This window comes from Rhodococcus sp. S3, assembly GCF_058211795.1.
Window position 1 is genome coordinate 3334460 of record NZ_CM177074.1, and the last position, 56894, is coordinate 3391353.

Below are 56894 nucleotides of genomic sequence, written 5' to 3' on the forward strand. Positions count from 1 at the left end.
AACTCGTCGTGGGGTTCGGGCAAGGACTGGCGGGTCTGGGCCGGCGACCAGGTCGCCGATCTCGTGCGTCTCAACGACGAGGTGGTGCGCACGACCCTCGACAGCATCGACAAGTCCCGCGAGCAGAGCACGTCGTCGCTCGCGCTCCGCAACCGCGTGCACGACCAGATGCTGCGCGAAGCGCTGCTGACGGTCTCCAGCGACTGGGCGTTCATGGTCAGCAAGGACACCGCCGCCGCCTACGCCCGCGACCGCGCACACAAACACGCCCACGCCCTGCGTGAGATCGCCGAGGCGGTCGACTCCGGACGCACCGAGACGGCACAGCGCCTGGCCGACGGATGGAACCACGCCGACAATCTCTTCCCAGGACTCGACGCCCGACGACTGCCCGGACGCCACGGAGGCCCGCGATGAAGATCCTGCTCGTCTCATGGGAGTACCCACCCGTCGTCGTCGGCGGCCTGGGCAGACACGTCCACCATCTCGCCACCGAACTCGCCGCCGCGGGCAACGAGGTGGTGGTGCTGTCACGTCGCCCGACCGGCACCGATGCGTCGACCCACCCCACGATCAGCCACATCGCCGACGGCGTGCTCGTGGTGGCGGTCGCAGAGGACGCACCCCACTTCGACTTCGGCGAGGACATGATCGCCTGGACCCTGGCGATGGGCCACGCGATGGTCCGCGCCGGGATCGGACTGAGCCGCGGCGGTATCGGCGAGGGCTGGTATCCCGACGTCGTCCACGCCCACGACTGGCTCGTCGCCCACCCCGCGATCGCGCTGGCCGAGTACTTCGACGTGCCGCTCGTGTCGACCCTGCACGCGACCGAGGCCGGTCGCCACAGCGGCTGGCTGTCGGGCCGGATCAACCGGCAGGTGCATTCCGTCGAGTGGTGGCTCGCCAACGAATCCGACCGTCTCATCACCTGTTCGGCATCGATGCACGACGAGGTCACCGAGCTGTACGGCCCGGACCTGCCGGAGATCTCGGTGATCCGCAACGGCATCGACATCACCACCTGGTCGTACCGCGAACGTGAGCCGCGTCCCGGGCCGGCACGACTGCTCTACGTCGGTCGCCTCGAATACGAGAAGGGTGTGCAGGACGCGATCGCCGCGCTCCCCCGCATTCGCCGCTCGCATCCCGGCACGACCCTCGTGGTCGCCGGTGAGGGCACCCAGTTCGAGTGGCTGCGCGAGCAGGCACGCGTGCACCGCGTTGCGCGCTCGGTGAGTTTCCTCGGCAACCTCGACCACACCGAACTCCTCGGCTGGCTGCACGGCGCCGACGCGATCGTGCTGCCGAGCCGGTACGAGCCGTTCGGCATCATCGCCCTCGAGGCCGCTGCGGCGGGTATCCCTCTCATCGCGTCCACCGCCGGTGGCCTGGGCGAAGCCGTGGTCGACGGCGTGACCGGACTGTCGTTCCGGCCCGGCGACGTGGCCGGACTCGTCTCGGCCGTCCGGGAGACCCTCGACGATCCCGACGCCGCGCAGGTGCGTGCGCGGGCCGCCCGGGCACGACTGACCGACGACTTCGACTGGCGCCGCGTCGCCGAGGAGACCGCGCAGGTCTACTCGTCGGCGAAGCGGCGGGTGCGGCACCCCCTCGCACGCCCCGCGATCCCGCAACGCCCCCTCCCGGATCGCGGATGAACGAGCAGCACACGGTCGAGGTCGAGCGCCTCGCACCGCACGAATCCGACGTCGTCGCCGTCACCGAACTGCTCAACGCGGTCTACGCGGTGGCCGAGGACGGCATGTGGGTACCGGGCACCACGCGGACCGACACGGACGAGATCACCCGGTACGCGCGGGAGGGCAGCATCCGCATCGCCCGCTCGCACGGCCGGGTGGTCGGTTGCATCCGCGTGACTCCGGTCGGCGCGACGACGGCCGAGTTCGGCATGCTCGCCTCCGACCCGAAGGTCCGCGGCACCGGCGTCGGCCGCCTCCTGATCGACACGGTCGAGGCGGAGTTCGCCGAGCGGGGTTTCGAGGCGATGCAACTCGAGGTGATCCGCCCGCGCGACACCTCGCACGGGTCGAAGGTGTTCCTCGACCGGCTCTACACCCGGCTCGGGTACGTCCCGGAGGACCCCGCGCCGCTCGATACACGCCATCCGGAACTCGTTCCGGCTCTTGCGGTTCCGTGTGAGACGGTCGTGTACCGGAAGCCTCTGCGCCGCTCCTGAGTCGACCTTCGGCTCACGACGCAGCGGACAACTCGGCCGGAGCGAGCGGCGGCTGCCGATCGAACCACGGCCGGGCCTGTTCGAGTTCGCCGGCGAGCGCGAGAAGCACGCCCTCCCCACCGAGCGGGCCGACGAACTGCACCCCGAGCGGCAGACCGGACGCCGTCCAGTGCAACGGCACCGAGATCGCCGGTCGTCCGGTGATATTGGCCAGCTGCGTGTAGGGGGTGCGACCCAGATTGTCGTCCACCACCCGGTCGATGAAACCGGCCCGGGTCGCGATCCATGCGGTGCGGGTCCGCAGGAGCGCCTCGCCGGCGCGCCGCATCCAGCGGGGCGTGTCGAGTTCGCCGATGCGCGACGGGGGGAAGGCGAGTGTCGGCGTGAGCAACAGATCGTAGCGTTCGTGGAACTGCGCGAGACCGCTCGCGTACTCTGCCCAGCGGGCATGTGCCGCAATGTAATCCGATGCCGAGGTCGACTTGCCCACGGCGGCGATGATGCGGGTGTCGAACTCGAAGTCCTCCGGTCGAGCCCCGGTGAGGCGGCAGGCCTCGGCGACCTCCGCGGCGGCCGTGGCGAACCACATCGTGAGGAAGTCCTCTGCGAGACGTCGTTCGTCGATACCCGTCGAGGCGGGCTCGACGTGATGGCCGAGTTCCTCGAGCACCGCGACGGCAGCGTCCACCGCGGCCTCCGCCTCCGGATCGACCGGCGTCCCGATCGGTGAGGCGGTTTCGTATCCGATCCGCAACCGCTTCGGCGCCGAGCGCGCGGCCTCCGCGTACGACTGGGCACGTTCGACGAGATACGGCCCGCCCGCGTACGGACCGGCCATGACGTCGAGGAAGGCAGCGGCATCGCGCACCGTCCGGCAGATGACCCCGTTGGTGGCCGCCCCGTGCAGCGGTTCGCCGCCGCGTATACCGGTGGGCACGAGTCCGCGTCCGGGCTTGAGCCCGAGGAGCCCGCAGCAGGCGGCGGGAATGCGGATGGAGCCGCCTCCGTCGCTCGCTCCGGCAGCGGGAACGACGCCGGCCGCGACCGCCGCGGCGGAACCACCCGACGACCCGCCCGGCGTCACCGACGGGTCCCACGGGTTGCGGGTGGCCCCGAACGCCTCGGGCTCGGTGATGCCCTTCGCCCCGAACTCGGGGGTGTTGGTCTTGGCGAACGGGACCAGGCCGGCCTCGAGCCACCGGTCGACGATCACCGAGTTCTCGTCCATCGGCAGGTCCGCGAGGACACGGGACCCGCACGAGGTCGGCTCACCGGCCAGATCCTGCCCCAGATCCTTGAGCAGGAACGGCACACCGGCGAACGGACCGTCGAGCGGTTCGCGTGCCCGGACACGGGCCTTGTCGTCGAGCCTGCGGACGACGGTGTTCAGTGTCGGTTCGACCGTGTCGAGCCGCGCGATCGCGGTCTCGAGCAGCTCACTCGCCGACACCTGCCCCGTCGCGACGAGTTCGGCCAGACCGGTCGCGTCGTGACTCCGATACTCCGAGTAGTCCATCTGCTGTCCCCCGACAGTGTCCCGGCCCGCGTCGCTACTGACGCACGTCCGCGGGCGTGTCTCCCGACTTCTTCCGTGCGATATCGGCGAGCGCCGCCTCCCGGGCGGCACGCTCGGCAGCGGCGCTCTCCCACGCCACCTTACGGTTCTTGACGACCTTGGCGGGCGAACCCACCGCGATACTGAAATCGGGGATGTCACCCTTGACGACCGCGTGCGCTCCGAGCACCGAACCGCGGCCGACCCGGGTGCCGCGGAGCACGGTCACCTTCGCAGCGATCCAGGTGTCCGGACCGATCCGGACGGGGCTCTTGACGATGCCCTGGTCCTTGATCGGGTAGGTGACGTCCTCGGTGCGATGGTCGAAGTCGCAGATGTAGCACCAGTCGGCGACCAGCGTCGACGCGCCGATCTCGATGTCGAGATAGGTGTTGACGACGTTGTCCTTGCCGAAGACGACCTTGTCGCCGATCCGGAGCGAACCCTCGTGGCAGCGGATGGCGTTGCCGTCGCCGATGTGGACCCAGCGGCCGATCTCGAGGCGCGACAGTTCGGGCGTCGCGTGGATCTCGACGTTCTTGCCCAGGAAGACCATGCCACGCAGCACCACGTGCGGATTGGCCAGCCGGAACTTCGCCAGGCGGTAGTACCGGACCAGGTACCACGGCGTGTACGCCTTGTTGTCCAGCACCCACTTCAGAGAGGACAGCGTCAGGAATCGTGCCTGTTCGGGATCCCTGCGACGGGACCCGCGCCACCTCGCCGTCAGAGGTGCACCCCACATGCTCGTCATAGGGGCAGCCTACGGTCCGCCTCGTTCGCGGCTCACGACCCCCGGCCCGATACGCTGACACGTCGAATCGTTCGCCTGTGGAGGAGTTGAGTGATGCGGGGTGTCCTGCGGACCGCGGTCCCGGCGCTGACGGTGGTCTTCGCGCTGAGCGCGTGCGGCGGTGGGGCCGGCACCGACGACGTGTTGTCGAGTGGTGGCTGGCCGGGACGGCACTCCGATGCCCGCAACAGCAACACCGCGACCGCCGAGAGTGTCGAGGACCTCGCGCCCGGCTGGACGCGTCCGCTGGGCGGCCCGGTCGGCTCCCCCGCCGGCATCGCGGCCAACGGCCAGGTCGCCGTGACGGCCTCGACGGAGGCCGGATGCAATCTGTTCTCCTTCCAGATGGACACGGGCCGCAAGCGCTGGTGCACGCGTCTCGCCCCGGCCGTCACGACGATCACGCCCGTCTCCGACGGGGTCGCGAACATCTACGTCGGTGAGGACGGCGGACTGCTGTCGTTCAACGAGCACGGCCAGCGTCGCTGGCGTATTCCCGTGAGCGGCAGTCCCCGCAGCGCACAGTTCACCTCCGACGGAAGCCTGTTGGTGGTCACGCATTTCGGTCAGGTCAACGTCGTCGACCCGCAGACGGGGCATCTCGAGGCACCGCTGTTCGATCTCGTGCCGGTGCCGACCGTCGAGGACGGGCAGAACCTGCCGCGACTCGCGAGCGATCACGGCCTGCCGGCCTGCTTCGGTGGTTCGGAGGACTGCCCGGTCGCCACGACGCCTGCCGTCGACACCGCCACCGACCGCGTGTTCGTCACCGTGTGGCGTCCGGGTGCGGACCGATCTGCGCTCGTGGCGCTGCGCTACACGGCCGGTGACGACGCCGTGGTGTCCGAGGAATGGTCGGTACCCGACCTTCCCGGAGGTGCGGTGACGAGTCCGGTTCTGTCCGCGGACGGTTCGACCGTCTACGTCCACGACGGGGAGGGCGCCCTGTGGGCGCTCGACGCGGAGACGGGCGAGGCACGATGGACCCACGAGACCGGCCGCCCCACGGCGCTCGGTCCCGCCGTCACCGAGGACGGACTGCTGCTCCTCGCGTCGGCCGACGGCAGCGCCGCGCTCACGGCGCTGCGCGACGCCGGCGACAGCGTCGAGGTCGAGTGGGAGCGGACGGACGTGACTCCGTACGGTGCGCCGGCAGTGACCGCCGACGGCCGGGCCTATGTGGTCGTCGACGGCGATCGGGGTCTCGCAGCGGCGGTGCTCGATCTCGCGGACGGAGCGACCCTCGAGGAGGAACCGCTCGATCCCTCCACCGGACTGCCGGTCGGTACCGGTGTGGGCCCGGGCGGGGAGTTCGTGATCACGACCGTCGACGGCGACGTGGTGGTGCTGCGCGAACCACAGTCCGTGTGAGGACAGCCGTCCGTGCGAGGACGGTCAGCGTGACGGCGTGCAGACGAAGGCTTCCGGCGTCCGGCCGATGCGGGTGAGCACGACGCTGAGCGAGGCCGACCCGCGCAGCTTCAGGCGCGGACGCAACACCGCCGGATCGACGTCGACACCGCGCACGAGGATCTCGACCGCGCCGCAGTCGTGGCGGGCGAGCGCCTGACGGAGCGTCTTCTCGCTGTACTTGAGACGCTCGACGATCCGGAAACCCCGTACTCCGTCGGGCAGGCTGTCGCCGGTGAGATAGGCGATCCGCGGGTCGAGTTGCCACAGTCCGTGCGCTGCGGCGTAGTGGCGGACGAGACCGGCGCGCACGATCGCGCCGTCCGGGTCGACGATCCACTCCCCCGGCTCCCGATCCGGGATGTCGTCGTCCGTGGCGTCGGTGATCTCGAAACCGGTTCCGTCCGAACGCAGTACCGCGGCCCGTCGGCGCACGCCGGGAGTGCTCAGCCCCGGCGAGTACAGGCACGCCTCGCGAACCCCGCCGTCGAGCGAGACGACCTCGACCTCACCGGACCAGTCGAGCGAGTCGAAATCCAGTCCCGGTGCGCACTTCACGGCGAGATCCCGGCCCGCGTAGGCGTCGAGGAGATCGGGCAGCGGTGGTTGCAGCGCCGCCGGATCGTGGGTCCGTCGTCCGCCCGAACGACGTGCGGGATCGGCGATGACGGTGGTCCCCCGCGTGACCGGACGCAAGGCGTCGGCGCGCAGGAGGTACGCGCGGGGGACGTTGTGTGCGGCCATCGCCAGACGCACGTCGTCGAGATCGCTGCCGATCACGGTCTCGGCGACCCCGACGAGTTCGGTGAGTTCGGCGCCGATCGAACACGTCACGTCGTGCACTGTGCGCCCGCGCAACCGCTCGGCGCGGTGGGCCGCGACGCGCGTGGGCGTGGACTGCTGCAGGGCGTCGTCGGTGAGCACCCACCCGGCGCCACCGGCGATCTTCGCCTCCGCTTTGCGCCGCAGGATGACGGTTTCGACGAGCATTCCGGCACGATCACCGAAACGCGTACGCGCCCAGCCGATGTCGGCAAGGCGCGTACGCGTCGACAGTTCCCGGTCGGCGACGCTCGCGAGAGCGTCGCGGCCGTCGTCCGACGTCAGGTACGCGACGTCGGCGAGGGTGAAGTCGTAACCCAACTACTTGCCGGGCTTCACACCGGTGATCATGACGTTGTAGAAGAAGCTGCGGGGCACGACGTGCTTGAGGACGTTCTCGTCGACCCAGCTCAACGTCTTCCAGCCGCCGAAGGCGAACTTCGCCCAGTTCCAGCCCAGCTTCTCCTGCGGGACGGCGGCCTCGAAGGTGCGCACCGGCCAGCCGAGCAGTGCTGCGGCGAACTCCTCGCTCGACGCCTTGACCTCGACGGCTCCGGCCGACGAGGCCAGCTTCTCGAGATCGGACGGATCGAAGGTGTGCAGATCGACGACGGCCTCGAGGGCGGCCGCCCGGGAGGACTCGTCGAGTTCGGTCTGCGGCCGACGCCAGTCGCGCAGGAAGGGCAGCTTGGTGATGTTGGTGGTGGCCTCCCACGTGACCCGGCCGAGCATGCGGGCGTAGAAGTTGCCGATCGTGCTGGGCTCGCCGGCGAAGACGAAACGACCGCCGGGCTTGAGCACGCGCAGCACCTCGCGCAGCGACTGCTCGACATCCGGGATGTGGTGCAGCACGGCATGCCCGACCACGAGGTCGAAGGTGTCGTCGTCGTACGGGATGGTCTCGGCGTCGGCGACGCGGCCGTCGACGTCGAGACCGAGGTTCTCGGCGTTGCGGAGCGCGACCTTCACCATGCCGGGCGACAGGTCGGTCACCGAACCGGCCTTCGCGACCCCGCCCTGCATGAGGTTGAGGAGGAAGAAGCCCGTGCCGCAGCCGAGTTCGAGTGCGCGTTCGTAGGGCAGCGGCTGGTCGCCGGCAGCGGCGACGAACCGGCCCTTGGCGTAGTCGATGCACCGCTCGTCGTACGAGATGGACCATTTCTCGTCGTACGTCTCGGCTTCCCAGTCGTGGTAGAGCACCTGGGCGAGCTTGGTGTCCCCGAGGGCCGCTGCGACCTCTTCGGCAGTGGCGTGCGGATTCGGCGCGGGGTCGACCCCGTCGGTCCTGCTGGCAGTCATGCGGTGATCCTACTCATCGGTAAGCTGCGGACAAGTGCGGGTGCCGGTCGGCATCACTCGCCGACGAACTTCGCCTTGCCCGGTCCGTTCTCGATGAACGACTCGAGGCCGATGGTGCGGTCCTTCGTGGCGAACAGCGCAGCGAAGACGTGCTGTTCGATCTTCAGCCCCGTGTCCAGATCGGTGTCGAGACCCTGGTCGATCGCGGCCTTCGCAGCGGCGAGTGCACGCGAGGCGGCGCCGGTGAACTGCCCGGCCCAGCGACGGGCAGCCTCGTAGACGTCGTCGGGGGCGACGACCTCGTCGACCAGACCGATCGACAGGGCTTCGTCGGCGCCGACGAAACGACCGGTGAAGACGAGATCCTTCGCCTTCGCCGGTCCGATGAGCCGAGCCAGTCGCTGGGTGCCGCCGCCACCGGGGATGATGCCCAGCAGGATCTCGGGCGTGCCGAGCTTGACGTTGTCGCCGACGATGCGCCGGTCGGCGCCGAGGGCGAGTTCGAGGCCACCGCCGAGGGCGTAACCGGTGATCGCGGCGACGGTGGGCTTGGGGATGTCGGCGATCGACCCGAGGGCCGACTGCAGGTCGCCGACGATCTCGCTCATCTGCACGTAGCTCAGGTCGGCCATCTCCTTGATGTCGGCGCCGGCCGCGAACACCTTCTCGCCGCCGTAGACGATCACCGACTTCACGTCGGACCGGACGGTCGCCTCGCGCGCAGCGGCCCGGATCTCCTCCTGGAGCTGCCGGTTCAATGCGTTCATCGGAGGGCGGTCGAGACGGATGGTGCCGATCCCGTCGGAGACGTCGAGGGTCACGAATTCAGCCATGGTCCTCAGCCTAGATGTCGGAGCGCTGGGCCCACGGGTGAGTACCGACCTCGTAGTAGGCCTCGTCCCCGTCGAACGCGATGTGGACCGCCCCGTCGCGGCGGCTCATGATCGGCAGGATCGGTTCGATGACCGGATCCGCCGCCATGAGGTCGGCGACCGTGGCGAAGCCCGACAGGATCGACAGCTGACTCCACGTGGGCGGGAGCAGGATGCACCGGCCCGATCGCCAGTCGGCGAGGGCCTCCTCCGCGGTCTGCCACTGCACCAGATCGGTTTCGCTGGTGTTGCCGTCGGCCCGCTGTCCTTCCGGCACCGCGGCGACGAAGAAACGCGTGTCGTAGCGGCGCCGTTCCCCCAGCGGGGTGATCCAGTTCGCCTGCGGACGCAGCAGGTCGGCGCGCAGCACCAACTGCTCCTTCTCCAGGAAGTCCCCGAAGGACAGCTCGCGCGCTTCGAGCAGACGACGCGCCTCGGCGTAGTCGCCGGTGTCGGCCACCACCGAATCCTCGGTGGGGCCGGCGAGCAGCACACCGCACTCCTCGAAGGTCTCACGCACGGCCGCGAGCACCAGCGCGCGGGCCTGCGCCTCGCCGATACCGAACCGCTCGGCCCACCAGGTCACCTCCGGGCCGGTCCACCGCACCTCGGCGTCGGTGTCCGAGGGGTCGACGCCGCCGCCGGGGAAGACGGTCATGCCGCCGGCGAAGTCCATGCCGACGACACGACGCTGCAGGAACACCTCGATGCCGCGCGCGGAGTCCCGCACGAGCATCACGGTGGACGCGTCGCGGATGGGTACCGCGGTGGGATCGAAGGTGGATGCCGAGCGATCGTTGGACATGGCCTCAACCTAGCCGATCGGTCCCGGCACCACCCGACCCGGAGCTACCGGCGGTGCCGTCCCGCCTGGCGGGTGCGGCGGGCGAAGAACCGGTCGTCGACCTTGTCGAGCGAGATGGACTGGCTGAACGCCGTGCTGAGGTTCTCGGCGGTGATCACGTCGTCGAGCAGGCCCTGGGCGACCACACCGCCCTCCTTCAGGAGCAGAGCGTGCGTGAAGCCCGGCGGGATCTCCTCCACGTGATGGGTGACGAGCACGATCGCGGGGGCATCCGGGTCGGCCGCGAGCGTGCCGAGCCGGGCCACGAGTTCCTCGCGACCGCCGAGGTCCAGACCGGCAGCGGGCTCGTCGAGCAGCAGCAGTTCGGGATCGGTCATGAGCGCCCGGGCGATGAGCGCACGCTTGCGTTCGCCCTCCGACAGCGTCCCGTACAGACGGTCGGCGAGATGTTCCGCGCCGAGACTCTCGAGCATCTCGACCGCGCGGCTCGTGTCGATGTCGTCGTACTGCTCGCGCCACCGGCCCAGCACGCCGTAGCCCGCGGAGAGTACGAGATCGGTGACCTTCTCGTCGTTCGGCACCCGGTTGGCCAGGGCCGCGGAGGACAATCCGATCCGGGGTCGCAGTTCGGACAGATCCGTCTTTCCGAACGTCTCCGCGAGGACGTGCGCGGTGCCGGAGGTGGGGAACGTCTCGGCCGCCGCGACCCGCAGCAGCGAGGTCTTTCCTGCCCCATTGGGTCCGAGAACCACCCAACGTTCGTCGAGTTCCACCTTCCAGGTCACGGGACCGACGAGGACGTTCCCGCCGCGTCGGACCACTACGTCGTCGAATTCGATGAGCAAATCGGGATCAGGTTGTGCCACGCGGACCATCTTCTCTTACGCCCGAGCCGGAAACGCGGCAGGATCGGTTCCCGTGTCGTCCTCCGCATCCGAATCTGCTGTCGTGTCCGGCTCGGTCGCGCTCCCCGACCGGGCCGCCTTCCCGCTCGGACCCACCCCGGTCGACGGTGGGACACGCTTCGCCGTCCACGCCCCGCACAGCGATCGCGTCCAGGTCTGCCTCGTCGACGACGACGGGAACGAACACCGCGTGGACCTGCCCGACCGCACCTACGGGGTCTGGCACGGGGTGGTCCCCGGCGTCGGCGCCGGGCAACGGTACGGCTATCGCGCGTACGGGCCGTGGCAACCGCAGTGGGGGCTGCGTACCAACCCGCACAAGATCCTGCTCGACCCGTGGGCCCGGCGGATCGTCGGCGAGGTCGGTGATCCGGACCGGCTGATCCCCCACCAGGGCGACCCGTTCGGTGCGATGTCGACCGTCGACTCGCTCGGGCACACACCCCTGTCGGTGGTGACGCCCGTCCTGACCCCCATGCACGACAAGCCCCGCGTGCCGTGGGAGAACACCGTCGTCTACGAACTGCACGTCGGTTCGTACACGGCCCGCCACCCGCTCGTGCCGCCGGAGCTGCGCGGTACCTATCTCGGACTCGCCCACCGGTCGGTGATCGACCATCTGGTCGGGCTGGGGGTGACGACCGTCGAGCTGTTGCCCGTGCAGGCCTTCGTGACCGAACCGTCGGTGCGTGCGCGGGGGATGCGCAACCACTGGGGCTACTCGACCGCCTCGTACTTCGCGCCGCACCCCGCCTACGCCGTCACGCCGGGCAACGAGATCGCCGAGTTCCGGACGATGGTCGACGCCTTCCACAGCGCCGGGCTCGAGGTGCTGCTCGACGTCGTCTACAACCACACGTGCGAAGCATCGGTCGACGGCCCGAGTCTGTCCTGGCGCGGTCTCGACGCGCCCGGTTACTACCTGCTCGACACGCACGGACGGGATGTCGACCTGACCGGCTGCGGCAACACCCTCGACGCGTCCTCACCGATCGTCGTGCGGATGGTGTGCGACAGCCTGCGGTACTGGGCGGACGTGATGGGGGTGGACGGTTTCCGTTTCGATCTCGCCAGTGCACTGGCCCGTCCGCGCGGTGGGGCGTTCGATCCGCGGGCGGCGCTGCTCACCGCAATCGTCACCGATCCCGTCCTCTGCGATGTCAAGCTCGTCGCCGAACCATGGGACGCGACCGCGCACGGTTACCAGCTCGGGAACTTCGGAGCGCAGTGGGCCGAATGGAACGACCGCTACCGCGACACCGTGCGCCGCTACTGGGCGGGACGTTCCGGGATCCGCGAGATGGCGTCGCGGCTCACCGGTTCGGAGGACCTCTACGACAGGAACATCCGGCAGCCGTGGATGTCGGTCAACTTCGTCACCGCCCACGACGGTTTCACCCTCGCCGACGCGGTCTCGTACGAGCGCAAGCACAACGACGAGAACGGTGAGGAGGGCCGGGACGGGTCGAACAACAACGAGTCGGTGAACCACGGGGTGGAAGGGCCGACCGACGATCCGGAGATCCTTGCCGCCCGCGGCGGGCACATCCGGGCAATGCTCGCGACGCTGCTGTTGTCGACGGGCACACCGATGCTGCTCGCCGGCGACGAGTTCGGGCACACCCAGAACGGCAACAACAACGCCTACTGCGTCCCCGAGGACGTCCCCGTCCGCGACGCCTGGCCGCTGGACTGGGAGGACTCCGACCGTGCGCGAACGGATTACGTGCGCGAACTGCTCCGCCTGCGCACGCGTGTCCCGGTGCTGCGGCAGCGACGCTTCTTCGAGGGGCGTGCTCGCTCCGTGGGTTATCCCGATCTGGTGTGGTTCGGCATCGAAGGGATCGAACTCGACGAGGATGCGTGGCACGACGACAGTCGCCGCACGCTGCAGGGCTGGGTCGACGGCTCGCAACTCGGCACCGTGACCCGCACCGGCGTCACTCTCGAGGACAGCAGCGGCCTGTTCGTTCTGCATTCGGGCGATGCCGCCACGGTGACCCTCGCCGGACCGGAGTGGTATCGCGGCGACATCGTGTGCGTCTTCGATTCGAGTGCCCCCGACGGCAGGCCCGCGGACACCTCCCCGATGCGGGTGGGCAGTTCGTACCCGGTCGACGGTCCGACGGTGCTGATCTTCCGGATCGCGGACGACGACCCCATCGAGCGCGAATGATCGACGCCGTCGGTGGATTCCGCGTGCGTGTTCCCGCTCCCGACGAGGCCGAGGCGATCGCGCGCGTCCGGAACATCACGTGGCGCGCCACCTACGGCCACCTGCTTCCCGCGGCGTTCTACGACCACCACGCATTCGAGCAGAACGCGGCGCTGTGGCGGTCGATCCTCCGACGCCCTCCGCAGACCCTGCGCGTGCGCGTCGCGGAAACCGAAGGCGGGATCGTCGGATTCGCGTCGGCGGGCGACCCCATCGGTGACGATGCGCCCGTTCGCGCGCTCCAGCTCCACACCCTGTACGTGCTACCCGAGCACCACGGATGCGGTGCGGGACAGGCACTGTTCGACGCGGTCGTGGGCGCGGAACCGGCGCAGCTGTGGGTGGCCGAGGACAACCCTCGCGCCCATACCTTCTACCGGCGCAACGGCTTCCGGCCCGACGGGGCCGAGATGGTCCTTCCCGGCACGACTCTGGTCGAGGTCAGGCTCGTCCGCTGACCGTGCCGGGCACCGCGATCACGGTGATCGAACCCGGGGCCACCTCGGTGAAGCCCGCATCGCGGACCGCGACGGCCGTGCCAGCCTCCACGCGGGCGAGCAGCTCGCGCCAGGTGTCCTCGTCCGCGTCGCGGACGGCACACGGGAATCCGTCGGTCGCCCAGGCGCGTGCGGTGTCGACGTCCAGCGCTCCGGCGAACAGCATCGCGGCGTGACCGACCTGCGCGGCCGCCTTGCCGACGGTCATCTCGAGGTCCTTCTGCACCCAGAGGATCGGAACGCCGTCCGCCGGTGAGGGCGGATCGTCGTGGGGCAGGTCGGTGCCACCGATCTGCAATCGGGAGATGCGCGGATCCAGCTCCCCCACCGGGCCGGGCACGAACGCCCGGGCCTGGGCGCCGGCGTGGTCGACGGTGACTCCGTCGACGTCCTGCGCGGCACGCCAGTGCGCTCCGCGGGCGCGACGCGCGACCTTCCGGATCCGCGCGTCGTTCCACGCGAGGAAAGGTTCCTGCCACGGGCCGGGTTCACCGTCCGGGCCGGGACCGACCCGCGGGTCGAAACACAGTGCCACCGTGGCCGTCGCGGCCGCCTCGAGCACCGCGCTGCGGGCAGGCGGATCGACCTTCGGGATGTGCAGCACGATCGGCATCGCCTGCACCTTCGCCGGATCCTCCGGGTCGGGCCGGTGCCCGTAACCACGCGTGAGTACGCCGTGGCGCTCGGCGAAACCAGGATCCGATGCCGGGTCGAAGACCCGATCGGGTGCGGCCTCGAAGACCGGCTCGGCTGCTGTGTCCGCGAGGTCGGGGTCCAGCTCAGACACTGCCGTCGATCGGGACGCGCCGCAGGGTTCCATCGACGCGGTCGGCCGCCTCGATCTCCTCGCGGGTGACACCGAGGACGAAGAGCACCGCATCGAGATAGGGATACGACAGGGCGGTGTCGGCGACCTCACGCAGGGCCGGCTTGGCGTTGAATGCCACGCCCAGTCCCGCGGCCGACAGCATGTCGATGTCGTTGGCGCCGTCCCCGACCGCGACGGTCTGTTCGACAGCCACGCCGGCCTCGTCGGCGAACTCCCGCAGGGCACGTGCCTTGGCGGCGCGGTCGACGATGTCGCCGACCACTCGCCCGGTGAGTGTGCCGTCGACGATCTCGAGCGTGTTGGCGCGGACGAAGTCCAGTTCGAGTTCGTGTGCGAGCGGGTCGATGACCTGACGGAAGCCGCCCGAGACGACACCGCAGCGGAATCCGAGGCGCCGCAGCGTCCGGATCGTGGTGCGGGCACCGGGAGTGAGCTCGAGTTGCTCCGCGACCTCGTCGATGACGGTCGCGGGCAGACCGGCGAGGGTCGCGACGCGTTGCTCGAGGGACTGCGCGAAGTCGATCTCGCCACGCATGGCGGCTTCGGTGACCTCGCGGACCTTGTCCTCGACACCCGCGTGTGCGGCGAGCATCTCGATGACCTCGCCCTGGATGAGTGTGGAGTCGACGTCGAAGACGATCAGGCGCTTGGAACGACGGGCGAGGCCGCCACGCTCCACCGCGATGTCGACGTCGAGACCCGCGGCAAGTTCGACGAGAGCGTGCCGCAGAGCGGCGTCGGCCTCGGCGCCGGTATCGGCGGCGGTGATCATCAACTCGAGGCCGGTGAGCGGGTAGTCGGCGATACCGCGGATCGAATCGATGTTCGCGCCCTGGGACGCGAGCGTGCGGCCCACCGATCGCAGTGCCCGAGCACTGACCGGGCTGCCCAGGACGACGACGGCGTGGGTCGAGACGGTGCGTGCACCGCGCTCGGCGCCGATCTGGACGTCGGCGTGCATGCCGATCGTGGCCATCGCGGACTCGACCTCGTCCTGCAGTGCTTCGACATCGTTCGGGCAGACGAGGAGGACCCCGAGGGTGAGCCGCCCGCGGATCACGACCTGTTCCACATCGAGCAGGTCGACGTCGTGCCGCGTCAGCGCTGCGAAGAGCACCGAGGTCACGCCGGGATGGTCAGGTCCGGTCACGGTCACCAGCACCGTGCTGTCAGACGCCACTACGTCTCCGATCGCTTGTCTGTCGAGGTACACGCGGACGCACGCGCGTACCGGCTCGCACGTCCATTGTTGCAGGTCGAACCGTCCCTCCCGTTCGCGGGTCCGGCCCACCGAAAGGCCGAAGCCCCACCCGGTGCACGGATGGGGCTTCGGTCGATCGTCGCTCTGCGCTCAGGCGCGCGGATGGTCGCCGGGGGTACGGTCGGCACCCTCGAGGACATTGACGTTGTGCTTGCCGCTGCCCGGGCCGACGTGCGCCTCGGCGCGCATCTTCTCGACCATGTGCGGGTAGTGCAGCTCGAAAGCAGGGCGCTCCGAGCGGATCCGCGGCAGCTCGGTGAAGTTGTGCCGCGGCGGCGGGCAGGTCGTCGCCCACTCGAGCGAGTTGCCGTAGCCCCACGGGTCGTCGACCGTGACGACCTGGCCGTAGCGGTAGCTCTTGAAGACGTTCCACAGGAACGGCAGCGTCGACGCACCGAGCACGAACGCACCGATGGTGGAGATCGTGTTCAGGGTGGTGAACCCGTCGGACGGCAGGTAGTCGGCGTAGCGGCGCGGCATGCCCTCGTTACCGAGCCAGTGCTGCACCAGGAAGGTGGTGTGGAAGCCGATGAAGGTCAGCCAGAAGTGCCAGCGGCCGAGCTGCTCGTCGAGCATGCGTCCGGTCATCTTCGGGAACCAGAAGTAGATGCCGGCGTAGGTCGCGAACACGATGGTGCCGAAGAGCACGTAGTGGAAGTGCGCCACCACGAAGTACGAGTCGTGCAGGTGGAAGTCCAGCGGCGGGCTCGCAAGGATGACACCGGTCAGACCACCGAAGAGGAAGGTCACGATGAAGCCGACCGAGAACAACATCGGCGATTCGAACGTGATCTGGCCCTTCCACAACGTGCCGATCCAGTTGAAGAACTTCACACCGGTCGGGACGGCGATCAGGAAGGTCATGAACGAGAAGTACGGCAGCAGCACGGCGCCGGTGGCGTACATGTGGTGCGCCCACACGGCGATGGACAGCGCCGCGATGGCCATCGTGGCGTAGACCAGACCGGTGTAACCGAAGATCGGCTTGCGGGAGAAGACCGGGAAGATCTCCGAGACGATGCCGAAGAACGGCAGCGCGATGACGTACACCTCGGGGTGACCGAAGAACCAGAACAGGTGCTGCCACAGGAGCACACCGCCGGTGGCGGGGTCGTAGATGTGGCCACCGAGGTGACGGTCGACGAACAGGCCCATGAAGGCGGCGGTCAGCAGCGGGAACACGAGCAGGATCAGCAGGCTGGTGATCAGGATGTTCCAGGTGAAGATCGGCATCCGGAACATGGTCATGCCCGGTGCACGCATGCACACCACGGTGGTGATGAAGTTGACGGCACCGAGGATGGTGCCCAGACCCATCACGCCGAGGCCGAGGATCCAGAAGTCGGCACCGACACCCGGGGAGTGGATTTCACTGCTGAGCGGCGTGTAGGCCGTCCAGCCGAAGTCCGCGGCGCCGCCGGGGGTGACGAAGCCGAGCATCACGATCGTCGCGCCGAACAGGTACAGCCAGTAGCTGAAGGCGTTCAGGCGCGGGAAGGCGACGTCGGGAGCGCCGATCTGCAGCGGCAGGATGTAGTTCGCGAAACCGAAGACGACCGGCGTCGCGTACATCAGCAGCATGACCGTGCCGTGCATCGTGAACAGCTGGTTGAACTGCTCGTTCGACAGGAACTGCAGGCCGGGGACCGCGAGCTCGGTGCGCATCAGCAGTGCCATCAGGCCGCCGATGAGGAAGAAGGCGAACGAGGTGACCATGTACATGATCCCCAACATCTTGGGATCTGTGGTCGTGATCATCTTGTGGATGAACGAACCCTTGGGTCCCTGCCGCGGCGGGTACGGCCTTGCTGCAGCTATCTCTGGGACTGGCTGGGGCGCTACGGCAGTCACTAATCCTCCTGAATGCGCGCTCGACCTCGGGCTGGAGGCGAACGGTCTCTGGCTTGCGCTCATCGAATCGTAGACCCTCCCCGAAACGGTCGCCCTCCGGGTCCTACTCACTGTCGTACTCGACTCGCGAGGCTACCTGGAGCGGAGCCGAGAACCCCAATCCGAGCCTGTGCTGCACCTCACATGCAGGGGCGACAGCAGGTGACCTCACCACGCGCGAACAGCCCGGGTTAGGGTGCACTTCCCCCACAATCACAGAAGGACGACCCGTGCCTGTTCTCTCCTCCCGACCCGCTCGGTTCACGGCAGCACTGCTGACCGCCGGACTCCTCGTCGCCGGCTGCAGTTCGGCCGACACCTCCGACGCCTCGTCCACCGACCCCGCGTCCGACTCGGCCGCCGGCTTCCCCCGGACCGTCGAACACTTCCGCGGTTCCACCACGATCGAGAACGAGCCGACCCGCATCGTCGCGCTCGACACGAGCTACTCCGACGCCGTGCTCCTCCTCGAGGCACCTCTCGTCGGATACGTCGACTACCGCACCGACGAGTTCCCCGACTATCTCGGCGACTCGCGGCAGTACGCGACCGACGCCGTGTCCGTCGGCAAGACCGCGGACGTGAGCCTCGAACAGGTGGCCGCGCTCGAACCCGACCTCATCCTCTCGGCGGAGGTGCGCGACGGGGAGAACTACGAGGAACTGTCCGCTATCGCCCCGACCGTCTTCTCCCAGTCGACCGGACCGACGTGGAAGGACAACATCCGGCTCGTCGCGCAGGCCATCGGTAAGGAGGACCTCGCCGAGCAGAAGATCTCCGAGCACGAGGAGCGCGCCGCGGCCATCGGTGCGGATATCAACGCCAAGGCCGGCAACCCGACGATCTCGATCGTCCGCTTCGCCGGTGAACCGACGGCCCGGCTGTACCGCACCACCTCGTTCAGCGGCATCGTGCTCGAGGACGCCGGTCTCGCCCGCCCCGCGAGCCAGGGTCCCGATCCGTCGGATCCGTCGAGCATCATGAACGCCATCAGCCCCGAACTGATCACCGAGGCCGAGGCGGACGTCGTCTTCGTCACCACCTACGACCTCGGCGACGGCAAGGCGCAGGCGGCGGCCGAACCCTTCGTCACCAATCCGCTGTGGGAGAACCTGCAGGGACGGAAGGTCGAGGTCGACGACAGCGTGTGGATGATGCCGGTGAGCATCCAGGGTGCGCACCGCATCCTGGACGACCTCGCGGACACCTTCGGCGTCGATCGTCACACGACCGGATAGCCTGAGCCGTCCGATCCGAGCAGCGTCCTACAGGAGTTGGTCCGACGTGTTTTCCGTGCACCGGTCACGAGCAGTGCTCGTCGCAGCCGTCGCTGCGGTGACGACAGCCCTGGCCGGATGCTCCACACCTCCCGACGACGACGCATCGGAGATCGTGCGCACCACGACCCGCATCGCCGGTGCGTCGGTCGTGGGCATCGACCGGGACACGTCGACCGCGTGCGCACTCCCCTCCCCGCTCGATCCGGGCCGGCCCACCACCGGCACCCGACCGGTCCTGCACACCGCAGGCCGGTCGGAGGTGCCCGCCGACCCGCAGCGGATCGTCGTCCTCGACCCCGCGGCGCTCGACGCGGTGTGCGCCCTGGGGCTGTGGGAGCGCGTCGTGGGAGCGAGCGCCGAGGTCACCGGCCGGCCGGAATATCTCGGCTACGGGATCGGCGAACTCCCGCCCGTGGGCGCCGCGGGCAACCCGGACGTCGCGGCAATCGAGCGCGCACAGCCGGATGTGATCCTCGGCTCCTCCACCGCCCCGGACGTCTATGCCTCCCTCAGCGGCATCGCACCCACCGTGCTGGTCGGGTCCGATCCGGTCTTCTGGAGGGAACAGTTCGTCCGGGTCGGTGAGGCGCTCGGGCGCACGGAGGCCGCACGTCGCGTGCTCGACGACTACGCGACGGCCGCGCGCGATCTGGGCCGCGAGCTCGTGTCGTCCCAGACGCAGGCGTCGATCGTCCGGTTCACGGCCGACGGCCCGACCGTGGAGGGCACCGCGTCGTTCGCGGGACAGGTGCTCGGCGACGTCGGCGCTGCCCGGCCTCCGGCCCAGCGGTTCGCGGTGGTCGACGGACAGCCGTGGCAGGCCGTCGACACGGAGGACCCGGCCCCGGCGGACGGAGATGTGATCTTCGTCCGTTTCGCCGGTGAGGACGGGCTCGAGGCCGGCAAGGACTACATGCAGACCGACGAGTGGCTCGACCTCGGGGCGGTGCGCGACAACCGTCTGTTCTCCGTGACCGACGACGTGTGGTCGACCCCCGGACCGGTCGCCGCGCGGGCGATCCTCACCGACCTGACGTACACCCTCAACGGATATTCGAACTGATCGCCGGCTCGACCGGCGGCAGCACGCCTGCCGGTATAGAAACGAGGGCGTGCCGATACCCGATTTCGTCGTCCAGCTCCGCTCACACGTAGGAACCGCTCCCCTGTGGCTGCCGGGGGTGAGCGCGATCGTCACGGACGACGACGACCGAGTCCTGCTCACCCGCCGCGCCGACAACGGCATGTGGGCCGTGGTGTCCGGAATCCTCGAACCCGGAGAGGAACCGGCCGTCGCCGCAGTCCGGGAGGTGCTCGAGGAGACGGGTGTCACCGCCGAGATCGTGCGGCTCACGAGCGTCGACGTCACCGCACCTATCACCTATCCCAACGGCGACGTCGCGCAGTACCTCGACGTGTGCTTCCTGCTCCGCGCGACCGGCGGGGACGCACGCGTCGCCGACGACGAGAACCTCGAGGTGGCGTGGTTCGCGCCGGACGACCTTCCCGAGCCGCTCACCGAGACGTCGCGTCTGCGGCTCGGGAAGGCCCTCGCCGGTCGTGCGGAGGCCTGGTTCCGTCAGTAGGCGGTGTTGATCGGAGCCGGGCTCCACAGACCGCTGCGCGTGACCGTGGCGGTGTCGAGTTCCGCGGTCCCCGTCGACGGATCGATCGGTGTGTACTGCTCGATCGCTCCCCAGTCGCGGTCCCAGTCGTGGTCGAGATACGACGGGATCGTGCGGGCCCGCAGCAACTGGTCGGTCCAGCCGAGAGGACCGCCACCGTTGTGGTCCTGCCACAGATCCGTGGAGATGGCACCGATCCGGTCCGGCAGGATCCGGTACTCGGGGACCTCTGCAATCCCGTTGCGGTGCAGCATCTGTCGCTGGCACGGGAAGTTGAGACCGACCGCCCAGTCCAGCAGGACCGGCGTGTCGCTCCCCACGACCTGCTGCAGGGTCTGCGTCTGCGGCACGCGCGGCGGGGTGAACGCCAGCCACTGTTCGGGCGCGAGATCGTTGTCGGAGGCGACGATCCGCACCGCGTCGACCTCGCCCGGCAGTGTGTCCATCGGGACACGCAGATTCCTCCACGAGGGCGACGGACCGATGTCGATCGGCAGCGCCCGTCCCAGCGCGGTGACGCTGCCGTCGGCCGCGGTGGTTCCGTATTCGAGTTCGAGTCGCTGACCGTAGGTTTCGGTGCCGTCGGCGTCGACGGAGAAGATCCGGCCGGCCGCGGCGATGGTGACGAGATCCCCACGCGATCCGGTCGCGTCGGGCTCGGGCAGCCGGAACCAGGCGCTCGTGACGTCGCCGAGGGACGATCCGTGGCTGCCCAGCACCGGTGTGGTCGCCGGATCGAGCCCGAACGGCAATGCGACGGTGCTGCCGTTGATTCCGGCTCTGCCGGTACCGCCGCCAGTGCCACCGGTACCGCCGGTCGAGGTCTGGTCGTCGTTCGTGTCGACGGTGTTGGCGGTGCCGGCCGACGCCGAGTCGTCGTCCGGGGTCAGATCGAGCGCGACACCACCCGGCGTGAACCCGTCCCCTCCCCCGGCATCGAGAGCGGTGGCCGTGTCGGCGCCGATGGGGGTGAGCACCGAGGCGTTCGGGTCCGTTTCGAGCAGCACGTCGTTCGCGAGTGCACACGAGTTGCCGGTGAGCGTGTCCACGTTCGACCGTGCCACCGAATAACCCGGGTACTGCGAGATCGCGCCCTTGGCCAGTGACAGCACCTCGAACAGCACCATCGCTGCGGCGGCGAGGGTCAACGGCGGCACCGCCCACAACCGGGACGGGGTGTCGGTGCGGGTGGACGCGACGGGGTGGATGTGCCACCACGCGGCGAGCAGCAAGGCGACGACCGTCACGGCGAAGAAGACGGTGGAGAAGCCGAATCCGGCGACCGACGGCGGCTTGTCCCACCACGGGACCCCGTAGCTCGAGACGTACCACCAGCCGTTGGGGCCGATGAACGACATGGTCACCACGAACGACACCGCCGCGGCGAACAGGGCGCGGTTGCGTCGCGACCGCAGCACCGCGGGGCCGGTGGCCACGGCGGCGAGCATCGCCACCGCGGCGGCCAGACCGGCGTAGATACCGAAGTGGTGCGTCCACTTGGTGGGCGCGAACATCATCAGCACCAGCGCGCCGAGGGTGATGCCGACGATGCGGCGGGACGGTCCCTGTGCGGTGCCGGGGATGTGCCCACCGCGGCGCAGCATCGCCACGATCGCCACCGCCAGGCACAGCACCAGGGTGAAGACCGCGAACCTGCGGGCCAGCGAGCCGTCCACGGTGATCTGCAGCAGGTACTGGTAGCGCAGATACTCCTGGAACCACGGCACGTTCGGACCGACGCCGTGCACGTGCTGCATCTCCAGCACCGCCGCGAGGGTCTGGTCGGCGAAGACCGGCACCAGGATCACCAGCCCGGCCGCGAGCATCGGCGCGAGGACCGGCAGCCATCCCAGGGTCTGCGCCCGTCGATGGAGGATGCGGGCGATCGGACGGGCACCGGCGATCAGCGCAGCGAAACAGATGATGCCCGACGGTCCCGCGGTGACGGTGAGCGCGGCGACGAGGATCGCGGCCGCCGCGGGCAGCAGACGCCGGGTGGCGATCGCGCGTTCGACCGAGCACCAGGTGAGCACGACGCCCGTCGCGACGATCGGTTCCGGGCGCAGTCCGTTGTTGAGCGGCAGCCAGAACGCCAGGAACACCAGCGCCCCGGTCCACAGCGGAAGCCGGTTGCGACGCAGTGCGACGCCGAGACGTGGAGCGACCTCGCGGCTGAGCACCCACCAGCACAGGATTCCGGCGGTCAGTGCCGGTAGCCGCATCCAGATGCTCGCCGTCGAGACCTGGGTCATCAGGGCGAGCACGTCGTAGAAGGGCGTGCCGAAGGGTGCTTCGGGCACACCGAACCACCGGAAGTAGTTCGCCATGTACCCGGCCTCGCCCGCGGCGCGAGCCATTCCGAGCTGGTAACCGTCGTCGGCGGTGTTCGCCCCGATGACGTGCCAGACGAGCAGCGTTCCGACGACCAGCGCATCGATGCGGGTGAACGACCACCATGACGTCGGCAACAGGCGGCGGTGGCGACGACCGTCGGCGCGGTCGAGCCGGGCCAGTGTCCACAACGCCAGTGCCGTGGCCACCACCGCGACGATCATCGCGACGATCTTCAGCACCGTCGGCGACGTCGTGAAGCGGGTGTCGACGGTCGCGGTGACCGAGACGCCGTCGAGTGCAGGACCGGGCAGGTCGGTGAAGATGCCGACGAGCTGGGGCCGCAGGTCGCGGTCGAAGGTCCGCTCCCCCGACGCCGCGGCCGAGCCGGTGATCGTGGCGACGGTACGTTCCGGATTCGAGGACAGGGTGACCGAGCAGTCCCCGGCCAGGTCGTCCACCGGCGCGGAGGCGAGCAGTGTGTTGCGGGAGATCACCTCGAACGTCGCCGGCCCGTCGTCACCGGCCGCCTGCACACGGGCGATCAGCCCGTAGCGCTCGCGGTCGGGGGCTCCTGCGGGAAGTGTGGAGAAGACGGTGCCGCCGTCCGGCAGCGCGTCGCGCACGGACCGGCACTCGATCGTGGCGTCGAGGTCGACCGGTGCGTAGGACACCAGCGGCGCCGAGATGCCGGCGTTGCTCTCGTTCTGCGGCCAGTCGATGGTCGCAGTGGTCTGCGTCACGGGCAGGAACGGCATCGCGATGGATGCGACGATCCCCACGACGGCGGCGAGCACCGCCCACAGACGGGTCCGCTGCTCGAGTGCTCGCCCGCCCGACGGCGCGCGTTCGGTTGTCACCGGCCGAGGCGAGCCCGACGCTTCTCTTGTCTCGGTCACGAGGAGCGATGCTATCGGTGACGGGCCGGGCCGCGAAAAGCACGCGATCCCGCACACGGGCGCTGCTGCGCCGGTGTGCGGGATCGATGCGTTCGGGCCGGTGACGGAGAACGTCTACGTCAGAAGTCCCAGTCCTCGTCTTCGGTGACGACGGCCTTGCCGATCACGTAGGAGCTGCCGGAGCCCGAGAAGAAGTCGTGGTTCTCGTCGGCGTTCGGCGACAGCGCCGACAGGATGGCCGGGTTGACGTCCGTCTCGTCCTTCGGGAACAGCGCCTCGTAACCGAGGTTCATCAGCGCCTTGTTCGCGTTGTAGCGCAGGAACTTCTTGACGTCCTCGGTGAGCCCGACCTGGTCGTAGAGGTCGGCCGTGTAGTGGGTCTCGTTGTCGTACAGCTCGAAGAGCAGTTCGAAGACCCAGTCCTTGAGCTCGTCGCGCTCGGCCTGCGTGATCGTCTCGAGTCCGCGCTGGTACTTGTAGCCGATGTAGTAGCCGTGGACGGCCTCGTCGCGGATGATCAGGCGGATCATGTCGGCGGTGTTGGTGAGCTTGGCCCGCGACGACCAGTACATCGGCAGGTAGAAGCCCGAGTAGAACAGGAACGACTCGAGCAGCGTCGAGGCGGCCTTGCGCTTGAGCGGGTCGTCGCCCTTGTAGTAGTCGAGGATGATCTGCGCCTTGCGCTGCAGGTGCTCGTTCTCCTCCGACCAGCGGAAGGCGTCGTCGATCTGGCGGCTCGAGCACAGCGTCGAGAAGATCTGCGAGTAGCTCTTCGCGTGCACCGACTCCATGAACGCGATGTTCGTCAGCACCGCTTCCTCGTGCGGGGTGACCGCATCCGGGATGAGCGAGACCGCGCCGACCGTGCCCTGGATGGTGTCGAGCAGCGTCAGGCCCGTGAAGACCCGCATCGTCAGTTCCTGCTCGTACTCGGTGAGCGTGCCCCACGACTGGATGTCGTTGGAGACGGGCACCTTCTCCGGGAGCCAGAAGTTGCCGGTGAGACGATCCCAGACCTCGGCGTCCTTGTCGTCGGGAACGCGGTTCCAGTTGATCGCGGAGACGCGATCGATCAGTTTGACGCGCACGCCGTCGGCCGGCGAGTGTGCTGCTGCAGTCATCGGTTACCTACCTGAATTGTGTGCTGGTGCAAGGACTGTCGTGGAGCAGGGTCACAACATGCAGGAGACGCAACCCTCCACCTCGGTGCCCTCGAGCGCCATCTGCCGCAGGCGGATGTAGTACAGGGTCTTGATTCCCTTGCGCCACGCGTAGATCTGCGCCTTGTTCACGTCGCGGGTGGTGACGGTGTCCTTGAAGAACAGCGTCAGCGACAGGCCCTGGTCGACGTGCTGCGTCGCAGCAGCGTAGGTGTCGATGATCTTCTCGTAGCCGATCTCGTACGCGTCCTGGAAGTACTCGAGATTCTCGTTCGTCATGTAGGGCGCCGGGTAGTAGACACGCCCGATCTTGCCCTCCTTGCGGATCTCGATCTTCGACGCGACCGGGTGGATCGAGCTCGTCGAGTGGTTGATGTACGAGATCGAACCGGTGGGCGGAACCGCCTGCAGGTTCTGGTTGTAGATGCCGTGCTTCTGCACGGACTCCTTCAGCTCGCGCCAGTCCTGCTGCGTGGGGATCGTGATGTTCGACTCGGCGAACAGCTGACGGACCCGCTCGGTCGCCGGCTCCCACACCTGATCGGTGTACTTGTCGAAGAACTCACCCGAGGCGTACTTCGACTCCGGGAAGCCCTTGAAGTACGAGCCGCGCTCGATCGCGATCTTGTTCGACGCACGGAGGGCGTGGAACAGCACCGTGTAGAAGTAGATGTTCGTGAAGTCGACGCCTTCTTCGGACCCGTAGAAGATGTGCTCGCGGGCGAGGAAGCCGTGCAGGTTCATCTGGCCGAGGCCGATGGCGTGGGATTCGTTGTTGCCCCGCTCGATCGACGGCACCGACGAGATCGTCGTCTGGTCGGAGACGGCCGTCAGGCCGCGGATGGCGACCTCGATGGTCTGCGCGAAGTCGGGCGAATCCATCGTCTTCGCGATGTTCAGTGAACCGAGGTTGCACGAGATGTCCTTGCCCACATGGCTGTAGGACAGGTCGTCGTTGAACTCCGAGGGGGTCGAGACCTGCAGGATCTCCGAGCACAGGTTCGAGTGCGTGATCTTGCCGGCGATCGGGTTGGCCCGGTTCACCGTGTCCTCGAACATGACATACGGGTAGCCCGACTCGAACTGCAGCTCGGCGACGGTCTGGAAGAACTCGCGCGCCTTGATCTTCGACTTGCGGATGCGCTTGTCGTCGACCATCTCGTAGTACTTCTCGGTGACGTCGATGTCGGCGAAGGGCTTGCCGTAGACGCGCTCGACGTCGTACGGCGAGAACAGGTACATGTCCTCGTTCTTCTTCGCCAGCTCGAACGTGATGTCGGGGATGACGACACCCAGCGAGAGGGTCTTGATGCGGATCTTCTCGTCGGCGTTCTCACGCTTGGTGTCGAGGAAGCGGTAGATGTCGGGGTGGTGCGCGTGCAGGTAGACCGCACCGGCACCCTGACGGGCACCGAGCTGGTTGGCGTAGGAGAAGGAGTCCTCGAGCAGCTTCATGATCGGGATGACGCCGGAGGACTGGTTCTCGATCTTCTTGATCGGAGCGCCGTGCTCACGAATGTTGCTGAGCAGCAAGGCGACACCGCCACCGCGCTTGGACAGCTGCAGTGCGGAGTTGATGGAGCGGCCGATCGACTCCATGTTGTCCTCGATGCGGAGCAGGAAGCAATTGTGCACCACAGCGCCGCGAATCGTATAGGTATGTGTGCCCTCGACGTGCAGGTTGTACACCTTGCTCGGCGTCTCGTCGGTCTTCGCGATCTCACGGATTCCGTAGACATGACGCCCGTGCGCCACCTGATAGGTCGTGCGCTTGGCGCCCTTCCGCCCGACATAGTTGTGCAGGTTCTTGCCGACGTCGAAGATGAAGTCTTCGTTGGTACCGGGCACCCCGGGGACGAACACATGGCCCGTCACATTGCCCGCCTGGTTGATGTACTGGCGAACGACCGACACGATGCCCAGGCGGCGCAGGATCAACTGCACCTGATCCACCAGTTCCGGATTGACGAGATCGAGGATCATGCCGCCATTGGTGCTGCAGCCGTCGCCCCTGAACAAGCCCGCAAGCAGACCGCGCTGAAACTCTTCATCGGCAGTCATGACATCGCGTGTCAGGCGTTTCGTACTGTAACCGGTCCCGGCAAGCGACAGCAGCAATGACGCCACCACCTTGCTGTTGCAACCCATCTTGGTCGAGTGGTCCGACTGGTTGGCGGACTGAGAGAGTTCGACGCCGAATACTTGCTTGAACGCCGCCGCCAGATCTGCCTGGTACTCGACCTCGTGTGCACCGAGAGTGAAGTGAACACCATTGGGTTGCACACCATCGACACCCGCACGCTTGGATACGTAGCCCTCGGCAACATACCAGCCGAGAATCAGTCCGAACTCGTACGATTCCTCGACGTATCGGTTGACACCGACGAAGCGCTGACTGTGACGCTGCTTGTTCCGATGCTTGGCATCAACGTTCACCTTACGAATCAGACCATCGACCTCTTCGTACAGTCCATTACCAACATGGTCCATGAGGTCGAAAACGCGCTTGTCGCGCTCACCCAACGGCGCCGCGGTGACAATGAAGTCGGTCGGGCGCACGTCCTGGGCAGCGAGCCATACGAAACCGTTGAAGGGATCCGCTCCATCGCCGTCGATCAAGGTCTCGACATCACGCTCGGTCCACACCAGGATAGGATGCTCCGGAGTGCACCGAATCGGCTCTTTGTGTCCGAAGTGCGAAATCGACACCAAGGCTTGATCATTCGGGTTCTCGATCAGCTCCTCGACCGCGTGGTACGCCCCGTCGTGCGACAGGACCAGATCCCCCGCCTGCAGGGTCTCGATAGCCCGCTGCCCGTCGATCGTGTCGATGAGCGTACCGGCGGGAAAGCACGAGACGGGCTCGCCGCGCTGCTTCTTGCCCGAGTTGAGGAAGGTCGGGGTGGCCGGCTGGAAACGACCCGAGATGATCTCGTCGACGAGGTGCCGGGCGAGGATCTCGTCGCCGTCGGCGAGCGTCAGCGCGACCATGCACACACGGTCCTCGAAACGCTCGAGGTAGCGCTTGCCGTCGAACGTCTTGAGCGTGTACGAGGTGTAGTACTTGAACGCACCGAGGAAGGTCGGGAACCGGAACTTCTTCGAATATGCGTGCTCGAACAGCGATTTGACGAATGCACGCGAATACTTCTCGAGCACCTCGGGCTCGTAGTAGTTCTCCTCGACGAGGTAGTCGAGCTTCTCGTCGAGGTTGTGGAAGAAGACCGTGTTCTGGTTGACGTGCTGCAGGAAGTACTGACGGGCGGCGGCCACATCCTTGTCGAACTGGATCTCGCCGTTGGGGCCGTACAGATTCAACATCGCGTTGAGCGCGTGGTAGTCGAGATCCTTGATCGAATCGTCGAGGTGTGCGCTCGTGGCGGGAGCGGGATCGGTAATGGTCACAGTGCTGTCCCCACTTGTCGGAGTTAGGAAACGGCCGCGCAGTCACGTCCGCGACGCGCGTCGAATACGGATACGGATGTGGCTCAGGCGTTCTGGAGAACGGACTCCCAGAATCGGGCGAGACCGTCGCGGACACGCTCGACGTCGTCCGTCGTGCCCATCAACTCGAACCGGTACAGATACGGCACCTTGCACTTGCGCGAGACGATGTCTCCCGCGAAACAGTACGAGTCGCCGAAGTTGGTGTTACCCGCCGCGATGACACCGCGGATCAGACTCCGATTGTGCTCGTTGTTGAGGAATCGGATGACCTGTCTGGGAACGTACCGGGTGTCGCGACCCGTGGCGGTCGTCCCGCCACCGTAGGTCGGCACGATCAACACGTACGGATCGTGGACCTCGAAATTTCCCTCACGATCGTGCAGCGGGATCCGGCTGGCCGGAATCCCGAGTTTCTGCACGAATCGGTGGGTGTTCTCGGATGTACTCGAGAAGTACACCAGCGATGTTCCCGGGATCGACCCCAGCGAAGCCATCGGTAGTCACCACTCTTCATTCGATTGCGAAGACCGGCCCGGGCGGACACGGAAGAACACGTCCGCCCGGAGACGACGACGATCGGGCCGCCGCGAACGCGGCCCGGGCTCAGGCCGCGACGGTGAGCGCCTTGATGCGATCGGGGCGGAAGCCCGACCAGTGGTCGTCGCCGGCGACGACGACGGGCGCCTGGAGGTATCCCAGCGCCATGACGTAGTCGCGGGCCTCGGGGTTCTCACTGATGTCGACGACGTCGTACTCGATGCCGGCCTTGTCGAGGGCGCGGTAGGTGGCGGTGCACTGGACGCAGGCAGGCTTGGTGTAGACGGTGATGTTCATGAATGCCCCTTTTTCCGACGGCCGTGGGCGGCCTGACGACTGACTGCTGTGCGTTACCCGGAAGCCCACTTATCCGTCCGATCCCGCTTCCCCGAGAGATCGTCGGCACTTGTGGCCCTCCAGCGGTCTAGACACTACACCTTGTGTCCGTCGGATACACAGAACCCAGGATGTTGTGACTTACAAAGGTGATATTCCCAGGTCGCGACCCTCCCTCCACGGCGTTTCGGGCGTGTCTCGGCGTGTCGCCGCAGCGCGTCCGAGAGAGACCTCGAGCACAGTGTGGCGGGTGCCACCGACAACTTCCCGAGGTCACTGCGAGAACACCCTCCGGAGGGCCTGCGCGGGGAGCTCCGCCCGGGAAGAATGACTCCTCGTGCACCCGGTTCGCGCGATGGTCGCCGCACTGCTGGCACTGTCCCTGTGTGCCGCCTGCGACTCGCGCCGTCAGTGCGAGCCGATCTCCGCCCCGCTCGACGAGACGAGCACCGCGTGTCCCCGCTTCGGCATCAGCACCCCGGGCGGCCCGGTGGCCGTCGACGAGTACCGCGCGGTCACCGAGGCGGTCGGCGCCGCGCCGGGTGCGGTGCTGTGGTTCGTCGACTTCCTCTCCCCTCCACCCGTCGGGGCCCTCGACATCGTGCGTGCCTCGGGAGCCGACCCGATCGTCACGTGGGAGCCGTGGCTGCAGCGCGGCGACGGGACGTACGACCGGACGTCGATCACGATGGCCGACATCGCCGCCGGGGTCCACGACGACCATCTCTACCGGTGGGCGGACGAACTCACCGCGTGGGGCGGGACGGTGTACCTGCGCTTCGCGCACGAGCCGAACGGGGACTGGTACCCGTGGGGTCCCGCCGGCGGTACCCCACCGGAGACCTACGTCGCGGCGTGGCGACACGTGCACGAACTGTTCGCTTCCAAGGGGGCCGAGAACGTGCGCTGGATCTGGACGGTCAACGTCCCGCACGAGGGCAGCAGTCCCATCGCACCCCTGTATCCCGGTGACGACCACGTCGACGTCGTCGGGGTCGACGGTTACAACTGGGGCACCACGCGGCCGTGGAGTCGCTGGCAGTCCCCCGAGGAGCTGTTCGGACCGACCTTCGACGAACTCGGCCGGATCGCCCCGGGTCGTCCCGTCGCGGTCACCGAGGTCGCGAGCGCGGAGGCCGGTGGATCGAAACCGGACTGGATCCGGGATCTGGTGGGTTACTTGGACGGTCACCCCGCGGCAACGACGTTCGTGTGGTTCCATCACAACAAGGAAACCGACTGGCGCCTGACCAGCACGGCCGAGTGCGCGGCGGCCCTGGGCGACGCTCTGCACAGGAGACACACCGCACGATGACATCCGAGGCGTCGTTGCTCCCCGACCATCTCGAGGACGAGCGCATGCGCGACGTCGAGCGGCTCGAGCTGCTCGACACCCCTCGCGAGGAGCGCTTCGACAAGATCACCCGCATGGCGTGCCGCGTGTTCGGCGTCCCCATGGCGTCGCTGTCGCTGATGGACCACGACCGGCAATGGTTCAAGTCGATCCTCGGATTGGAACTCTCCGAGGTTCCTCGCGAGAGGACGGTGTGCCGCACCACCATCGCGCGCGCGTACGAGCGACCGGACGACCTCGCACTCGTCCTCCCCGATGCCGCAACCGATCCCGCCTTCATGGACATCCCGGGTATCGGTGGTGACGGTGGGATCCGGTTCTACGCGGGTTACCCACTGTTCGGTCCGGCCGGTCATCCCGTGGGCACCTTCTGCATCTACGACACCGAGGAGAGGAACCTCGACCCGGATCAGCTCGACACCTTCGCGGAGCTGGCCGAATGGGCGCAACGCGAACTCGACCGTTCCGACGAACTCGACCGCGCCGCCGAGATCCAGAAGCAACTCCTCCCCCGGCCGCTACCCGACCTCCCGGGCTACGAGATCGCCACCGTCTGCCTGCCCGCCTTCGTGGTGGGTGGCGACTTCTACGACCACTACCGGCTCCGCGAGGGCGTCGTGATCTCCGTTGCCGACGTGATGGGAAAGGGTCTCGGCGCGGCGATCCTGGCGTCGGGCGTGCGCTCCTCGTTGCGCGGTGCCGGCCGCGTGCTCGACCGTTTCGGACGCCGTCCGGTCGGCGTGCTCGACACGGGGATGGCGTTGACCCTCGGCGCCGAGCATCTCGCCGACGACTTCGAGCACACGGGAACGTTCGCCACCTCCTTCGTCGCTGCGATCGAGTTCTCCACGGGAGACGTCGACCACGCCGATGCAGGGCACGGACTCGCGGCGATCCGTCGCGCGGACGGCAGGGTCGAACCCGTCGAGGGCGACGGCCCACCGCTCGGGGTGTTCCCCGCCACCACATGGACATCGGAGACCGCGCACCTCGCCCCGGGCGACATGCTGGTGGTCTGCTCGGACGGACTGCTCGACCTGCTCGACGAGAACAGCGATCCGGCGGCACTGTGCCGTTTCGTCGCCGACCATCCGACCCCGAAGGCGCTGGTGGCCGCTGCACGTGCCCTGACGGAGAACGAACCTCCGCTCGACGACGTCACGGTCGTCTCGATACGACGGAACGAGGTGTCGTGAAGGCTGTCACGAAAGAGGGCTACCCGTCCCCCTTCCTGCGCGTCCTCATCGTCCTCACGGTCGTCGTCGGTCTGAACTACATCGTCTGGCGCTGGCTGTTCTCCGTGAACTGGGATGCCTGGTGGATCGCGATACCGCTGGTGCTGGCGGAGACGTACAGCCTGATCGACTCGCTGCTCTTCGCGTTGACGATGTGGCGGCTGAAGAGACGGCCCGAACCACCCGCAGCGCCGGAGGGGTTGACGGTCGACGTGTTCATCACCACCTACAACGAACCCGTCGACCTGGTGCTGCACACCGCCGCGGCAGCGAAGCGGATCCGCTATCCGCACCGGACGTGGATCCTCGACGACGGAGCCCGGCCCGAACTCGCCGCAGCGGCCGCCGAACTCGGCGTCGACTACATGACGCGGGCGGCGAGCTGGACGAACAAGCCGCGCCATGCCAAGGCCGGCAACCTGATCAACGCGCTGCTGCATTCGGACGGCGAGTTCCTCCTCATCCTCGACGCCGACCAGGTGCCCGAACCCGAGATCCTCGACCGCACACTCGGATACTTCACCGACGACCGCACCGCCCTGGTGCAGACACCGCAGTACTTCACCAACGTTCCCGAGTCCGACCCGCTCGGCAGCCAGGCCCCGTTGTTCTACGGCCCGATCCAGCAGGGCAAGGACGGCTGGAACGCAGCGTTCTTCTGCGGGTCCAACGCGATCCTCCGACGCGAAGCGCTCATGCAACTCGGCATCTCCGGCTATGTCCGGGCCGTCGAGGACGGCGTCGAACGCACCCTGCGCACCGCCGGCAAGGTGGTCGACCGCGCACGCCGGAAGGTGCCCGCCGATCAGCCCGACGTGGCCGCGGCACTGGAGTCGGTGCGACAGGCCGTTCGCTCGGCACGGGGCGAACTGCGGGCGGGAACAGCACTCGCCGACGTCACCTTCCGCTTCCAGCAGGCGGTCGACGCCGCTGCGCGCAGCATCGTCGATGCCGACTTCGGTGGTATCCGAGCCGATCTCGAGGAGATCGCCGCGCTCGACGCACACGGAACCGATGCGCTCACCATCGACGAGACCGTGCTCGAACGCCTCGCCGACCGCGAATGGTCACCGCTCGGTGCACTCGAATCGATCCGCGCGATGATCCGGGCCGTCGACGTCGACCGCGCCGAGGAGGCCGAGCCGATGCTCGCGTTGGCCACGATCTCCGTGACCGAGGACATGGCCACCTCGATGCGTCTGCACGGCGCGGGCTGGAAGTCCGTCTACCACCACGAGATCCTCGCGTACGGACTGGCGCCGGAGGATCCGAAGACGATGGTCACGCAGCGGCTCCGGTGGGCGCAGGGCACGATTCAGGTGATGCTGCGGGAGAACCCACTCGTCCAGAAGGGCATGACCCTCGCGCAGCGCCTCATGTACTGGGCGACGATGTGGAGCTATCTCTCGGGGTTCGCGGCCCTCGCCTATTTCGCGGCGCCGGTGATCTATCTCGTCTTCGGGGTCCTGCCGGTGGAGGCCTACAGTCTCGACTTCTTCGCGCGGCTCGTCCCGTTCCTGGTCCTCAGTCAGTTGCTGTTCTTCGTCGTCGGCCGCGGCACACCGACCTGGCGTGGCCAGCAGTACAGCCTCGCACTGTTCCCGGTGTGGATCAGGGCGTGCTGGACGGCCTTCCTCAACGTGTACTTCGACAAGCCGCTGGATTTCGCGGTCACCCCGAAGACGCGTCAGGGAGGCGAGGGTGTCCCCTGGTATCTGTTCCGTCAGCAACTGCTCGTCATGCTGTTGCTGGTCGTGGCGGCGGTCGTCGGGGCGGTGCGGTTGTTCCTCGGCGACATCTCGGTTCTCGGCGTGACCGCGAACCTCGTCTGGGTCGTGTTCGACCTGTTGATTCTGTCGGTGGTGATCGGCGCGGCTCGCTACCGTGGACCCGAGAACGAAGGAGTTCGATGAGCCACTACGAAACGCGTACGGTCGGAACGAGTACCGTCGTGCAGCCCACCGGTCGCCTGAACATGGTTGCGGCACCACGTCTTCGCGAGCAGTTGCGCGATCTCGTCGAGAGCGGATCCCATCGGCTCGTCGTCGACCTCAGCACGACGGAGTTCATCGACTCCTCCGGGCTCGGCGCACTCGTGTCCGGATTGAAGGCCGCCCGGCAGGCCGGCGGCGACCTGCGGATCGCCTCGCCCACGGCGCAGGTGCAGAGCGTGCTCGCGCTGACCCGGCTCGATCGGGTCCTGGCGACCCACGATTCCGCGGACGCGGCCTTCGATGGCGACTGACGGATCACCCAACATCCGTTCTGCCGACGGCGCGTCCGGCCGGTGGGAGTTGTCCGCGCCGACGAGCGAGGGCACCCTCGACCGGATCATGGATCTGGTCGCGGAGATGTTCGCCGCCGAGGAACTCGACGAGTCCGATCGCGTGCAGTTCGAGATCGCGGTTGCCGAGATCGCCGCGAACATCATCGAACACGCAGGTCGGGGACGAGCCGTCTCGGTGACGTTGACCCTGGAACTCCATCCGGATCGTCTCGAGGCCGTGTTCGTCGACGACGGCGCTCCGGCCCGTGTGGATCTGCGTTCGGTCGAACTCCCGGACGCCCTCGCCGAGCGCGGTCGAGGACTCGCCATCGCCCTCGCCGCGCTCGACGAACTGCGGTACCGGCGACAGGTCGGCACCAATCGCTGGCTGCTGATCTGTCACCGGTCCGATGCGTCAGGGCAGTCCGGGCAGTAGGTCGTCGAGCCGGGCCGGCAGGTTCCGAACCCGTACGCCGGTCGCGTGCCACAGGGCGTTGACGACCGCCGCGGCGCTGCCGACGATCCCGATCTCACCGATCCCCCGCGACCCCATGGGTGTCGCATGCAGGTCCTCGTCGTCGAGCCAATCGGCTTCGATGCCACGGATGTCGGCGTGCGTCGGCACGTGATATTCCGACAGGTCGTGGTTGACGACGTGCCCGAAACGGGCGTCGCGGATGCTCTCCTCGAACAGCGCCATCGAGATCCCGAACGACATCCCGCCGATGAACTGCGACCGCGCCGTCCGCGGGTTGATCACCCGTCCCACGGAGAACAGCCCGAACATCCGGGGCACCCGGATCTCGCCGGTGTCGGCGTCGACGTGCACCTCGGCGAAGTGCACACCGAAGGACTGTGCGGTGTAGTGCTCGAGTTCGCGGTTCTCGGCTGCCGACGCGGACAGTTCGGCGCCCACCGGCGGATCGTCGCCGAAGCGTTTGCCGAATTGCTCTGCGGCCGTGACGATCGCGGTGCCCCAGGACGAGGTGCCCGACGACCCGCCGGCCACCGTGCCGTTGGGCAGTGCGCTGTCGCCGATCTCGAGGTCCACGTCCTCCGGTCGGCATCCGAGTGCGTCGGCGGCGATGAGGGTCAGGGTCGTCCACGCGCCCGTACCGAGGTCGGTGGCTCCGATGCGGACGGAGTAGCGCCCCTCCCCCAGATGCCGGATATGGGCTTCCGAGCCGGGATTGACCATGTGGGGATAGGTCGCGACCGCCATGCCGGTACCGATCAGGGTGTGGCCCTGCCGCCGGGTTCCGGGTTCGCGGTCGGACGGATCCCATCCGAACCGCTGTGCGCCTTCGCGGAGGCATTCGACGAGCCGGCGCGACGACCACGGCTTCCCCGTCTCCGGATCGGACTCGGGTTCGTTGCGGATGCGCAGTTCGATCGGGTCGATCCCGAGTTCGGCGGCGAGCTCGTCCATCGCCACCTCACCGGCGAACATGCCCGGGGCTTCACCGGGCGCGCGCATCCAGAACGGCGCCGGGACATCGAGGGTGATCGCGCGATGCGACGTGCGGGCGTTGGCGACGTCGTACAGATTGCGCAGCGGTACCCCCGCCTGTTCGACGAATTCGGTGACCCGGGACGACTGGGCGAACGCCTCGTGCACGAGACCGGTGAGCCTGCCGTCACTGTCGGCCGCAAGCCGGATGTGCGAGGCGGTCGGAGCCCGGTAGCCGACGTAACCGAACATGTCGGGACGGGAGACCGCGAACTTGATCGCCTTGCCCGGCAGGGCCCGCGCCGCGAGTCCGCCGAGGACGTCGTGCGCGTGAGGACCGCCCTTGGAACCGAATCCCCCACCGATGTACGGGCAGACCACCCGCATCCGGGCCGTGTCGAGGCCGAAGACCGGTGCGAGGGTCTCGACGACGCCGTGCGGATGCTGCGTCGAGGTGTACAGCGTCAAAGTGTGTGCGTCGACCTCACCGTTCGACGGCACGACGTCGATCCGCCAGATCGCGACGACGGTGTGCGGTTCGAGCGGGTTGTTGTGTTCCTCGGGGGTGGAGTACCACTGATCGATCACCGTCTCGGCGCGGGTGAACGCCGCGTCGACATCCCCTCGCTCGGTGTCGGGTTCGTAGCCACCGTTGACGGTCTCGGGGGTGTACGCATCGGGATGGTCGGCGCGGAAGAGCGCGTCGTGCGGTTCCTCGCTGTATTCGACCTCCAGGAGCGAGCATGCCTCCCGGGCGATCTCGAAGCTCTCGGCGACGACCGCACCGATGATCTGCCCCCGGTACAGCACCTCGGGTGTCTGCAGGACGGAGTACTCACCTTCGGCCTCCTCGGTGAGACGCGGGGCGTTCCAGGGAGTGAGGACCTTCAGCACCCCGGGCACCGCTTCGGCAGCGGCGGTGTCGATCCGGTCGACGCGCCCGCGGGCGATGGTGGAGGTGAGCGGCACGAGGTAGGCGGGATCGTCGACCGGATGCTCGTAGGCGTACGGCGCCGTCCCGGCGACCTTCGCCGGTCCGTCGATTCGCGCGGTGGAGCGCCCACCTGTTCGGATCGGCTCGGGGCTCATGCGGATCCACCTCGTTCCCGTCGTTCGTCGAGTTCGCGCAGGGTCGCCACCACGGTGCGCCGCAGCAGCGGGATCTTGTAGGCGTTGCCGTCGAGGGGGCTCGCGTCGGCGAGTTCGGCCTCGGCCGCAGCGGCGAAGACCTCGTCGGAGGGTTGCTGCCCGAGGAGCGCTTCCTCCGCGCGGTGTGCCCGCCAGGGCCGGTGCGCGACCCCGCCGAATGCGATGCGGCACCCGGTGATCGTCCCGTCCGCGACGGTCATCTCGGCCGCTACGGAGACCAGCGCGAAGGCGTAGGACGCCCGGTCGCGCACCTTGCGGTAGGTGGACAGCGAACTCTGCGCTGCGGGGATCTGCACGCCGACGATCAGGTCGTCACGTTCGAGCACGGTGTCGCGCTCGGGGGTGTCGCCGGGAAGGCGGTAGAAGTCCTCCACCGCGATCGCGCGTTCACCGTCCGGGCCGAGGACGAGGACTTCGGCGTCGAGCGCGAGCAGGGCGACCGCCATGTCGGAGGGATGGGTGGCCACGCAGTGCTCCGAGGCGCCGAGGATCGCGTGGTAGCGGGTGTATCCGCCGATGGCGAAGCAGCCGCTGCCGGGTTCGCGTTTGTTGCAGGGGGTGCTCACGTCCCGGAAGTACGAGCACCGCGTGCGCTGGAGCAGGTTGCCACCGGTGGTCGCGGTGTTCCGGAGCTGAGGCGAGGCACCGGCGAGCAGTGCACGCGACAGCACCGGGTAGTTGCGCCGCACGAAGGGGTGCGCCGCGAGGTCGCTGTTGCGGACGTTGGCGCCCACCCGGATTCCTCCGTCGGTCGTCTCCTCGACGGTGTCGAGCGGTAGATGCGAGACGTCGACGAGAACGTCGGGGGTCGCGACGCCGAGTTTGAGGTGGTCGACGAGATTCGTGCCGCCCGCGAGGAAGACCGCGCCCGGTGTCTCGTGCACGACGGCGACGGCCGCGGCGGGATCTGCCGGTCGCTCGTAGCGGAGGGAGCTCATCGCGACGCCTCCGTATCGAGTCGACTGTCGCCGGTACCGAGTCGGCTGTCGCCGGCGGCGACGGTGCGGATCGCCGAGACGATGTTGGGATAGGCGGCGCAACGGCACAGATTGCCGCTCATGCGTTCCCGGATCTCGTCGTCGTCGAGTTCGGGTGCCTGGTCGAGATCGGCCGTGACGTGACTCGGTGACCCGTCGGCGAACTCGTCGAGCATGCCGACGGCCGAACAGATCTGGCCGGGGGTGCAGTAACCGCACTGGAAGGCGTCGTCCTCGATGAACTGCGCCTGGAGCGGATGCATCTCCCCGTCGCCGAGTCCGGCGGCGGTGACGATCTCGGCGCCGTCGTGCGAGGCGGCGAGGGCCAGGCACGAGAGGGAGCGCCGGCCGTCGATCAGCACGGTGCATGCTCCGCACTGACCGAGATCGCATCCCTTCTTCGGGGACGTGATCCCGAGGCGGTCGCGCAGCGCGTCGAGCACGGTGGTGCGGACGTCGATCGGGACGCGGCGCTCCACCCCGTCGACGTGGAGAACTATGTCGAGATCGGGTCGGTGGCCGGTATCGGTCCTCGTGTCCCCGCTTGTCATGGGCAAACCTCCGAACAGTGGGCTGTGTTCGGGGCATTCCCGCTGCAGGCGTCATCGAACCGTCGGGATGCGACGAGTGGTGCGTTCGCTGCTCGGCCGGACCGTGCGGATACGCGCGGTGCCGGAGACCTCGGGGGTCTCCGGCACCGGGTGTCGGTCGGTCCGCCGGCCGCTCTCGGTGCCGGCGGTACCGGCAAGGGAGGCGGACGTCTCGATCAGGCGTTGGCGAGCACCTTGGTGGCGTCGGCCAGTGCGGCCACGACCGTTGCGACCTGCTGCGCGGTCTCGGCGTGCTCCTTGGCGTGCTCGCCGCCGAACTTGCCGAAGGTCTCGCCGACGGACAGCGAGCCGCCGTCGACGACCTTGCCGCCGGCGATTCCGACGACCTTGACCGCGTCCTCGAGCGCCCACTTCGCGGCATTCTGGCTGGGCGACTGGCTGACGATGGCGACAGGCTTGCCGCTCAGTGCACCGGCACCGTAGGGGCGCGACAGCCAGTCGACGGCGTTCTTGAGCACCGCGGAGACGGTGCCGTTGTACTCGGGGGTGACGACCAGCACGGCATCGACATCGGCAGCGGCGTCGCGCAGGGCCACGGCAGCAGCGGGGGCAGCCTCGCCGTCGAGGTCCTCGTTGTAGAACGGAACGTCGGCGAGGCCCTCGTAGAGGGTCACCTCGACGTTCTCGGCAGCGACCGCCGCGGCGGTCTCGGCGATCTGGCGGGAGATGGAGCCGTCGCGCAGGCTGCCGACGAGGGCGAGAACTCGGGTCATGGGAACATCCTCGGGTCGAAGTGGTTGACTACGCAATGTTAAACGGACCGCGGTCCGCTTTATTCCCCGCCCCGCTAGAGTGTGACCTTGTGAACACTCGCCCCCTCCCGCACGCGGACGGTCGGGCGCTGCCTGCGGCGAACAGTCGGGCCCTCCCTCTGGCGGACGAGCGACTCTCCGAACGGGGCGACGCAGCGCGCAATCGTTCCCGTCTGCTCGACGCCGCCGCCCTGCTCGTCGCCGAACGCGGCGTCGACGCCGTGACGATGGACGCCGTCGCTGCGCGGGCCGGGGTCGGCAAGGGCACCGTCTTCCGCAGGTTCGGCTCCCGCGCCGGGCTCGTCCGGGCGCTACTCGACCACAGCGAGCGCGAGTTCCAGCAGGGTTTCCTGTTCGGCCCGCCGCCGCTCGGCCCGGACGCCGAACCCCTGGCCAGGCTCATCGCCTTCGGTCGTGCGCGCATCGAACTCGTCGAGGTGCAGGGCGAACTGCTCCGCGCGGCCGAATCCGCCACCGACTCCCGCTACACCGCTCCCGCCCATCTGGTCTCGCTCGCCCACGTCGACGCGCTGCTGCGTGCCGCCGGCGTCACCGGCGACACCCGATTGCTGGCGACCTCGCTGGTCGCGTCGCTCGAGGCCACCCTCGTGCTCCACCAGTGGCGCGAGCTCGGGCATCCGCTCCGCCGACTCGCCGACAACTGGGCCGAACTGACACACCGCGTCGTGACCGGCCGAGGTACCCATGAAACCGGGTCGAGCGCCGTACCGTAACGGCATGATTCGCACATTCCGGGTGCTCGCGGTCGTCTCCCTGGCAGCGGTGGCCGCCGCGTGCAGCACCGATTCGGATTCGGCCGACACCCACTCCGCGGAGGACCTCACCGGCCGCACCTTCGTCTCGACGAGCGTGACCGGCACGCAGATCCCGGGCGACGGACCGATGGTCGTCGAGTTCCCGGACGACGGACGCATCTCCGCGACTGCCGGCTGCAACCGCTTCGTCGGCGGTGTGGACCTGGCCGACGGCCGAGTGAAGACATCGAACCTGGCGAGCACGATGATGGCCTGCCTGCCGGAACGCGAGGGAGCCGACGCCTGGCTCACCACGCTGTTCGGCGCCGAGCCGCGCTGGTCGCTCGACGGGAACACCTTCACGCTCACCGGCGACGACATCACGGTCTCGCTCGAGGACGAGAAGGTGGTCGACCCCGATCTGCCGATCGCCGGCACCGAGTGGGTGGTGACCTCGCTGCGCACCGCCGACGCCGTCGTCAGGTCGGTCGCCCTGGAGAACGCCGCGCCGACACTCACACTGTCCGACGACGGCACCCTCACCGGGAACACGGGGTGCAACGAGTTCGGCGGCAGCGCCGAGGTCGGCGACGATGTCATCCTGTTCGAACCGCTCACCATGACCCGCGCGGCGTGCGCCGATCCCGAGGTCGCCGACATCGAGACGCACATCCTGAACGTGCTCGCAGGTGAGACCACCTACGCCGTCCAGGGCTCGTCGATGACCCTCACCGCGGCGAACGGCACCGACGGACTGGAGTTCACGGCCCGCTGACCCCTCCTCGGTACCGTGAGACCCATGCCGGGAGCAGTCCGCGTGGTCGTCGTCCTCGCACTGGGTGCGCTGCTGTCCGGGTGCGGCATGTTCGGGTCGTCGCCGTCCGACCCGATCGGCCGCCGTTACGTCTCGACCGAGGTCGAGGGGCGGCCCATCCCCGGCGGCGGCCCGCTCCAGTTGTCGTTCCCCGCCCGGGAGCGGGTCGCGGCATCCGCCGGATGCAACCGGTTCACCGGCACCGCCGACCTGTCCGGGGGCAGGATCCGTGCCGGGACGCTCGCGTCCACGAGGATGGCGTGCCCTCCCCCGCGCGACGGCGCCGACGACTGGGTGCGGACGCTGTTCGCGGCCACCCCCCGGTGGACTCTCGACGGAGAGGTGCTCACCCTGACCACCGGCGCGGTGACCGTCACCCTCACCGAACGTACGGACGGGCGCTGAGGCCGGCCGAGAGCGAATCGTTCAGTAACGCTCGACGAGCCACCGCGCGAGTTCCCGTGCGCTGCGGTCGACCTGCTTCGGCCAGTCGAGCGCCGAATCGTCGGCCCGGTCGCTCACGTGCTTGACGAGCCGGCACCGCGCGCCCATGCGGCGGGCGGCGTAGGCGACCGCGAAACCCTCCATGTCGACGAGATCGGCGCGGGCGGACAGCGCGTCGCGGATCTCGGCGTCCGAGACGAACGAATCGCCGGTGGCGAGCACCCTGCCGTCACCCTCGTCGATCTGCACGACGTCCTGCACGGGGTGACCGAGGCTCTTCAGGATCTCGCTGCTGATGTCGTGGTTGATCGCGGCGGACGGCAGGAACAGTCCCGAGTGGTGGGTGTGCAACGCGCCGGCGGTGCCGATGTTCACGACGAGCGGTCGCGCGTCGGCCGGATACGCCGCGAGCGCCGCGGTGACGGCCACCGCTGCGTCGACCTTCCCGATCCCGGTGATCACCGTCTCGTAGCGTTCCGGGACGTGCGCCGCCTCGGCGCGGGTTGCGGATACGACGAGGATCCCGTTCACGTACTGCCTCCGAGTTCGAGGGTCGCGAGTGCCGCCCGGTGCAGCTCCCGCCCGTACCCGGCACCGTATCCCGCGGCGTGCACCGCCAGTGGATGCAGCTGGTGCACGGGCACCCGCTGCTCCCATCCGGCACGCAGCGGATGTGCCGACTCGTAGCCGTCGACGACCCGGCCCAGGTGCGGGCAACCGAAGAGCGCGAGCATCGCCAGATCCGTCTCGCGGTGGCCGCCGTGCGCGGCCGGATCGATCAGGACGACGCCGCGCGGCGACCACAGCACGTTGCCGTTCCACAGGTCTCCGTGCAGGCGCGCGGGCGGATCCTCGTCGTCGAAGGCTCCGGCGGCGACGAGATCGCAGGCGGCCTCGATGTCGTGGCGCTGACGGTCGGTGACGCTGCCCGCCTCGACCGCGATGCGCAGGAAGGGCAGCACCCGCTCTGCGACGTAGAACGTTCCCCAGGTGTCGTGCACGGTGCGGCTCATGGGGCGGCGGCCGATGAACAGCGGCCCGTCGTAATCGTCGGGTGCCGCACCGAAACCGGCGGCGCCCACGTCGTGCATCCGGGCGAGTGCGGCACCGAACTCCCGTGCGGCCTCGACGGACGGGGATGCCTCGGCGATCCGCTCGAGTTCGATGTGGTGCTCGCTCACCGACCGCACCGCCGCCACCGGCATACCGGCCTCGGCGAGCCAGGCCAGACCGGCCGCCTCGGCCCGGAAGAAATCCGGTTGCGCGTGCGGATCGTGTTTGCGGAAGACGTCTCCGGTGCTCACCCCGAAGAGTCTGCCCGACCGCACTCTTCGCCCCGCCCTCTTCTCCGTTGTATCGCAGCAGTAACACGGGAACGCTAGGGTCGTGAAGATGACGAACCTTCGCGATCGGATCATCGAAGAACTCGGGGTGAAACCCTCCATCGACCCACGCGCCGAGATCGACGCGCGGGTGCAGTTTCTCGCCGACTACCTGCGCAGCACTCCCGCGAAGGGATTCGTGCTCGGCATCAGCGGCGGGCAGGACAGCACCCTCGCCGGCAAGCTCGCCCAGCTCGCCGCGGAGAAGCTCCGCGCCGAGGGCCACACGGCGGAGTTCGTCGCGGTCCGCCTGCCCTACGGCAAGCAGGCCGACGAGCACGACGCCCTCGTCGCATTGGAGTTCATCGGAGCCGATCGCACTCTCGGTGTGGATGTGAAGCCCGGCGCCGACGCGACGGCTTCGGAAGCGGCTCGCGCGCTGTACGGCACCGAGACGCGTCTGCGCGACTTCGTGCGCGGCAACATCAAGGCCCGCGAACGCATGATGATCCAGTACGCGATCGCCGGAGAACTCGGCTACCTCGTGGTCGGCACCGACCACGCCGCCGAAGCGGTGACCGGTTTCTACACCAAGTACGGCGACGGCGGCGTCGACATCACTCCCCTGGCCGGTCTGACGAAGCGGCAGGGTGCGGCGCTGCTGCGCGAACTCGACGCGCCCGAGAGCACCTGGATCAAGATCCCCACCGCCGATCTCGAGGACGACCGTCCTGCGCTGCCCGACGAGGAAGCGCTCGGCATGACCTACAGCGAGATCGACGACTATCTCGAGGGCAAGGACGTCACCGACGACCTCGCCAAGCGCCTCGAGACCAAGTTCCTCGACACACGGCACAAGCGCGTGATGCCCGTGGCGCCCTTCGACACCTGGTGGCGTGAGGGTTAGCCACCCGCGAAGGGCGGCAGGACGTCCACTCGGGACCCGGCCGGCCGGCCGAGGTCCCGGGTGAGTTCGCCCGTACCACCCTCGCCGGGTTCGAGCAGGAAGGCCGCCACCGACAGGACCCGCTCCATGCCGGCGCCGTAACGATCGACGAGCACGGCACGCAGCGCGCCGAGATCGGCGCCTTCCGGCAGGTCGATCGTGTCCTTCTCGCGTCCGGCCGCATCTGCTGCGGCCGCGAAGTACCGCACCTCGATCCCCGTCGTCACCTCAGCCACCGATAGCTCCCATGCTCCGCTGCGGCGGCGCGAAGTCCGCCGCGTCCATGCCGTGTCCGGCCCACTTGTTCCACATCGCCCCGCGCCACAGCGCGGCGAGTTCGTCGTCGGTGGCGCCGCCCCGCAGAGCGGCGCGCAGGTCGGTCTCCCGGTCGCTGAACAGGCAGGACCGGACCGTTCCCTCGGCCGTCAACCGCGTGCGGTCGCAGTCGCTGCAGAACGACCGCGTAACCGACGCGATGATCCCGACGGTCGCCGGTCCGCCGTCGACGAGCCAGCGTTCGGCCGGCGCGGACGGGTCCTCGCGTTCGGTCTCCGTGAGCGTGAACCGCTGCCCGAGCACGTCGAGCAATTGCTGGGCCGGCACCATCTGCGAGCGCGCCCAGTTCTGATCGGCGTCGAGAGGCATCTGCTCGATGAACCGCAGTTCCACGCCCTCGTCCAGGCACCACGCGAGCAGATCGGCCGCACCTTCGAGCGTTTCCGGCATCAGGACAGCGTTGACCTTGACCCGACCCAGTCCGGCGGCCACCGCGGCGCGGATACCGTCGAGCACCGAATCGAGCCGATCGCGGCGCGTGAGCCGCGCGAAGTGCTCGCGGTCGATGGTGTCGAGGGAGATGTTCACGCGGGTCAGTCCGGCGTCCGCCAGCGCCCGCGCACGGTGCCGGAGACCGACCGCATTGGTGGTCAGCGCGATCGGCAGCCCCGGCGTCTGCTGCGCGCATCCGGCGACGATCTCCTCGAGATCGCGGCGCATGAGCGGTTCCCCACCGGTGAAGCGCACCTCGTGGACACCGAGTCGACCGGTCGCGATGCCCACCAGACGCACGATCTCGGCGCTCGCGAGCAGCTGGTCGCGCGGAATCTCGGGAAGGCCCTCGGCCGGCATGCAGTAGGTGCAGCGCAACGAGCACTTCTCGGTGAGGGACACGCGCAGGTCGCGGGCGATGCGACCGAAGCGATCGAGAAGCTCGGGCACGTCGGGCCGATCGGACGCGTCGTCTGCGCGATCGCGCACGACCGGGATGCCCATGTCCACCGCTGTCATACGACCATCGCTTTCATACAGCCCAGTATGCCCACAACCGCCGATCGTGACATCGCATCCGGACAGACGGGGCACACGCGGCGCGTCGTGGGCGGCGGGGCACGGCCCTCGTGTGCCTAGGATGGCGGCATGACGAGCGGCAGGCGGTCCGTGGAGGAACACGAACAGCACGTGGCGGCGTTGCTCGACCCGTTGCGGAAGAAGAGCCCGTTGCGTGTGCCGCTCGCGCACGCGCTGCACCGCACCCTCACGGAGGACGTCGAGTCGCCGCTGGACCTGCCACCCTTCCGCAACTCCCAGATGGACGGCTACGCCGTCCGCGCCGGCGATCTCGCGTCGACCCCCGCCGACCTGCCCGTCCAGGGCGTGCTGGCCGCGGGCGACACCGTCGCGGCACTCGAACCGGGGCACGCGCTGAAGATCATGACGGGCGCTCCCGTCCCGGACGGCGCCGACGCCGTCGTCCCGGTCGAGGACACCCGTGCGACCACCCCCGACTCGGACGGCGCCGGCAGCGTGACCGTCGAGCGCAGCGTTACGCCCGGAACCTATGTGCGTGAGGCGGGAACCGACGTCCGCAAGGGCGATCTGCTGCTTCCCGCGGGCACGGTCCTCGCCGCCCGACACATCGCCGCGCTCGCCGCCGTCGGCCTCACCTCGATCCCCGTCCGTGCACGGCCGCGGGTCGCGATCATCTCGACCGGCAGCGAACTCGTCACGGCCGGGAGCGAACTCGGGCCGGGCCAGATCTTCAACTCGAACGGACCGGCGCTGGCCGCGAGCGCGTCGGCCAACGGTGCCGACGTCGTGACCATCGACCACTGCCACGACGATCCGGAGGAGTTCGTGACGATGCTCGAACATGCCGTGGGCGTCGCCGACGTCGTGTTCACCTCCGGCGGAGTGTCGAAGGGCGACTTCGAGGTCGTGAAGGACACGCTCGCGCCGCGGGGCGGGCAGTTCGTCTCGGTGGCGATGCAGCCGGGCGGCCCTCAGGGCACCGCCGTGGTCGACGGCGTGCCGATCCTGACCTTCCCCGGCAATCCCGTCAGCGCGCTCGTCTCGTTCGAGGTGTTCGCGCGACCCGCACTGCGGGCCGCCGCCGGCTATCCGCCCGTCGTGTGCGAGAGCCTGCCGCTCACCGAGGATCTCACGTCGATCCCGGGACGCCGGCAGTTCCTGCGCGGGCGACTCGACGAGAACGGGGTGACCCCCTTCCGCGGGCACGGGTCGCATCTCGTCGCCGGACTCGCCGCCGCCGACGTTCTCCTCGACATCCCCGCCGACACCACCTCCCTCGAAGCCGGAGACCTCGTGAAAGTACGGATCCTGTGACCGACCTCAGCCACCTGGACGACCAGGGACGCGCCCGCATGGTGGACGTCTCCTCGAAGACCGACACCACACGGATCGCCGTGGCGGCAGGCGAACTCGTCACCACTCCCGAGGTGGTCGCGCTCGTCCGCGCCGACAACATGCCCAAGGCCGACGTCCTGGCCACGGCCCGCATCGCCGGCATCGCGGCGGCGAAACGCACCTGGGAGCTCATCCCCCTGTGCCACCAGCTGGCGCTGTCGTCGGTGAAGGTGATGTTCGACTTCACCGACACCTCGATCACGATCGAGGCCACCGCGAAGACCAAGGGCCCGACCGGAGTCGAGATGGAGGCGCTCACCGCGGTCGCCGTCGCCGGCCTGACCCTGCACGACATGGTCAAGGCCGTGGATCCGGCCGCCGTTCTCGACGGCGTGCGGCTGATCTCCAAGGAGGGCGGCAAGCGCGGCCACTGGACCCGTGACGACGCACCCGGCCGGGACGGGACCCCCGGGGCCGGCGAACAGCCCGTGCAGAAGACCGGACGCTCCGCCGCCGTGGTCGTCGCGTCGACCGGTGTCGCCGCGGGCACCCGCGAGGACCGCACCGGACCGCTCATCCGGTCGTGGCTCGAGGACAAGGGATTCGCGGTCCGCGGTCCCCTCGTCCACGCGGACGCCGACATCGCAGCCGGTCTCGCCGACGCGGTCCGTCCGGGCCCTGCCCTGGTCGTGACGACCGGCGGAACCGGGGCGTCGCCGACCGACGCGACCCCCGAAGCGACTCTCGCCCTGCTCGATCGTGAACTGCCCGGCATCGCGGAGTCGATCCGGCAGCGCGGACTCGAGGCCACCCCGCACGCTGTGCTCTCGCGCGGCGTCGCCGGTCTCGTCGGCCACACGGTCGTCGTGAACCTGCCCGGCTCGCCCGGCGGGGTGAAGGACGGTCTCGCCGCCCTCGACCCGATCCTCGACCATCTGTTGGCACAAGTCGCAGGAGGCGGCGCTCATGAGTGAACTACTGGCCCGGATCTCCTCGGAACCGCTCGATCCCGCAGCGGTGGACGCCGCGGTGGCAGGCGCCGAACACGGTGCGGTGGTGCTCTTCACCGGTGTCGTCCGCAATCACGACGGTGGACAGTCGGTGACCGCGCTGCAGTACCAGGCACATCCGGATGCCGAAACGTTCCTGCGGCGGTGCTGCGAGGACGTCGCGATGAAGTCCGGGCTCCCGGTCGCGGCGGTGCACCGAGTGGGCGATCTCACCATCGGCGATCTCGCGCTGGTCGCGGCGGTCGCCGCCCCGCACCGCGCCGAAGCCTTCGCCACCTGCGCCGAACTGGTGGAACGTATCAAGGCCGAGGTGCCGATCTGGAAGCGTCAGCACTTCACCGAGGGCGCCTCGGAATGGGTGGGTCTGTAGTCACATCAGGGGACCGACGCACCCCGTGCGGTAGGGTGACATGGTTCGGGCGTCACGACGACGCCCACCGTCGTGGGATACCGGCGGCCCGGGATCGTGCCCGGCCCGCACGCACAGATGCAGTACGCACAGATGCACCGGCCTTCCTTGCGGCGATCGCACAGCACCACGGGCACACGGCCCGTCGAGTGCACACACGCCGCATCGAAAGGCAGCGCTGTTCCATGACCACATCATTCTCCGATCTCGGGGTGCCCCGCCCGCTCGTCGCCACGCTGAACGACGCCGGGATCACCAGCCCCTTCCCCATCCAGGTGGACACCCTCCCCGACACCCTCGCCGGTCGCGACGTGCTCGGACGCGGACGTACGGGTAGCGGTAAGACCCTGGCCTTCTCGATCCCGCTCGCCGCTCGCCTCGCCGGCCGGAGCACCCGGGCGGCCGGCCGTCCGCGCGGCCTGATCCTGGCTCCCACCCGCGAGTTGGCGACCCAGATCGCCGCGGCCATCGAACCGCTCGCGCATTCGTCCGGCCTGAAGGTCACCACGATCTTCGGTGGCGTGTCGCAGAAGCGCCAGGTCGAGGCCCTCCGTCGCGGCGTCGACATCGTCATCGCCTGCCCGGGCCGCCTCGAGGACCTCATGCGCCAGAAGTTCGTCGTGCTCGACGACATCGAGGTCACCGTGCTCGACGAGGCCGATCACATGGCCGACCTCGGCTTCCTGCCCGGCGTCACCCGCATCCTCACGGCGACGCCGAAAGACGGCCAGCGCCTGCTGTTCTCGGCCACCCTGGACAACGGCGTCGACAAGCTCGTCAAGCGGTTCCTGAAGAACCCGGTCATGCACTCGGTCGACGAGGCCACCTCCCCCGTCGCCGCGATGACCCACCACGTCTTCGACGTCGCGGGCATGGATGCGAAGAAGGACCTCGTCCGCGCCCTCGCCTCGGGAACCGGTCGCCGAATCCTGTTCATGCGCACCAAGCATCAGGCCCGCAAGCTCGCCAAGCAGCTCACCGACTCCGGCATCCCGGCGGTGGACCTGCACGGCAATCTCTCCCAGAACGCCCGCGACCGCAATCTCGCCGCGTTCTCGTCGGGTGAGGCTCGGGTGCTCGTGGCGACGGACGTCGCCGCACGCGGTGTCCACGTCGACGACGTCGAACTCGTCGTGCACGTCGATCCCCCGGCCGAGCACAAGGCGTACCTGCACCGCTCCGGTCGCACGGCCCGCGCCGGCAGCACCGGCGACGTCGTCACCGTCGTCCTGCCCGACCAGCGCCGGGATCTCGCGGCCATCATGCGCAAGGCCGCCATCGACGTCACCCCCGTCAAGGTGACGGCGGATTCCGAGCACGTGCTGAAGCTCGTCGGCGAGATCGCGCCGTACGTCGCGCCGGCACCGAAGCAGGCTTCCGCGCCGTCGCGTCCGCAGCGCAACGGCGGCAGCCGCCGTTCGTCGGCTCCCCGCCAGGGCTCCGGTTCGGGTCAGCGTTCCTCGTCGAGCGGACAGCGTTCCGCCGGTGGTCAGCGCTCCTCGGGTGGGCAGCGCGCGGCAGGCGGCCAGCGTTCGGCCGGTCAGGGCGCTGCAGCTGCCACCGGTGGCCGTCGTCGCCCCCAGCGCCGTACCTCCGCCGCTCGCTGAGCCGAAGGGCCGGCCTCCCGCGTCAGCCGGGTGAATCGGCCTTCCGCCTCAGCGGGGCGTGAATCGGTGTATCGCGTACATCGCGTCCGCGGACACCGGTTCGGTCGGCACGCAGCGGCGTAGTCGCTCGCGTACGTCGTCGGAGTCGAGATCGGCCCCGATGACGACGAGCTGCGTCCCGTCGGGCACGTCGTCGCCGCGACCCGCCGGTTCGAACCTGATGTGGTCGCCGACGGTGTGCAACAGATAGGTGCCGGTGTCCAGTCCGGCAGCGACTCGCACGTATCCCTTGATACGGAACACCCCTGCGGGCTGGTTCTCGAGGAAATCGACCAGCACGCGGGGGTGCAGTGCATCTGCTGACTCGAAGGTGATCGCGTCGTAGCCGTCGTGCAGATGGGTGTGCTCGTGGTCGTCCTGCTCGTAGAGCAACCGGTCGAGGGTGAGCTGCTCCCCCGGCTGCGGACCCGGCCGCTCCGGGATGTCGAACAGCAACGCCGGGTCGAGGCGACCGTGATCGGTCGAGACGACCGCGGCGCGGGAGTTGAGCCGGCACAGGCGCGTCAGCAGATCGTCGTGGGCCTCACCGTCGATCCGGTCGGTCTTGTTGATCAGCACCAGATCGGCGAGCGCCACGTGCTGTTCGACCTCGGGATGCTGCTCGGCGGTCGCGTCGAACTCCACCGCGTCGACGACCAGCACGAGGCCACCGTAGGAGACGTATTCGTTCTCCGAACCGGCGACGAGCCGGATCATGTTGCGGGGCTCGGCGAGTCCACTCGCCTCGACGACGATCACGTCGAGATCGGACGAGCGGTGGGCGAGCTTGTCGAGCATCGCGTCCATGTCACTGACATCGACTGCGCAGCACAGACATCCGTTGCTCAGCGAGACCATCGAGTCGACCTGCCCCGCCACCATCATCGAATCGATGTTGACGGAACCGAAATCGTTGACGATCACACCGATCCGCGCACCGCGGGTGTTGCGCAGCAGGTGGTTGAGCAGCGTCGTCTTCCCCGCGCCGAGAAATCCGGCCACCACGATCACCGGGATCTGCTTCTTCGCCATGGTGGTGAGACTAGCCGTGCGCTCGTACGCGGTTCCGACGGCAACCGCCGCCGGAACCGCGCACCGGCAGCATCAGCTGCCGCGCTTGATCCACTCCTCGAGGTGCGGCGACTCGGTGCCGATCGTGGTGCCGTCGCCATGACCGGTGTGCACCTTCGTCTCCGCGGGCAGGACGAACAGCTTGTCGCGGATCGACCCGATAATGGTCGGGAAGTCCGAGAACGAGCGGCCCGTCGCGCCCGGTCCGCCGGAGAACAGGGTGTCGCCGGTGAACAGCTCACCCGCTTCCGGCAGGTACAGGCAGGTCGAACCCGGCGAGTGACCCGGCGTGGCGATCGCCTGGATGTCGGTTCCGGCCACCCGGATCCGCTCCCCGTCCTCGAGCGTGCCGTGCGCGACACCCGGGTGGGTCATCTCCCACAGCACGTCGTCGGCCGGGTTGAGCAGGATCGGCGCGTCGAGCTTCTCGGACAGCTCCGGCGCCACGGTGATGTGGTCGTTGTGTGCGTGCGTGCACACGATCGCCACGACCTTCCGTCCACCGACGGCGTCGATGATCGGCTGCGCGGTGTGCGCGGCGTCGATCACCACGACCTCGGAGTCGTCGCCGACGAGCCAGATGTTGTTGTCGACCTCCCATTCGCCACCGTCGAGCGCGAAGGTGCCCGACGTGACGACCCGGTCGACGCGGATCGGCGAGGTGCTCACAGGACCACCACCGAACGGAGGACCTCACCGCGGTGCATCGTCTCGAACGCCTTCTCGACGTCGTCGATGCCGATGCGCTCGGTGACGAACTTCTCGAGCGGCAGGCGTCCCTGCTGGTACAGGTCGACGTAGGTCGGGAAGTCGCGCTCGGGCAGGCAGTCGCCGTACCACGAGCTCTTGAGCGAGCCGCCGTGCGAGAAGAAGTCGATGAGCGGCATCTCGAGGGTCATGTCCGGGGTGGGCACGCCGACGAGGACGACGGTGCCGGCGAGGTCGCGCGCGTAGAAGGCCTGCTTGTAGGTCTCCGGGCGGCCCACGGCCTCGATGACGACGTCGGCGCCGAAACCGTTGGTCAATTCCTTGATGGCCTCGACCGCGTCGGTCGAGGTCGAGTTGACGGTGTGGGTGGCGCCGAGGTCGGTGGCCCACTCGAGCTTCTTGTCGTCGCGGTCGACGGCGATGATCGTGCCGGCGCCCGCCAGGCGCGCACCCATGATCGCGGCGTCGCCGACACCGCCGCAGCCGATGACGGCGACGGACTGGCCGCGGGTGACCCCGCCGGTGTTCACGGCGGCACCGAGACCGGCCATGACACCGCAGCCGAGCAGGCCGACGACGGCCGGATCGGCGCTCGGGTCGACCTTGGTGCACTGGCCGGCGTGGACGAGGGTCTTGTCGGCGAACGCGCCGATGCCCAGCGCCGGGGAGAGCTCGGTGCCGTCCTCGAGCGTCATCTTCTGCGTGGCGTTGAAGGTGTCGAAGCAGTACTGCGGCTGACCGCGCTTGCAGGCGCGACACTGGCCGCACACCGCGCGCCAGTTCAGGACGACGAAGTCGCCGACGGCGACCGAGTCGACACCCTCACCGACGGACTCGACGACACCGGCGGCCTCGTGGCCGAGCAGGAACGGGAACTCGTCGTTGATGCCGCCCTCGCGGTAGTGCAGATCGGTGTGGCACACGCCGCACGCGGCGATCGCGACGACGACCTCACCGGGTCCGGGATCGGGGATCACGATGGGCACGACCTCGACGGGCGCTCCCTTCGAGCGAGCGACGACTCCGCGGACTGTTTGCGACATGGTGTCTCCGTTTCGTGATGCGACCGGCAGTGTCCGGTGTTTCCGACTTCCGGTGATTCCGACCCTAGCCACTCCCGCGGTGCTCTGCTCCTGATCGTTCGGCGGGCCCGACCCGGCCGAACGGCCAGGCGCTGAGCGGCGAACTCGAATTGTCCGATTAGCGCATTTCCCTTGGATTTTGCGACTCGACGCTCGGGCCGGCATTTTCCGTCGCCACCTCGGAAAACCCGTGTCGATGTAACGCCGCGAGCGACCTTCACGAAATCCGTTACGACCCGCCGCACTTCGGCGGGCCGGCAATTCCTCGGTCAGAAACGGATTGGTAGAGGCCCATGGCACTTCGAAAGTCGCTGTCGCGTCGGCGGATTCTCGCCGGCGTCTTCGCCCCCACCGCGCTCGGAGTCGTGGCAGCGGCCGCGATCGTGCTTCCGCAACAGGACACCCCCACCGTTGCCGACCCGTATCTCGCCGGCCTGGCGAAGACCACCGAATGTCACGACATGGTCAGCCTGGGCATCGGTGGTCGCGGCGACATCCCTCGCGACGAGTCGAAGATGCTCGTCGACGAGAACGGCAAAAGACTTCCCGCCGGTCAGCAGGACGCCTACAGCAGTATGTGGGTGGATCCGGTGATCAATGCCCCGATGGGGGAGCACGCGGACGGCGAGGGATACGCCGCCATCTACATCGAGTACCCGGCCGACCTCGCCAGCTACGAGAACGCCGTGAACAAGGGCGCCGAGAACACCATCGAGGTCATGAAGGCCATCCGGAGGTCCTGCCCGAACACCCAGTTCGCCATCGTCGGCTTCAGCGAGGGCGCCGACGTCGCGCGCCGCGCCGCAATGGAGATCGGTGCGCAGGAGCAGGGCGAGGACGGTTCCTGGGACATCATCGATCCCGACTCCGTCAGCGGCGTGGTCATCCTCTCCGACGCCGGCCGCCAGGCGGGCGAAGGCTTCTTCCCCGGTGCGGAGAACGGCACGAACCCCGACGGTTTCGATCGCCCCTACCAGCCCGGCGGCGACGCCGTCCCCGGACGCGGCGTCCTCCCCGACACGAACGGCGGCTTCGGTCATCTCGCCGGCAAGGTCGCCTCGTTCTGCTCCGAGGGCGACTTCACCTGCTCGGCACCCGAGAACATCGCGCTGATCGAACTGCTCGCGAACGTGGGCCGTCAGGTCAACGGCGACGCTCTCGAGCGCGAGGGCCTGACCCCCGCGACCGGCGCAGATCTCGCCCAGGTCGTCGGCCGGGTCGCACTGCTCGCTCTCGCCGACATCTCGGCGAACCCGGACTGGATGCGGTCGGACGAGACCTTCCTCGAGGTGCTGATCAAGGTCTCCGACCCGAGCTACGACCCCGCCACCGCACGCCCCACCACGCCTGTGGCCGCCGACGCCGACGAGGACGCGACCGGAGAGGACGGCGCGGAGGCGCCCATCCCCGCGGAGCGTCTGTCCAACCTCGCGTACCTGCCGGAGAAGATCGTCAAGGAGGTCGTCGGGTTCATCCGGAGCAACCAGAACACCCTCGCGGTGGTGCTCGCCGACCCGTACGACCAGACCTTCGGCTACAACGAGGAGACTCGGGACCACTACGGTCACCACTTCGACTACTGGGACGACGACATCGACGGCAAGGGCACGTCCACCGTCGAGTACGCCGCCGCCTGGCTCGAGCACCTGGCCCGCGAGGCCAGGGAGGGCAAGAAGGTCGATCCGAAGAAGGTCGACCAGACCGCGGTGCTCATGATCGCCGAGGAGACGGCGAAGGCCGAGAGCGCCGAGGTGTCCACCACGCCGGAGACCTCGCCGTCCTCGACCGTGAGCGACGATGCGACGGTCGCCGACAGCAGCGTGCCCGCCGCCGTCGACGGCGCCCCGGCTCTCGCGGGCGACCCCGCCGCACCGGTGGATCCGCTCGCGACCGAGGCGGGAGTGCCGGCGGCCACGTCCACCCCGGTGACCACCACGGCCCCGGTCCCCACCCCGTCGGAGACCACGACTCCGGCCACGGGCGAGACCACCACGGACGCCGGATCGACCACCTCCGGAACGCCCACGACGACCGTCGCCCCGACGACCACGTCGCCGGCACCGGCTGCCTGACCGTCCTCGACGGGCCACCCGCCGACCGAGAACTCGGCGTCAGCCCGCGGCGCGGACCCCGGCCTCTGCACCGAGAGCCGCGGCCTCACCGCGAGTGCTGACGCCGAGTTTTCGTAGTACGCCGGCCACGTGGAACTTCACCGTCGACTCGCTCACGCCGAGACGTTCGGCGATGACGCGGTTGCGCCGTCCGGCCACGAGATGTTCGAGGACCTCGATCTCCCGGGGCGCGAGCGCGGCGAGCGCATCGAGAGCGGGTCCGTCCGTCGCAGCGATCGGCAGGTCGAGCGGGAAGCTCACCGCGATCCGTGTGCCCCAGCCGGGGGTCGACTCGGATTCGATTCCACCGCCGAGGGTTTCGACGCGGTCGCGGAGCTGGCGCCCGAGTTCGACGACGTCGATCTCGCCGCTGCCGTCGTCACGCACGTCCACCAGCAGGGTCGAGTCGTCGCAGGTCCACGCGACGCGCACCCGCGTCACGTCGGTCTGACCGGACATCGCCAGCACGGCGCCCCGGGCGATCGCGCGGGCCGCGTGCGCGACCTCGCCGGGCAGTCCCCGTCCACCCACCGGCGGAGCGACCATCTGCAGGTCGAGCGGGCGGTGCCGCACCAGATCGCGCAGTTCACCGTGGAGTCGCGCGAACGCGGTGGTCAGTGCCTCCTCCGCGAGTTCGCGGTGCAGGTCCACCGCCGATCGCAGGCCGATCAGGGCCTCGGTCGCCGTCTCCCGCGCCGTGGTCCGGGCACGGGTGTCGTCGAGATCCTTCGACCGCAGGGTCGCGAGGATCGTCTCGAGGGTCACGGCATGGGATTCGGTGAGCTCGGCGACGGTGCGGGCCCGCTCCGCGGAGGCGGCCCGCGATTCCGCGAGATATGCCGGGCTGGCGGTGTGCACCTGCAACCGGATGCCGGTCGCGACCACCCCGAACGCCGCCCGCACGAGAACGAGGGCCGCGGAGGTGGCCCGGGCCCCGCGAGGCACGAACACCAGGAGCGTGTCGGTGCTGTCGAGGATCGCGCACACCTCACGATCGCGACCAGCGAGACGGAAGCTGCCGCGGCGGATCTCCCCCGCGACGAGGTCGTTCCGCACCCGGTCCAGCTCGGCGATGGTCACCCGGTCGACGATCGACGGGTCGCCGGCCACCTTCCGCGGCCGGCCGGTGCATTCCCTCGTGAAGATCACCAGGGCACTGTGCGGAGCGAGGTCGTCGACATAGGTGGAGAATCGCTGCGCGATCTCCGCGAGCGGACCGGTGAGGACGTCGCGCAGCTCGGCGATCAGGACCTCAGGGCGACGGGCAGCGGGACTCACATGCCCACGATATCGGCGTCCACCGGCGCCTTCCCGGAGGAGCCCCGGCCCCTGCCGACGCGTGCATCGCGTACTGCGCCACTTCGGCCCCTCGGACCCCGGCCGGCGGTAACATTCCGATCACTGGGGCGACATCGATTCCTCGTCCGTGGGAGGTGCTACGAACAGTGGCGGACCCCCGCGCGACGACGGGCACCGCGACCGCGATCGACGGTCGCGACGGGTTCCCCGCGACCGTGCCGGGTCTGCTGCTCGACCGGGTGTCCCGCTCCCCCGACTCCGTCGCCTACCTGTGCCCGGACCGTGAACGGTGGCGTCCTTCGACGTGGACGGACGTACGCCGCGAGGTCTTCGACCTCGCGGCGGGACTGATCGGTCGGGGTGTGGGAGCCGGATCGCGGGTCGCGATCTGCGCGACGACCTGTTATCGGACCGTCGTCGCCGACCTCGCGATCGCGTGCGCGGGCGGCGTCACCGTCCCGATCTACCCGGCGACCCGCGACGACGAGGTGCGGTCGCAGATCCGGCGTGCGCACACCGTCCTCACCGTCGCCGACCGGCCGGTCGCCGCCACCGACGTCCTGGGCATCGACGGACTCGACAAGCTCGCCGACGAAGGGCGCCGTCTGCTGCGCACCGACCCCGACGTCGTGGAGCGACGGATCGCGGCGTTGTCCCCGGACGACGAGGCCGCGCTGATATACACGGCGTGCGAGGACGGCCGCACCAAGGGCGCGTGCCTGACCCACCGGGGCACGACCTACGGCGCCCGTGCCGTCGCGCAGACCGGGATGATCTCGTCGTCCGACCGTCAGTTGCTGTGGTTGCCGCTCGCGCACGTCTTCGGCCGGTCGTTGCTGCTCATGGCCATGCACACAGGCGTGAGCACCGCCGTCGACGGTCGCGCCGACCGCGTCACCGCGAATCTGCGCACGGTCCGGCCGACCTTCCTGGGATCGGTCCCGCACGTGCTCGAGAAGATCGCCCGGCTGGAACGGGACGAGCTCGGGGGTCGGCTCCGCTTCGTCGTCTCCGGATCGGCGCGATTGTCCGAAGACGTCGCCCGGCGGTTCGAGCAACTCGGTGTACCGGTGCTCGAGTGTTACGGGATCACGGAGACCTCCGGACCGTCGTGCGCGAACCTGCTCGGCGCGCACCGCCCCGGCACGGTCGGCCGACCACTGCGCGGCACGGAGGTCCGGATCGCCGACACCGGCGAACTCCTCATTCGGAGTCCCGGAGTGATGACCGGTTACCACGACGATCCCGCGGAGAGTGCCGCCGCGCTCGACGCCGACGGCTGGTTCCACACGGGCGATCTCGCCGAGATCGACGCCGACGGATTCGTCGTCGTGACAGGGCACCGCAAGGACACCTTCAAGACCAGCACCGGAAAGTACGTCGGCCCCACCGCGCTCGCCGACCGCTGGCGCCGGATGTGTCCGGGCAGCGAACTCGTCGTGGCCGGGGAGCTGCGCCCGTACTGCGTCGGTCTCGTGTTCACCACCGCGCCGGAGCCGGTCGTCGCGGCCGCGCTGGAGCAGCTCGACGCCCGATCGGATCCGTGGGAACGCATCCGCCGATTCGTCACGGTGAGCGCGCCGCCGAACGCCGACGATCTCGACCCGGCCGGGCGTCCGATCCGTGATCGCGTGCTCGCCCGGTACGCCCGTCTCGTCGACGAGATGTACGCGAACGGTCGTCGCGCGGGCCAGGACGGGTCGCGGCAGTCGAACGCCGTCTGAAGTAAGGTTCACCTAAACGCAGGTCACCGCGCGGCCGGAGAGGCCGGTCGTTCCGCCGTCCACGATCCCCTGCCGAGGAGAACGCACCCATGGCCCGTAGTCTTCGCCCCATCGAGGTCTTCCCGATCACCACGCGGTACCTGAAGGT

The 56894-nt window shown here is 68.7% G+C and carries 51 protein-coding genes and 3 pseudogenes (2 of these 54 running past the window's edge); 25 read left to right on the top strand and 29 right to left on the bottom strand.

The window, feature by feature from the left end; translation table 11 throughout:
* The 3 genes in view from AC0LPE_RS15595 to AC0LPE_RS15605 are tightly spaced (each overlapping or abutting the next) and all read left to right on the top strand, a layout consistent with a single transcriptional unit that may run on beyond the window.
* Window positions 1–417: the 3' end of a glycoside hydrolase family 57 protein gene (locus AC0LPE_RS15595; RefSeq protein WP_258261008.1), read on the top strand. 1104 nt of this gene lie to the left of the window's left edge; only the last 417 of its 1521 coding nucleotides appear in the window; the start codon falls outside the window, past its left edge; its stop codon occupies window positions 415–417.
* On the top strand, window positions 414–1661 hold the full coding sequence (locus AC0LPE_RS15600; protein ID WP_145693113.1) for a glycosyltransferase family 4 protein: 1248 nt from the start codon (window positions 414–416) through the stop codon (window positions 1659–1661). Before AC0LPE_RS15595 ends, AC0LPE_RS15600 begins: the two co-directional genes overlap by 4 nt.
* Window positions 1658–2200 (top strand): GNAT family N-acetyltransferase, encoded by a 543-nt coding sequence (locus AC0LPE_RS15605; protein ID WP_490604786.1) that lies wholly within the window; start codon window positions 1658–1660, stop codon window positions 2198–2200. The genes AC0LPE_RS15600 and AC0LPE_RS15605 overlap by 4 nt, the downstream gene beginning before the upstream one ends.
* Window positions 2201–2213: 13 nt before the next feature.
* Here AC0LPE_RS15605 and AC0LPE_RS15610 read toward each other — a convergent pair whose 3' ends face one another.
* Both AC0LPE_RS15610 and AC0LPE_RS15615 read right to left on the bottom strand, forming a co-directional pair.
* Window positions 2214–3716 carry an amidase gene (locus AC0LPE_RS15610; RefSeq protein WP_490604787.1) on the bottom strand — a complete coding sequence of 501 codons (1503 nt, stop codon included), beginning with the start codon at window positions 3714–3716 and terminating at the stop codon, window positions 2214–2216.
* Window positions 3717–3750: 34 nt separating this feature from the next.
* Complete coding sequence (locus AC0LPE_RS15615; protein WP_160875687.1) at window positions 3751–4509, bottom strand: acyltransferase; 759 nt, start codon at window positions 4507–4509, stop codon at window positions 3751–3753.
* A gap of 93 nt (window positions 4510–4602) precedes the next feature.
* Here AC0LPE_RS15615 and AC0LPE_RS15620 point away from each other — a divergent pair, with 93 nt between their 5' ends.
* Window positions 4603–5919, top strand: a complete 1317-nt coding sequence (locus tag AC0LPE_RS15620) for an outer membrane protein assembly factor BamB family protein (protein ID WP_490604788.1) — start codon at window positions 4603–4605, stop codon at window positions 5917–5919.
* 24 nt (window positions 5920–5943) lie between these two features.
* Here the strand turns inward: AC0LPE_RS15620 and AC0LPE_RS15625 are convergent, their stop codons facing one another.
* Genes AC0LPE_RS15625 through AC0LPE_RS15645 form a run of 5 tightly spaced genes read right to left on the bottom strand, consistent with a single transcriptional unit; the run spans window position 5944 to window position 10631 of the window.
* The gene (locus AC0LPE_RS15625; protein WP_160875691.1) at window positions 5944–7101 is read right to left on the bottom strand and encodes a THUMP-like domain-containing protein; all 1158 of its coding nucleotides are present in this window, start codon (window positions 7099–7101) and stop codon (window positions 5944–5946) included.
* The gene (locus AC0LPE_RS15630; protein WP_490604789.1) at window positions 7102–8079 is read right to left on the bottom strand and encodes a methyltransferase domain-containing protein; all 978 of its coding nucleotides are present in this window, start codon (window positions 8077–8079) and stop codon (window positions 7102–7104) included.
* A 53-nt stretch (window positions 8080–8132) separates the two neighbouring features.
* Window positions 8133–8912: an enoyl-CoA hydratase-related protein gene (locus tag AC0LPE_RS15635; RefSeq protein WP_016696277.1), complete on the bottom strand. Its 780-nt coding sequence runs from the start codon at window positions 8910–8912 to the stop codon at window positions 8133–8135.
* 10 nt (window positions 8913–8922) lie between these two features.
* A complete protein-coding gene (locus AC0LPE_RS15640) occupies window positions 8923–9756 on the bottom strand; it encodes an NUDIX hydrolase (protein WP_088897158.1) in 834 nt (277 codons plus the stop codon).
* Between the two features lie 44 nt (window positions 9757–9800).
* Window positions 9801–10631: an ABC transporter ATP-binding protein gene (locus AC0LPE_RS15645; RefSeq protein ID WP_088897157.1), complete on the bottom strand. Its 831-nt coding sequence runs from the start codon at window positions 10629–10631 to the stop codon at window positions 9801–9803.
* Window positions 10632–10704: 73 nt separating this feature from the next.
* On the opposite strand from AC0LPE_RS15645, the gene glgX reads away from it, so the two are divergent.
* A complete protein-coding gene (glgX, locus tag AC0LPE_RS15650; protein ID WP_490604790.1) occupies window positions 10705–12837 on the top strand; it encodes a glycogen debranching protein GlgX in 2133 nt (710 codons plus the stop codon).
* Window positions 12834–13334, top strand: coding sequence for a GNAT family N-acetyltransferase (locus tag AC0LPE_RS15655; protein WP_016696270.1), 501 nt, complete (start codon window positions 12834–12836; stop codon window positions 13332–13334). The genes glgX and AC0LPE_RS15655 overlap by 4 nt, the downstream gene beginning before the upstream one ends.
* On the opposite strand, the gene AC0LPE_RS15660 is transcribed toward AC0LPE_RS15655, so the two are convergent.
* The 3 genes from AC0LPE_RS15660 to ctaD all read right to left on the bottom strand — a co-directional run bounded on the left by AC0LPE_RS15660 (window position 13318) and on the right by ctaD (window position 17314).
* Window positions 13318–14160 (bottom strand): peptidyl-tRNA hydrolase, encoded by an 843-nt coding sequence (locus AC0LPE_RS15660; RefSeq protein WP_160875697.1) that lies wholly within the window; start codon window positions 14158–14160, stop codon window positions 13318–13320. The genes AC0LPE_RS15655 and AC0LPE_RS15660 overlap by 17 nt on opposite strands.
* Window positions 14153–15382 (bottom strand): phosphoserine phosphatase SerB, encoded by a 1230-nt coding sequence (gene serB / locus AC0LPE_RS15665; RefSeq protein ID WP_490604791.1) that lies wholly within the window; start codon window positions 15380–15382, stop codon window positions 14153–14155. The genes AC0LPE_RS15660 and serB overlap by 8 nt, the downstream gene beginning before the upstream one ends.
* Before the next feature lie 171 nt (window positions 15383–15553).
* Entirely contained in the window at window positions 15554–17314 is a 1761-nt protein-coding gene (gene ctaD, locus AC0LPE_RS15670) for an aa3-type cytochrome oxidase subunit I (RefSeq protein ID WP_490604792.1), read from the bottom strand.
* Window positions 17315–17583: 269 nt separating this feature from the next.
* On the opposite strand from ctaD, the gene AC0LPE_RS15675 reads away from it, so the two are divergent.
* The 3 genes from AC0LPE_RS15675 to AC0LPE_RS15685 are packed head-to-tail and all read left to right on the top strand — an operon-like array spanning window position 17584 to window position 20219.
* A complete protein-coding gene (locus AC0LPE_RS15675) occupies window positions 17584–18591 on the top strand; it encodes an ABC transporter substrate-binding protein (protein ID WP_490604793.1) in 1008 nt (335 codons plus the stop codon).
* A gap of 46 nt (window positions 18592–18637) precedes the next feature.
* Window positions 18638–19696, top strand: a complete 1059-nt coding sequence (locus AC0LPE_RS15680) for an iron-siderophore ABC transporter substrate-binding protein (protein ID WP_490604794.1) — start codon at window positions 18638–18640, stop codon at window positions 19694–19696.
* A gap of 49 nt (window positions 19697–19745) precedes the next feature.
* Window positions 19746–20219 carry an NUDIX hydrolase gene (locus AC0LPE_RS15685; protein ID WP_016693148.1) on the top strand — a complete coding sequence of 158 codons (474 nt, stop codon included), beginning with the start codon at window positions 19746–19748 and terminating at the stop codon, window positions 20217–20219.
* On the opposite strand, the gene AC0LPE_RS15690 is transcribed toward AC0LPE_RS15685, so the two are convergent.
* The 7 genes and pseudogenes from AC0LPE_RS15690 to AC0LPE_RS15720 all read right to left on the bottom strand — a co-directional run bounded on the left by AC0LPE_RS15690 (window position 20213) and on the right by AC0LPE_RS15720 (window position 28929).
* Window positions 20213–23449 (bottom strand): arabinosyltransferase domain-containing protein, encoded by a 3237-nt coding sequence (locus tag AC0LPE_RS15690; RefSeq protein WP_490604795.1) that lies wholly within the window; start codon window positions 23447–23449, stop codon window positions 20213–20215. The genes AC0LPE_RS15685 and AC0LPE_RS15690 overlap by 7 nt on opposite strands.
* 158 nt (window positions 23450–23607) lie before the next feature.
* The gene (gene nrdF / locus AC0LPE_RS15695; protein WP_026061338.1) at window positions 23608–24609 is read right to left on the bottom strand and encodes a class 1b ribonucleoside-diphosphate reductase subunit beta; all 1002 of its coding nucleotides are present in this window, start codon (window positions 24607–24609) and stop codon (window positions 23608–23610) included.
* Between the two features lie 51 nt (window positions 24610–24660).
* Window positions 24661–26277: pseudogene (gene nrdE, locus AC0LPE_RS15700) on the bottom strand (class 1b ribonucleoside-diphosphate reductase subunit alpha); the annotation flags it as partial.
* 24 nt (window positions 26278–26301) lie between these two features.
* Window positions 26302–27489: pseudogene (locus AC0LPE_RS15705) on the bottom strand (LAGLIDADG family homing endonuclease); the annotation flags it as partial.
* A gap of 6 nt (window positions 27490–27495) precedes the next feature.
* Window positions 27496–28053: pseudogene (locus AC0LPE_RS15710) on the bottom strand (ribonucleotide reductase N-terminal alpha domain-containing protein); the annotation flags it as partial.
* Between the two features lie 83 nt (window positions 28054–28136).
* Window positions 28137–28589, bottom strand: coding sequence for a class Ib ribonucleoside-diphosphate reductase assembly flavoprotein NrdI (nrdI, locus tag AC0LPE_RS15715; RefSeq protein ID WP_016693152.1), 453 nt, complete (start codon window positions 28587–28589; stop codon window positions 28137–28139).
* Between the two features lie 109 nt (window positions 28590–28698).
* Window positions 28699–28929 (bottom strand): redoxin NrdH, encoded by a 231-nt coding sequence (locus AC0LPE_RS15720; RefSeq protein WP_006550390.1) that lies wholly within the window; start codon window positions 28927–28929, stop codon window positions 28699–28701.
* Window positions 28930–29323: 394 nt separating this feature from the next.
* Here AC0LPE_RS15720 and AC0LPE_RS15725 point away from each other — a divergent pair, with 394 nt between their 5' ends.
* From AC0LPE_RS15725 to AC0LPE_RS15745, 5 genes are read left to right on the top strand one after another with little or no spacing between them, the layout of a single operon-like run.
* Window positions 29324–30283 carry a glycoside hydrolase family 26 protein gene (locus tag AC0LPE_RS15725; protein ID WP_490606359.1) on the top strand — a complete coding sequence of 320 codons (960 nt, stop codon included), beginning with the start codon at window positions 29324–29326 and terminating at the stop codon, window positions 30281–30283.
* A complete protein-coding gene (locus tag AC0LPE_RS15730) occupies window positions 30280–31518 on the top strand; it encodes a PP2C family protein-serine/threonine phosphatase (protein ID WP_490604796.1) in 1239 nt (412 codons plus the stop codon). The genes AC0LPE_RS15725 and AC0LPE_RS15730 overlap by 4 nt, the downstream gene beginning before the upstream one ends.
* A complete protein-coding gene (locus AC0LPE_RS15735) occupies window positions 31515–33470 on the top strand; it encodes a glycosyltransferase (RefSeq protein WP_160877618.1) in 1956 nt (651 codons plus the stop codon). The genes AC0LPE_RS15730 and AC0LPE_RS15735 overlap by 4 nt, the downstream gene beginning before the upstream one ends.
* Window positions 33467–33802: an STAS domain-containing protein gene (locus tag AC0LPE_RS15740; protein WP_160877620.1), complete on the top strand. Its 336-nt coding sequence runs from the start codon at window positions 33467–33469 to the stop codon at window positions 33800–33802. The genes AC0LPE_RS15735 and AC0LPE_RS15740 overlap by 4 nt, the downstream gene beginning before the upstream one ends.
* Window positions 33792–34259 (top strand): ATP-binding protein, encoded by a 468-nt coding sequence (locus AC0LPE_RS15745; RefSeq protein WP_202400462.1) that lies wholly within the window; start codon window positions 33792–33794, stop codon window positions 34257–34259. The genes AC0LPE_RS15740 and AC0LPE_RS15745 overlap by 11 nt, the downstream gene beginning before the upstream one ends.
* On the opposite strand, the gene AC0LPE_RS15750 is transcribed toward AC0LPE_RS15745, so the two are convergent.
* From AC0LPE_RS15750 to AC0LPE_RS15765, 4 genes are all read right to left on the bottom strand, one after another.
* Window positions 34239–36362, bottom strand: a complete 2124-nt coding sequence (locus tag AC0LPE_RS15750) for a xanthine dehydrogenase family protein molybdopterin-binding subunit (protein WP_088897146.1) — start codon at window positions 36360–36362, stop codon at window positions 34239–34241. The genes AC0LPE_RS15745 and AC0LPE_RS15750 overlap by 21 nt on opposite strands.
* Window positions 36359–37360 (bottom strand): FAD binding domain-containing protein, encoded by a 1002-nt coding sequence (locus AC0LPE_RS15755; protein WP_490604797.1) that lies wholly within the window; start codon window positions 37358–37360, stop codon window positions 36359–36361. The genes AC0LPE_RS15750 and AC0LPE_RS15755 overlap by 4 nt, the downstream gene beginning before the upstream one ends.
* Entirely contained in the window at window positions 37357–37950 is a 594-nt protein-coding gene (locus AC0LPE_RS15760) for a 2Fe-2S iron-sulfur cluster-binding protein (protein WP_037190583.1), read from the bottom strand. Before AC0LPE_RS15760 ends, AC0LPE_RS15755 begins: the two co-directional genes overlap by 4 nt.
* 215 nt (window positions 37951–38165) lie before the next feature.
* Window positions 38166–38723 carry an NAD(P)H-dependent oxidoreductase gene (locus AC0LPE_RS15765; RefSeq protein WP_016693161.1) on the bottom strand — a complete coding sequence of 186 codons (558 nt, stop codon included), beginning with the start codon at window positions 38721–38723 and terminating at the stop codon, window positions 38166–38168.
* A gap of 89 nt (window positions 38724–38812) precedes the next feature.
* On the opposite strand from AC0LPE_RS15765, the gene AC0LPE_RS15770 reads away from it, so the two are divergent.
* From AC0LPE_RS15770 to AC0LPE_RS15780, 3 genes are read left to right on the top strand one after another with little or no spacing between them, the layout of a single operon-like run.
* Window positions 38813–39496 carry a TetR/AcrR family transcriptional regulator gene (locus AC0LPE_RS15770; RefSeq protein WP_490604798.1) on the top strand — a complete coding sequence of 228 codons (684 nt, stop codon included), beginning with the start codon at window positions 38813–38815 and terminating at the stop codon, window positions 39494–39496.
* 4 nt (window positions 39497–39500) lie between these two features.
* Window positions 39501–40292 (top strand): META domain-containing protein, encoded by a 792-nt coding sequence (locus AC0LPE_RS15775; protein ID WP_088897143.1) that lies wholly within the window; start codon window positions 39501–39503, stop codon window positions 40290–40292.
* Window positions 40293–40316: 24 nt separating this feature from the next.
* Window positions 40317–40736, top strand: a complete 420-nt coding sequence (locus tag AC0LPE_RS15780; RefSeq protein WP_026061342.1) for an META domain-containing protein — start codon at window positions 40317–40319, stop codon at window positions 40734–40736.
* Between the two features lie 21 nt (window positions 40737–40757).
* Here AC0LPE_RS15780 and AC0LPE_RS15785 read toward each other — a convergent pair whose 3' ends face one another.
* Entirely contained in the window at window positions 40758–41306 is a 549-nt protein-coding gene (locus tag AC0LPE_RS15785) for a nucleosidase (RefSeq protein ID WP_490604799.1), read from the bottom strand.
* A complete protein-coding gene (locus AC0LPE_RS15790; RefSeq protein WP_490604800.1) occupies window positions 41303–42103 on the bottom strand; it encodes a fructosamine kinase family protein in 801 nt (266 codons plus the stop codon). Before AC0LPE_RS15790 ends, AC0LPE_RS15785 begins: the two co-directional genes overlap by 4 nt.
* Window positions 42104–42167: 64 nt before the next feature.
* Between AC0LPE_RS15790 and nadE the strand changes: the two genes are divergently transcribed.
* Window positions 42168–43004 (top strand): NAD(+) synthase, encoded by an 837-nt coding sequence (gene nadE, locus AC0LPE_RS15795; protein WP_159417928.1) that lies wholly within the window; start codon window positions 42168–42170, stop codon window positions 43002–43004.
* Here the strand turns inward: nadE and AC0LPE_RS15800 are convergent.
* Window positions 43001–43279, bottom strand: coding sequence for a MoaD/ThiS family protein (locus AC0LPE_RS15800; protein WP_490604801.1), 279 nt, complete (start codon window positions 43277–43279; stop codon window positions 43001–43003). The genes nadE and AC0LPE_RS15800 overlap by 4 nt on opposite strands.
* The gene (gene moaA / locus AC0LPE_RS15805; protein WP_094980266.1) at window positions 43272–44330 is read right to left on the bottom strand and encodes a GTP 3',8-cyclase MoaA; all 1059 of its coding nucleotides are present in this window, start codon (window positions 44328–44330) and stop codon (window positions 43272–43274) included. The genes AC0LPE_RS15800 and moaA overlap by 8 nt, the downstream gene beginning before the upstream one ends.
* Window positions 44331–44459: 129 nt before the next feature.
* On the opposite strand from moaA, the gene AC0LPE_RS15810 reads away from it, so the two are divergent.
* The 4 genes from AC0LPE_RS15810 (at window position 44460) to AC0LPE_RS15825 (ending at window position 48712) form a co-directional block, all read left to right on the top strand.
* Window positions 44460–45665, top strand: a complete 1206-nt coding sequence (locus tag AC0LPE_RS15810) for a molybdopterin molybdotransferase MoeA (RefSeq protein WP_490604802.1) — start codon at window positions 44460–44462, stop codon at window positions 45663–45665.
* Window positions 45662–46660: a bifunctional molybdenum cofactor biosynthesis protein MoaC/MoaB gene (gene moaCB / locus AC0LPE_RS15815; protein ID WP_490604803.1), complete on the top strand. Its 999-nt coding sequence runs from the start codon at window positions 45662–45664 to the stop codon at window positions 46658–46660. The genes AC0LPE_RS15810 and moaCB overlap by 4 nt, the downstream gene beginning before the upstream one ends.
* Window positions 46653–47066, top strand: coding sequence for a molybdenum cofactor biosynthesis protein MoaE (locus AC0LPE_RS15820; RefSeq protein ID WP_490604804.1), 414 nt, complete (start codon window positions 46653–46655; stop codon window positions 47064–47066). Before moaCB ends, AC0LPE_RS15820 begins: the two co-directional genes overlap by 8 nt.
* Before the next feature lie 224 nt (window positions 47067–47290).
* Window positions 47291–48712 carry a DEAD/DEAH box helicase gene (locus AC0LPE_RS15825; protein WP_490604805.1) on the top strand — a complete coding sequence of 474 codons (1422 nt, stop codon included), beginning with the start codon at window positions 47291–47293 and terminating at the stop codon, window positions 48710–48712.
* 48 nt (window positions 48713–48760) lie between these two features.
* Here AC0LPE_RS15825 and AC0LPE_RS15830 read toward each other — a convergent pair whose 3' ends face one another.
* The 3 genes from AC0LPE_RS15830 to AC0LPE_RS15840 all read right to left on the bottom strand — a co-directional run bounded on the left by AC0LPE_RS15830 (window position 48761) and on the right by AC0LPE_RS15840 (window position 51573).
* Window positions 48761–49783: a CobW family GTP-binding protein gene (locus AC0LPE_RS15830; protein ID WP_490604806.1), complete on the bottom strand. Its 1023-nt coding sequence runs from the start codon at window positions 49781–49783 to the stop codon at window positions 48761–48763.
* A 72-nt stretch (window positions 49784–49855) separates the two neighbouring features.
* Complete coding sequence (locus AC0LPE_RS15835) at window positions 49856–50491, bottom strand: MBL fold metallo-hydrolase (RefSeq protein ID WP_006550373.1); 636 nt, start codon at window positions 50489–50491, stop codon at window positions 49856–49858.
* A complete protein-coding gene (locus tag AC0LPE_RS15840) occupies window positions 50488–51573 on the bottom strand; it encodes an S-(hydroxymethyl)mycothiol dehydrogenase (protein ID WP_088897136.1) in 1086 nt (361 codons plus the stop codon). Before AC0LPE_RS15840 ends, AC0LPE_RS15835 begins: the two co-directional genes overlap by 4 nt.
* 332 nt (window positions 51574–51905) lie before the next feature.
* On the opposite strand from AC0LPE_RS15840, the gene AC0LPE_RS15845 reads away from it, so the two are divergent.
* A complete protein-coding gene (locus AC0LPE_RS15845; RefSeq protein ID WP_490604807.1) occupies window positions 51906–53684 on the top strand; it encodes a cutinase family protein in 1779 nt (592 codons plus the stop codon).
* Between the two features lie 39 nt (window positions 53685–53723).
* On the opposite strand, the gene AC0LPE_RS15850 is transcribed toward AC0LPE_RS15845, so the two are convergent.
* Window positions 53724–55001 carry a LuxR C-terminal-related transcriptional regulator gene (locus tag AC0LPE_RS15850; RefSeq protein WP_006550370.1) on the bottom strand — a complete coding sequence of 426 codons (1278 nt, stop codon included), beginning with the start codon at window positions 54999–55001 and terminating at the stop codon, window positions 53724–53726.
* A 167-nt stretch (window positions 55002–55168) separates the two neighbouring features.
* Between AC0LPE_RS15850 and AC0LPE_RS15855 the strand changes: the two genes are divergently transcribed.
* Together AC0LPE_RS15855 and AC0LPE_RS15860 are read left to right on the top strand one after the other, a co-directional pair.
* Window positions 55169–56746, top strand: a complete 1578-nt coding sequence (locus AC0LPE_RS15855) for an AMP-dependent synthetase/ligase (protein WP_490604808.1) — start codon at window positions 55169–55171, stop codon at window positions 56744–56746.
* An 89-nt stretch (window positions 56747–56835) separates the two neighbouring features.
* Window positions 56836–56894, top strand: the beginning of a protein-coding gene (locus tag AC0LPE_RS15860; RefSeq protein WP_490604809.1) for an SIP domain-containing protein. Its footprint extends 1786 nt past the window's final position; only the first 59 of its 1845 coding nucleotides appear in the window; its start codon is at window positions 56836–56838; its stop codon lies off the right edge, out of view.

What these genes read in the sequence shown, in the direction of transcription:
- AC0LPE_RS15600 (WP_145693113.1), top strand. Translation starts at nt 414, where the DNA reads ATGAAGATCCTGCTCGTCTCATGGGAGTACCCACCCGTCGTCGTCGGC.
- AC0LPE_RS15605 (WP_490604786.1), top strand. Translation starts at nt 1,658, where the DNA reads ATGAACGAGCAGCACACGGTCGAGGTCGAGCGCCTCGCACCGCACGAA.
- AC0LPE_RS15610 (WP_490604787.1), bottom strand. Translation starts at nt 3,716, where the DNA reads ATGGACTACTCGGAGTATCGGAGTCACGACGCGACCGGTCTGGCCGAA.
- AC0LPE_RS15615 (WP_160875687.1), bottom strand. Translation starts at nt 4,509, where the DNA reads ATGACGAGCATGTGGGGTGCACCTCTGACGGCGAGGTGGCGCGGGTCC.
- AC0LPE_RS15620 (WP_490604788.1), top strand. Translation starts at nt 4,603, where the DNA reads ATGCGGGGTGTCCTGCGGACCGCGGTCCCGGCGCTGACGGTGGTCTTC.
- AC0LPE_RS15630 (WP_490604789.1), bottom strand. Translation starts at nt 8,079, where the DNA reads ATGACTGCCAGCAGGACCGACGGGGTCGACCCCGCGCCGAATCCGCAC.
- AC0LPE_RS15635 (WP_016696277.1), bottom strand. Translation starts at nt 8,912, where the DNA reads ATGGCTGAATTCGTGACCCTCGACGTCTCCGACGGGATCGGCACCATC.
- AC0LPE_RS15640 (WP_088897158.1), bottom strand. Translation starts at nt 9,756, where the DNA reads ATGTCCAACGATCGCTCGGCATCCACCTTCGATCCCACCGCGGTACCC.
- AC0LPE_RS15645 (WP_088897157.1), bottom strand. Translation starts at nt 10,631, where the DNA reads ATGGTCCGCGTGGCACAACCTGATCCCGATTTGCTCATCGAATTCGAC.
- AC0LPE_RS15655 (WP_016696270.1), top strand. Translation starts at nt 12,834, where the DNA reads ATGATCGACGCCGTCGGTGGATTCCGCGTGCGTGTTCCCGCTCCCGAC.
- nrdF (WP_026061338.1), bottom strand. Translation starts at nt 24,609, where the DNA reads ATGACTGCAGCAGCACACTCGCCGGCCGACGGCGTGCGCGTCAAACTG.
- nrdI (WP_016693152.1), bottom strand. Translation starts at nt 28,589, where the DNA reads ATGGCTTCGCTGGGGTCGATCCCGGGAACATCGCTGGTGTACTTCTCG.
- AC0LPE_RS15720 (WP_006550390.1), bottom strand. Translation starts at nt 28,929, where the DNA reads ATGAACATCACCGTCTACACCAAGCCTGCCTGCGTCCAGTGCACCGCC.
- AC0LPE_RS15725 (WP_490606359.1), top strand. Translation starts at nt 29,324, where the DNA reads ATGGTCGCCGCACTGCTGGCACTGTCCCTGTGTGCCGCCTGCGACTCG.
- AC0LPE_RS15730 (WP_490604796.1), top strand. Translation starts at nt 30,280, where the DNA reads ATGACATCCGAGGCGTCGTTGCTCCCCGACCATCTCGAGGACGAGCGC.
- AC0LPE_RS15740 (WP_160877620.1), top strand. Translation starts at nt 33,467, where the DNA reads ATGAGCCACTACGAAACGCGTACGGTCGGAACGAGTACCGTCGTGCAG.
- AC0LPE_RS15745 (WP_202400462.1), top strand. Translation starts at nt 33,792, where the DNA reads ATGGCGACTGACGGATCACCCAACATCCGTTCTGCCGACGGCGCGTCC.
- AC0LPE_RS15750 (WP_088897146.1), bottom strand. Translation starts at nt 36,362, where the DNA reads ATGAGCCCCGAGCCGATCCGAACAGGTGGGCGCTCCACCGCGCGAATC.
- AC0LPE_RS15755 (WP_490604797.1), bottom strand. Translation starts at nt 37,360, where the DNA reads ATGAGCTCCCTCCGCTACGAGCGACCGGCAGATCCCGCCGCGGCCGTC.
- AC0LPE_RS15760 (WP_037190583.1), bottom strand. Translation starts at nt 37,950, where the DNA reads ATGACAAGCGGGGACACGAGGACCGATACCGGCCACCGACCCGATCTC.
- AC0LPE_RS15765 (WP_016693161.1), bottom strand. Translation starts at nt 38,723, where the DNA reads ATGACCCGAGTTCTCGCCCTCGTCGGCAGCCTGCGCGACGGCTCCATC.
- AC0LPE_RS15775 (WP_088897143.1), top strand. Translation starts at nt 39,501, where the DNA reads ATGATTCGCACATTCCGGGTGCTCGCGGTCGTCTCCCTGGCAGCGGTG.
- AC0LPE_RS15780 (WP_026061342.1), top strand. Translation starts at nt 40,317, where the DNA reads ATGCCGGGAGCAGTCCGCGTGGTCGTCGTCCTCGCACTGGGTGCGCTG.
- nadE (WP_159417928.1), top strand. Translation starts at nt 42,168, where the DNA reads ATGACGAACCTTCGCGATCGGATCATCGAAGAACTCGGGGTGAAACCC.
- moaA (WP_094980266.1), bottom strand. Translation starts at nt 44,330, where the DNA reads ATGACAGCGGTGGACATGGGCATCCCGGTCGTGCGCGATCGCGCAGAC.
- AC0LPE_RS15810 (WP_490604802.1), top strand. Translation starts at nt 44,460, where the DNA reads ATGACGAGCGGCAGGCGGTCCGTGGAGGAACACGAACAGCACGTGGCG.
- AC0LPE_RS15820 (WP_490604804.1), top strand. Translation starts at nt 46,653, where the DNA reads ATGAGTGAACTACTGGCCCGGATCTCCTCGGAACCGCTCGATCCCGCA.
- AC0LPE_RS15825 (WP_490604805.1), top strand. Translation starts at nt 47,291, where the DNA reads ATGACCACATCATTCTCCGATCTCGGGGTGCCCCGCCCGCTCGTCGCC.
- AC0LPE_RS15830 (WP_490604806.1), bottom strand. Translation starts at nt 49,783, where the DNA reads ATGGCGAAGAAGCAGATCCCGGTGATCGTGGTGGCCGGATTTCTCGGC.
- AC0LPE_RS15840 (WP_088897136.1), bottom strand. Translation starts at nt 51,573, where the DNA reads ATGTCGCAAACAGTCCGCGGAGTCGTCGCTCGCTCGAAGGGAGCGCCC.
- AC0LPE_RS15845 (WP_490604807.1), top strand. Translation starts at nt 51,906, where the DNA reads ATGGCACTTCGAAAGTCGCTGTCGCGTCGGCGGATTCTCGCCGGCGTC.